Annotated in this window: 46 protein-coding genes (2 of these 46 cut by a window edge); 16 read left to right on the top strand and 30 right to left on the bottom strand. The window is 54.0% G+C overall.

Going from position 1 to position 57,671, the window contains the following annotated elements; genetic code table 11:
• From glpK to leuA, 7 genes are all read right to left on the bottom strand, one after another.
• Positions 1 to 1,318, bottom strand: the 5' portion of a protein-coding gene (gene glpK, locus K0H79_RS01735; protein ID WP_220077102.1) for a glycerol kinase GlpK. The gene continues 170 nt to the left of window position 1, outside the view; 1,318 of the gene's 1,488 nt are visible here — the first part of the coding sequence; its start codon is at positions 1,316 to 1,318; its stop codon lies beyond the left edge, outside the window.
• A gap of 12 nt (positions 1,319 to 1,330) precedes the next feature.
• Positions 1,331 to 1,795, bottom strand: coding sequence for a nuclear transport factor 2 family protein (locus K0H79_RS01730; RefSeq protein ID WP_220066460.1), 465 nt, complete (start codon positions 1,793 to 1,795; stop codon positions 1,331 to 1,333).
• A 127-nt stretch (positions 1,796 to 1,922) separates the two neighbouring features.
• The gene (locus K0H79_RS01725) at positions 1,923 to 3,275 is read right to left on the bottom strand and encodes an outer membrane protein transport protein (protein ID WP_220077101.1); all 1,353 of its coding nucleotides are present in this window, start codon (positions 3,273 to 3,275) and stop codon (positions 1,923 to 1,925) included.
• 518 nt (positions 3,276 to 3,793) lie between these two features.
• Positions 3,794 to 4,399: a 3-isopropylmalate dehydratase small subunit gene (gene leuD, locus K0H79_RS01720; protein ID WP_220077100.1), complete on the bottom strand. Its 606-nt coding sequence runs from the start codon at positions 4,397 to 4,399 to the stop codon at positions 3,794 to 3,796.
• Positions 4,400 to 4,401: 2 nt separating this feature from the next.
• Positions 4,402 to 5,814, bottom strand: coding sequence for a 3-isopropylmalate dehydratase large subunit (leuC, locus tag K0H79_RS01715; protein WP_220077099.1), 1,413 nt, complete (start codon positions 5,812 to 5,814; stop codon positions 4,402 to 4,404).
• Complete coding sequence (gene leuB / locus K0H79_RS01710) at positions 5,814 to 6,908, bottom strand: 3-isopropylmalate dehydrogenase (protein ID WP_220066456.1); 1,095 nt, start codon at positions 6,906 to 6,908, stop codon at positions 5,814 to 5,816. Before leuB ends, leuC begins: the two co-directional genes overlap by 1 nt.
• A gap of 74 nt (positions 6,909 to 6,982) precedes the next feature.
• Positions 6,983 to 8,551 carry a 2-isopropylmalate synthase gene (gene leuA, locus K0H79_RS01705; RefSeq protein WP_220077098.1) on the bottom strand — a complete coding sequence of 523 codons (1,569 nt, stop codon included), beginning with the start codon at positions 8,549 to 8,551 and terminating at the stop codon, positions 6,983 to 6,985.
• Positions 8,552 to 9,034: 483 nt separating this feature from the next.
• Here leuA and K0H79_RS01700 point away from each other — a divergent pair, with 483 nt between their 5' ends.
• A complete protein-coding gene (locus K0H79_RS01700) occupies positions 9,035 to 10,783 on the top strand; it encodes a hypothetical protein (protein WP_220077097.1) in 1,749 nt (582 codons plus the stop codon).
• Here the strand turns inward: K0H79_RS01700 and recQ are convergent.
• Positions 10,770 to 12,593: a DNA helicase RecQ gene (gene recQ / locus K0H79_RS01695; protein WP_220077096.1), complete on the bottom strand. Its 1,824-nt coding sequence runs from the start codon at positions 12,591 to 12,593 to the stop codon at positions 10,770 to 10,772. The two genes, K0H79_RS01700 and recQ, sit on opposite strands and share 14 nt — an antisense overlap.
• 241 nt (positions 12,594 to 12,834) lie before the next feature.
• Here recQ and rarD point away from each other — a divergent pair, with 241 nt between their 5' ends.
• Positions 12,835 to 13,716 carry an EamA family transporter RarD gene (rarD, locus tag K0H79_RS01690; RefSeq protein ID WP_220066451.1) on the top strand — a complete coding sequence of 294 codons (882 nt, stop codon included), beginning with the start codon at positions 12,835 to 12,837 and terminating at the stop codon, positions 13,714 to 13,716.
• Positions 13,717 to 13,907: 191 nt separating this feature from the next.
• Here the strand turns inward: rarD and K0H79_RS01685 are convergent, their stop codons facing one another.
• From K0H79_RS01685 to radC, 5 genes are all read right to left on the bottom strand, one after another.
• Complete coding sequence (locus tag K0H79_RS01685; RefSeq protein ID WP_220077095.1) at positions 13,908 to 14,441, bottom strand: type VII secretion protein EccB; 534 nt, start codon at positions 14,439 to 14,441, stop codon at positions 13,908 to 13,910.
• 141 nt (positions 14,442 to 14,582) lie between these two features.
• Positions 14,583 to 15,905 carry an amino-acid N-acetyltransferase gene (argA, locus tag K0H79_RS01680; protein WP_220066449.1) on the bottom strand — a complete coding sequence of 441 codons (1,323 nt, stop codon included), beginning with the start codon at positions 15,903 to 15,905 and terminating at the stop codon, positions 14,583 to 14,585.
• A gap of 280 nt (positions 15,906 to 16,185) precedes the next feature.
• Positions 16,186 to 16,359, bottom strand: coding sequence for a 50S ribosomal protein L33 (gene rpmG, locus K0H79_RS01675; protein ID WP_011758450.1), 174 nt, complete (start codon positions 16,357 to 16,359; stop codon positions 16,186 to 16,188).
• 6 nt (positions 16,360 to 16,365) lie between these two features.
• Positions 16,366 to 16,602 (bottom strand): 50S ribosomal protein L28, encoded by a 237-nt coding sequence (gene rpmB, locus K0H79_RS01670; RefSeq protein ID WP_011758449.1) that lies wholly within the window; start codon positions 16,600 to 16,602, stop codon positions 16,366 to 16,368.
• 119 nt (positions 16,603 to 16,721) lie between these two features.
• A complete protein-coding gene (gene radC / locus K0H79_RS01665; RefSeq protein ID WP_220066448.1) occupies positions 16,722 to 17,399 on the bottom strand; it encodes a DNA repair protein RadC in 678 nt (225 codons plus the stop codon).
• Positions 17,400 to 17,482: 83 nt separating this feature from the next.
• Here radC and coaBC point away from each other — a divergent pair, with 83 nt between their 5' ends.
• The 4 genes from coaBC to folE all read left to right on the top strand — a co-directional run bounded on the left by coaBC (position 17,483) and on the right by folE (position 20,639).
• Positions 17,483 to 18,736 carry a bifunctional phosphopantothenoylcysteine decarboxylase/phosphopantothenate--cysteine ligase CoaBC gene (gene coaBC, locus K0H79_RS01660; protein WP_408733363.1) on the top strand — a complete coding sequence of 418 codons (1,254 nt, stop codon included), beginning with the start codon at positions 17,483 to 17,485 and terminating at the stop codon, positions 18,734 to 18,736.
• The gene (gene dut, locus K0H79_RS01655) at positions 18,733 to 19,191 is read left to right on the top strand and encodes a dUTP diphosphatase (RefSeq protein WP_220066446.1); all 459 of its coding nucleotides are present in this window, start codon (positions 18,733 to 18,735) and stop codon (positions 19,189 to 19,191) included. The genes coaBC and dut overlap by 4 nt, the downstream gene beginning before the upstream one ends.
• 28 nt (positions 19,192 to 19,219) lie before the next feature.
• Positions 19,220 to 19,813, top strand: coding sequence for a nucleoid occlusion factor SlmA (gene slmA / locus K0H79_RS01650; RefSeq protein WP_220066445.1), 594 nt, complete (start codon positions 19,220 to 19,222; stop codon positions 19,811 to 19,813).
• Between the two features lie 175 nt (positions 19,814 to 19,988).
• Positions 19,989 to 20,639, top strand: a complete 651-nt coding sequence (folE, locus tag K0H79_RS01645) for a GTP cyclohydrolase I FolE (RefSeq protein ID WP_220066444.1) — start codon at positions 19,989 to 19,991, stop codon at positions 20,637 to 20,639.
• Positions 20,640 to 20,707: 68 nt separating this feature from the next.
• Here folE and pyrE read toward each other — a convergent pair whose 3' ends face one another.
• Together pyrE and rph are read right to left on the bottom strand one after the other, a co-directional pair.
• Positions 20,708 to 21,349 (bottom strand): orotate phosphoribosyltransferase, encoded by a 642-nt coding sequence (gene pyrE / locus K0H79_RS01640; protein ID WP_220077093.1) that lies wholly within the window; start codon positions 21,347 to 21,349, stop codon positions 20,708 to 20,710.
• 104 nt (positions 21,350 to 21,453) lie between these two features.
• Positions 21,454 to 22,167 (bottom strand): ribonuclease PH, encoded by a 714-nt coding sequence (gene rph, locus K0H79_RS01635; RefSeq protein ID WP_011758441.1) that lies wholly within the window; start codon positions 22,165 to 22,167, stop codon positions 21,454 to 21,456.
• A gap of 207 nt (positions 22,168 to 22,374) precedes the next feature.
• Between rph and K0H79_RS01630 the strand changes: the two genes are divergently transcribed.
• The 4 genes from K0H79_RS01630 to K0H79_RS01615 all read left to right on the top strand — a co-directional run bounded on the left by K0H79_RS01630 (position 22,375) and on the right by K0H79_RS01615 (position 26,515).
• Positions 22,375 to 23,238, top strand: a complete 864-nt coding sequence (locus K0H79_RS01630; protein ID WP_220077092.1) for a YicC/YloC family endoribonuclease — start codon at positions 22,375 to 22,377, stop codon at positions 23,236 to 23,238.
• Positions 23,239 to 23,423: 185 nt separating this feature from the next.
• Positions 23,424 to 24,707 (top strand): site-specific integrase, encoded by a 1,284-nt coding sequence (locus tag K0H79_RS01625; protein WP_046127238.1) that lies wholly within the window; start codon positions 23,424 to 23,426, stop codon positions 24,705 to 24,707.
• A 115-nt stretch (positions 24,708 to 24,822) separates the two neighbouring features.
• Positions 24,823 to 25,596, top strand: coding sequence for a type IV toxin-antitoxin system AbiEi family antitoxin (locus tag K0H79_RS01620; protein ID WP_258405454.1), 774 nt, complete (start codon positions 24,823 to 24,825; stop codon positions 25,594 to 25,596).
• 4 nt (positions 25,597 to 25,600) lie between these two features.
• Entirely contained in the window at positions 25,601 to 26,515 is a 915-nt protein-coding gene (locus K0H79_RS01615; RefSeq protein ID WP_220077090.1) for a nucleotidyl transferase AbiEii/AbiGii toxin family protein, read from the top strand.
• A 37-nt stretch (positions 26,516 to 26,552) separates the two neighbouring features.
• Here K0H79_RS01615 and K0H79_RS01610 read toward each other — a convergent pair whose 3' ends face one another.
• Genes K0H79_RS01610 through K0H79_RS01600 form a run of 3 tightly spaced genes read right to left on the bottom strand, consistent with a single transcriptional unit; the run spans position 26,553 to position 28,721 of the window.
• A complete protein-coding gene (locus K0H79_RS01610) occupies positions 26,553 to 26,798 on the bottom strand; it encodes an AlpA family transcriptional regulator (protein WP_029550504.1) in 246 nt (81 codons plus the stop codon).
• Between the two features lie 56 nt (positions 26,799 to 26,854).
• A complete protein-coding gene (locus K0H79_RS01605) occupies positions 26,855 to 28,516 on the bottom strand; it encodes a DUF927 domain-containing protein (RefSeq protein ID WP_220077089.1) in 1,662 nt (553 codons plus the stop codon).
• 16 nt (positions 28,517 to 28,532) lie between these two features.
• Positions 28,533 to 28,721 carry an AlpA family transcriptional regulator gene (locus K0H79_RS01600; protein ID WP_041416689.1) on the bottom strand — a complete coding sequence of 63 codons (189 nt, stop codon included), beginning with the start codon at positions 28,719 to 28,721 and terminating at the stop codon, positions 28,533 to 28,535.
• Positions 28,722 to 29,020: 299 nt separating this feature from the next.
• On the opposite strand from K0H79_RS01600, the gene K0H79_RS01595 reads away from it, so the two are divergent.
• Positions 29,021 to 29,170 (top strand): hypothetical protein, encoded by a 150-nt coding sequence (locus tag K0H79_RS01595; RefSeq protein ID WP_162892195.1) that lies wholly within the window; start codon positions 29,021 to 29,023, stop codon positions 29,168 to 29,170.
• Here K0H79_RS01595 and K0H79_RS01590 read toward each other — a convergent pair.
• Positions 29,167 to 29,514 (bottom strand): hypothetical protein, encoded by a 348-nt coding sequence (locus K0H79_RS01590; protein WP_258405453.1) that lies wholly within the window; start codon positions 29,512 to 29,514, stop codon positions 29,167 to 29,169. The two genes, K0H79_RS01595 and K0H79_RS01590, sit on opposite strands and share 4 nt — an antisense overlap.
• An 891-nt stretch (positions 29,515 to 30,405) precedes the next feature.
• Between K0H79_RS01590 and K0H79_RS01585 the strand changes: the two genes are divergently transcribed.
• Genes K0H79_RS01585 through K0H79_RS01565 form a run of 5 tightly spaced genes read left to right on the top strand, consistent with a single transcriptional unit; the run spans position 30,406 to position 38,110 of the window.
• A complete protein-coding gene (locus K0H79_RS01585; protein WP_209519727.1) occupies positions 30,406 to 30,594 on the top strand; it encodes a helix-turn-helix domain-containing protein in 189 nt (62 codons plus the stop codon).
• Positions 30,591 to 32,717: a class I SAM-dependent DNA methyltransferase gene (locus K0H79_RS01580; RefSeq protein ID WP_220077088.1), complete on the top strand. Its 2,127-nt coding sequence runs from the start codon at positions 30,591 to 30,593 to the stop codon at positions 32,715 to 32,717. The genes K0H79_RS01585 and K0H79_RS01580 overlap by 4 nt, the downstream gene beginning before the upstream one ends.
• On the top strand, positions 32,714 to 34,072 hold the full coding sequence (locus K0H79_RS01575; protein ID WP_220077087.1) for a restriction endonuclease subunit S: 1,359 nt from the start codon (positions 32,714 to 32,716) through the stop codon (positions 34,070 to 34,072). Before K0H79_RS01580 ends, K0H79_RS01575 begins: the two co-directional genes overlap by 4 nt.
• Complete coding sequence (locus K0H79_RS01570; RefSeq protein ID WP_220077086.1) at positions 34,069 to 34,995, top strand: FRG domain-containing protein; 927 nt, start codon at positions 34,069 to 34,071, stop codon at positions 34,993 to 34,995. The genes K0H79_RS01575 and K0H79_RS01570 overlap by 4 nt, the downstream gene beginning before the upstream one ends.
• 10 nt (positions 34,996 to 35,005) lie before the next feature.
• Entirely contained in the window at positions 35,006 to 38,110 is a 3,105-nt protein-coding gene (locus K0H79_RS01565; protein ID WP_220077085.1) for a type I restriction endonuclease subunit R, read from the top strand.
• 448 nt (positions 38,111 to 38,558) lie between these two features.
• On the opposite strand, the gene K0H79_RS01560 is transcribed toward K0H79_RS01565, so the two are convergent.
• The 11 genes from K0H79_RS01560 to K0H79_RS01510 all read right to left on the bottom strand — a co-directional run.
• Positions 38,559 to 40,898, bottom strand: coding sequence for a GH92 family glycosyl hydrolase (locus K0H79_RS01560; protein ID WP_220077084.1), 2,340 nt, complete (start codon positions 40,896 to 40,898; stop codon positions 38,559 to 38,561).
• The gene (locus tag K0H79_RS01555; protein ID WP_220077083.1) at positions 40,898 to 42,688 is read right to left on the bottom strand and encodes a sodium:solute symporter family protein; all 1,791 of its coding nucleotides are present in this window, start codon (positions 42,686 to 42,688) and stop codon (positions 40,898 to 40,900) included. The genes K0H79_RS01560 and K0H79_RS01555 overlap by 1 nt, the downstream gene beginning before the upstream one ends.
• The gene (locus K0H79_RS01550) at positions 42,685 to 45,213 is read right to left on the bottom strand and encodes a glycosyl hydrolase 2 galactose-binding domain-containing protein (RefSeq protein ID WP_258405452.1); all 2,529 of its coding nucleotides are present in this window, start codon (positions 45,211 to 45,213) and stop codon (positions 42,685 to 42,687) included. Before K0H79_RS01550 ends, K0H79_RS01555 begins: the two co-directional genes overlap by 4 nt.
• A 65-nt stretch (positions 45,214 to 45,278) precedes the next feature.
• A complete protein-coding gene (locus K0H79_RS01545) occupies positions 45,279 to 46,103 on the bottom strand; it encodes a copper homeostasis protein CutC (protein WP_220077081.1) in 825 nt (274 codons plus the stop codon).
• The gene (locus K0H79_RS01540; protein ID WP_220077080.1) at positions 46,100 to 47,920 is read right to left on the bottom strand and encodes an endo-beta-N-acetylglucosaminidase; all 1,821 of its coding nucleotides are present in this window, start codon (positions 47,918 to 47,920) and stop codon (positions 46,100 to 46,102) included. The genes K0H79_RS01545 and K0H79_RS01540 overlap by 4 nt, the downstream gene beginning before the upstream one ends.
• Positions 47,917 to 48,882 (bottom strand): N(4)-(beta-N-acetylglucosaminyl)-L-asparaginase, encoded by a 966-nt coding sequence (locus tag K0H79_RS01535; protein WP_220077079.1) that lies wholly within the window; start codon positions 48,880 to 48,882, stop codon positions 47,917 to 47,919. Before K0H79_RS01535 ends, K0H79_RS01540 begins: the two co-directional genes overlap by 4 nt.
• 3 nt (positions 48,883 to 48,885) lie before the next feature.
• Complete coding sequence (locus tag K0H79_RS01530) at positions 48,886 to 49,887, bottom strand: BadF/BadG/BcrA/BcrD ATPase family protein (protein WP_258405451.1); 1,002 nt, start codon at positions 49,885 to 49,887, stop codon at positions 48,886 to 48,888.
• Complete coding sequence (locus K0H79_RS01525) at positions 49,884 to 51,011, bottom strand: endo-1,3-alpha-glucanase family glycosylhydrolase (protein ID WP_258405450.1); 1,128 nt, start codon at positions 51,009 to 51,011, stop codon at positions 49,884 to 49,886. Before K0H79_RS01525 ends, K0H79_RS01530 begins: the two co-directional genes overlap by 4 nt.
• A 131-nt stretch (positions 51,012 to 51,142) precedes the next feature.
• A complete protein-coding gene (locus tag K0H79_RS01520) occupies positions 51,143 to 54,007 on the bottom strand; it encodes a discoidin domain-containing protein (RefSeq protein WP_220077078.1) in 2,865 nt (954 codons plus the stop codon).
• Between the two features lie 49 nt (positions 54,008 to 54,056).
• Entirely contained in the window at positions 54,057 to 56,951 is a 2,895-nt protein-coding gene (locus tag K0H79_RS01515; RefSeq protein WP_220077077.1) for a TonB-dependent receptor, read from the bottom strand.
• Positions 56,952 to 57,282: 331 nt separating this feature from the next.
• On the bottom strand, positions 57,283 to 57,671 hold the 3' end of the coding sequence (locus tag K0H79_RS01510; RefSeq protein WP_220077076.1) for a LacI family DNA-binding transcriptional regulator. 619 nt of this gene lie beyond the right edge of the window; the window shows 389 of its 1,008 coding nt (coding positions 620-1,008); the start codon falls outside the window, past its right edge; its stop codon occupies positions 57,283 to 57,285.

Here is a 57,671-nt window from a genome sequence, read left to right as displayed (position 1 = left end):
TAGCGGTGGTTTCGGTGAGCGCTGGGCGCAGAACCTCAACTCCCGAGATATCCGCCTGAAACTGCATCAGAAAATCGTTGGCTACCGCCCCGCCATCCACTTTAAGTTGCTTAAGCGCCACGCCGCTGTCTTTACTCATGGCATCCAGTAAATCACGGCTTTGGTAGGCAATGGACTCCAGCGCTGCCCGGATGATGTGATTGCGGTTGGCGCCCCGGGTCAGTCCCACCAGAGTGCCACGGGCATCCGGGTCCCAATAAGGGGCGCCCAGGCCCACAAAGGCAGGCACCAGATACACGCCATTGGTGTCGTCCACCTTGGAGGCGAAGTATTCGGTATCGCTGGCATCGCGGATAAGCCCCAGCTCGTCCCTAAGCCATTGAATTGTGGCGCCGCCCATAAACACGGCCCCTTCCAGCGCGTAGCTGATATCACCATCATCGCCCACGGCAATGGTGGTCAGCAGGCCATGCTCTGATTTCACCGCCTGCTTACCGGTATTCATCAGCAAAAAGCAGCCGGTGCCGTAGGTGTTCTTGGCCATACCGGGCTCGACACACAGCTGGCCAAAGAGCGCCGCCTGCTGATCGCCAGCCATGCCCGCCACCGGAATTTCGGTGCCCTCACCGGCGATACGGGTAGTGCCGTACACCGCCTGAGACGACTTCACTTCGGGCAATAAGCTGGCTGGAATATCCAGTGCTTTCAGCAACTCTGGGTCCCATTCGCCCCTGTGGATGTTGTACATCAGGGTACGCGAAGCATTGGTGGGGTCGGTTACATGGACCTTGCCTTCAGTGAGTTTCCACACCAGCCAGGTATCCACAGTACCAAACAGCAGCTCACCCGCGTCGGCACGCTCACGCACACCGGGCACATTGTCGAGGATCCATTTGATTTTGGTGCCGGAAAAATAAGGGTCGAGCAGGAGGCCGGTTTTATCGCGAAACAGCGGCTCCAAACCCTGCGCTTTAAGCGCTTCACAAATGGCGGCGCTGCGGCGGCACTGCCATACAATGGCATTGCACACAGGTTTACCCGTGTGCTTGTCCCAGATAATGGTGGTTTCACGCTGATTGGTGATACCGATAGCAGCCACTTCGTCGCTGTGAATACCGGCTCGGGCCAGGACTTCAATCAGAGTCGAGCTCTGGGAGGCCCAGATTTCCATGGGATCGTGCTCAACCCAGCCGCCCTTGGGGTAAATTTGGGTGAATTCACGCTGCGACACTGCCACCAGGTTGGCATCCCTGTCAAAAACAATGGCGCGGGAGCTGGTTGTGCCCTGATCCAGCGCAACCACATATTGCTTGTCCACTGGGCAGTCCTTTTATTCTTGTGTCAGTACTTCAGGTGCGTCTTCCATCACAGCATCTCTGGGCTCACAGCCATGGGCTGGGTAATACCAGATAGACGAAATCTTCTCGCCCACCAGCTCATACACACCAATAGAGCACTGACTGTTGATTTCACCATCGAGGTTCCAACTGACCTGTTCGAGAATACTGACGTAGCTACCGGACACGGTCAGCGACAGTATTTCAGCATGCGCACCGGGCAGAGACTCAAAATAGTCCTGCAGTGCCGCACCAAACTCGGTCTGGCTCTCGGCCTTGGTGTCCACCTTTTGGCCTTTGATATGGTTCCAATACACGGCTTGGTTTGTTTGGGCCAGCATCTGAGCCACATTCTGTTGATTGAACCCTGCCAGAAACTCACGCACCACGGCTTCGGGAGAAGCCTGGGCAGCGGCAGGAATAGAAAGCAGAGCAGCGAGCAGGAAAGCGGGTTTCATCGAACACCTCTTGTTTTGCGGAATTAGCCTGTATGCAGCGTAAACACACTGTCACAAAAGCAACACTATACAAGATATTGGCGCAAGCAAAAGCCCCGCACGGGCGGGGCTTTTTTCAAACACGCTATTACATCTTATAGCTTAACTGCACACCGGCCAGCCACACGCTGCCACCCGCTTCACCGTTAAAGCTCACCTGAGCCAGACCGGCCAGGTCCTGATGTTCATCAATAGGCGCGAAACCGTGGGCACGAATATAGGTGATGGCCATATCCACAGTCAGGTTTTCGCTGGCGCGGTAACCGGCACCCAGGCTGAACCACAAACGGTCGGAGTCAGGGATGGTGGTGGTACGGAACTCATCATCCACGGCAGTGCGGTCAACTGCAAAGCCGCTGCGGACGGTCCAGTCTTTGTTCACGTTCCAGGTAGAACCTACGGCAACGCGCCAGTTGTCCTTGAAGTTCTCTTCTTTCACCAGATCTGACTCGATGCCACCCACAGGCTTGGTTTCGCCGGGGAAGTAAGCCACCAGACGGTCGAACACGCTCCACTGGGTCCAGTTAACGCTGGCGTGCAGCGCCACATCGTCACTCAGCTGATGGAAAGAAGACAGCTCGGCAAAGGCTGGCAGCTCCAATGGCAGATAACCGTCGATATCCAGGTTCTGGCCACCTGTGTAGATAAGACCGCCAGCTGTGCCGGACAGCTCCAGCTCTACACCGCTGTGATAGGCCAGGCCGAATCTGTGGTTTTCAGAAGGCTGCCAGCTACCACCCACTTGCCAGCCATAGCTCACATCGTCGCCTTCCATGGTCTTGAGCACGGTACCAGGCTCAGGCAGACGCGCGGCAATTTGTGGTGGCAGGTTAGGATTGGCCTTGATGGCACCCACCCAGTAAGGTGTGGCGGCACCAATGCTACCGTCACCATATACAATGCGAACACCGGCACCCAGGGTTACGGCATCGTTCAGGCGATAAGCGATGTTGGGGTTGAACTCAACCGTGGTGATTTCAGTGTGATGGCCGAACAAGGAGGCCGCGTGCGTGGCAGGCAGCTCGGTGGCCAGACCGTAGTTGGAGTTCACTGCCAGACCCCAGGTCCAGTTGTCGTTGATTTGGCTTGAGTAATAGAAGTTAGGGATAAGGGCGCTGTCGGCAACGTCATAGGCGTCGGCATTCAGCGTCACGCCCTGAGGACCCAGTACAGGAGAAGCAATATGCACATCGCCTGTCACGTCTACTTCGGTAGCCACGTAGATGCCACCGCCAGACACCTGACGACCGCTCAGGTACGCCAGCATGGCAGGGTTACGGGCCTGAGCTGCGGCGTTGTCCGCCATCGCCGCTTCACCGGCAAAGGCACGGCCAAGACCGGTGGCAGAATACTCGGCCAGCTGGAAACCGGCAGCGTTAACCTGAGTCGTAATCCCCATAAGAGCCGCTGATACGGCAAAAGTCAGTACACTCTTTTTCATTATCATTCTCTGCTGATGTTATTGATTTTGTGTTCGGCAAATAGAGCATTCACTCGAAACAAGTGCATGGCAGTGTATTCATACAGAAGATCTTTGCAACCAAAAGCCGCAAAACAGCGAATTCAACTACAACAAGCAAAGAAGTGGAGTGACGAAATGACCTGGATCACAGATTTAAACAGAAAAACAGCACGAAAAAGCGCGAGAACGTTCGCAACACCGGATAAAAACCAAAGCTAGATTAACACATAAAGCCATGTTTTAAATCAACTTAGTTACAGATACACATGGAAACAGGCGTAAGCTAAAAACAACGTCAATTTTCAGCATAAATCACTGGTAAATTTAGTCCGGCAAACTCAAACTGGATTAAGCAGAGGCTTAAATTCATAAAAATCAATAAACTACCAATGAATCGCAACAATAAAAAACGGCCATTTGTAACCCGCGAAGGTTGCAAATGGCCGTATATCGAAATGGCTGTTACAGCTGTACGCCGAAATCTGTCAGCTGTCGGTTCAGCGACGCCAGGCAGGAATACGTGACTCGTATTCGCTGATGGCCGCTTCATGGGCCAGGGTCAGACCTATGGCATCCAGGCCCTTGAGCAGATTCTGGCGGGCAGACTCAGCCAGGGTAAAGCCGAACTCAGCGCCCGAGGGCGACACCACCTTGAGGTTTTCCAGATCAACAGTCACCTCGGCGCCTTCATTGGCTTCCACTTCGTCTATCAGCTGACGCACAGCCGCTTGCGGCAAGCGTACCGGCAGCAGACCATTGTTAATGGCATTGCCGTAGAAGATGTCTGCAAAGGTGGGCGCGATAATGGCGCGCAGGCCAAAGTCTGCCAGTGCCCAGGGGGCGTGCTCGCGGCTGGAACCGCAGCCAAAGTTTTCCTGGGCCAGCAAAATAGTGGCGCCCTTGTACCTTGGCTTGTTGAGGTTGAACTCGGGGTTTGGGGTATCGCCCACGTCATCAAGATAACGCCAGTCGTGGAACAAATGAATACCAAAGCCGTCCTTGGTCACCTTGGACAGAAACTGCTTGGGAATGATCTGATCCGTGTCGATGTTGGCCGAATCTATGGCCACCGCCAGCCCCGTGTGGGTAGTAAAAGCCTGCATGATTAATCCTCCAGGGGTCTGTGAACGCGAATATCGACAAAGTGACCGGCAACCGCAGCAGCAGCGGCCATGGCAGGGCTCACCAAGTGGGTGCGGCTGCCGCGCCCCTGGCGTCCTTCAAAGTTGCGGTTACTGGTGGAAGCGCAGCGATCGCCCGCGTCCAACCTGTCGTCGTTCATGGCAAGACACATGGAGCAGCCCGGCAGACGCCACTCAAAGCCGGCTTCGAGGAAGATTTTATCCAGCCCCTCGGCCTCGGCCTGCAGTTTTACCTGGCCTGAGCCCGGCACCACGATGGCGGTCACGCCACTGGCGACCTTACGGCCCCTGGCCTGAGCAGCGGCAGCACGCAAGTCTTCAATACGGGAGTTGGTGCAGGAACCGATAAACACCTTGTTGATGGCGATGTCAGTCATCGGCGTGCCCGGCGTCAGGTCTACGTAGGCCAGCGCCTTTTCCATGCCGGTACGCACCACGGGATTGGTTTCATCGGCAGGGTTTGGCACCACGCCATCGATGGCGACGACCTGGCCAGGATTTGTACCCCAGGTCAGCTGCGGCGCAATGGAGGCGGCATCCAATACCACTTCGGCATCGAACACGGCATCGGCATCGGTGTGCAGCTCACGCCAGTCGGCCAGCGCCTGCTGCCAGGCATCGCCCCTGGGGGCAAACTCACGGCCTTCCAGATAAGAGAAAGTGGTTTCATCCGGGGCCACCATACCGGCCTTGGCGCCCATTTCGATGGCCATATTGCACACCGTCATGCGCCCTTCCATGGAGAGGTCGCGAATGGCCTCACCGCAAAATTCCACCACATAGCCGGTGCCGCCATCCATGCCGATTTTGCCGATAATGGCCAGCACTATGTCCTTGGCGGTGATGCCTTCAGCCACCTTGCCGCGCACCTCGATTTTCATGGTCTTGGCCTTGTTCTGACGCAGGCTCTGGGTGGCCAGCACGTGCTCCACTTCCGAGGTGCCAATACCGAAGGCCAGCGCACCGAAGGCGCCATGGGTGGCAGTGTGGGAGTCGCCGCACACAATCACAGTGCCCGGCAGGGTAATACCAAGCTCAGGCCCCATCACATGCACAATGCCCTGATTGGGGTGGTGAATATCGTACAGGCGCACATTGAAGTCGCGGCAATTGTCGGCCAGGGTCTCAACCTGAGTGCGGGCCATGGGGCTTAACGCCGTCAGGCTGGCGCTCTTGGTAGAGGTGTTGTGATCCATGGTGGCGAAGGTTTTTTCCACCGCCCGCAGTGGGCGGCCGGCCATCTTCAGGCCACTGAAGGCCTGAGGCGAGGTCACCTCGTGTACCAGATGGCGGTCTACATAGATGATGGGCGCTTCACCGGCAGGCTCGGCCACCAGGTGGGCGTCCCACACTTTTTCATACAGAGTCTTTCCCATCACACACCTTCCCGGATTGCCTTGGCGATAAAGTCGCCCATTTCTTTGGTTGATTTGGCGTTGTGACGCTGGTCCGCAGACAGCAGCTCGCCGGTTAAGAAGCCCGCTTCCAAAGCGGCACCCACGGCGCGTTCGATACAGGCGGCGGCTTCTTCCTGCTTGAGGCTGTGACGCAGCATCAGCGCGGCAGAGAGTATTTGCGCAATCGGGTTGGCGATGCCTTTGCCGGCGATATCCGGCGCACTGCCACCGGCGGGCTCATACAGGCCAAAGCCTGAGCCATTCATGGAGGCAGAAGACAGCAGGCCCATGGAGCCGGTGAGCATGGCGATTTCATCCGACAGGATGTCACCAAACAAATTCGAGCACAGCATCACGTCGAAATCGAACGGACGACGCAAGAGCTGCATGGTGGCGTTATCAATATAGATGTGCTCGAGGGTGACATCGGGGAAGTCCTTGGCTACTTCTTCCACCACTTCGCGCCACAGCACGGAGCAGGCCAGCACGTTTGCCTTATCCACCGAGGTCACCTTGCCGCGACGACCACGGGCGGCCTCGAAGGCAATTTTGGCGATGCGGCGGATTTCGCGGCGGCTGTAACGCATGGTGTCGAAGGCTTCTTCGTCTTCGCCCTCGCCCTGACGGCCTTTTGGCTTACCAAAGTAGATGCCGCCGGTGAGCTCACGCACACAGAGCACGTCAAAGCCTTGGGCTGAGATATCGGCGCGCAGGGGCGACATATGTTCAAGACCGGTGTGCAGCCTGGCCGGGCGCAGATTACAGAAAAGCTCGAAGTGACCACGCAGAGGCAACAGCGCGCCACGCTCTGGCTGCTCATTGGGTGGCAGATGTTCCCACTTGGGGCCGCCCACAGAGCCGAACAGGATGGCATCGGCCGCTTCACAGCCCTTTAGGGTGGCATCCGGCAGCGGACAGCCATGATTGTCGATGGCAATGCCGCCCACATCGTATTCGCTGTATTCGATATTAAGGTCGAAGCGTGCCTCAACTGCGGCCAGCACCTTACGCGCTTCTGCCATCACTTCGGGGCCAATGCCGTCACCGGCCAATACGGCTATCTGATAACTCATGCTTTGCTCTACTCCCTGACACACTTTTTAAATTAAATTCGCTGATAGTTGGATGAAGCCATAAAAACACGGCATTACACGCCGCCCAGCTCACGGGTTTGCTGCATCTGCTGTTTACAATAGGCCACCTTGTCGGCGCGCCAGGTCAGATTCATGACATGCACCAGCGCCTGTGCCGAGGCCTCAACCACATCGGTGGCCAAACCCACACCATGAAAGTTACGGTCATCATAGCGGGCGGTAATGTCTACCTGACCCAGGGCATTTTGCCCCTCGCCCTTGGCACCGAGCTTGTAGCTGCTGATATTAATGGTGCGATGGGTCGCGCGGGCGATGGCGTTATAGGCGGCATCCACCGGGCCATTACCGGTAGCGGCCTCGGTGATCACCTCATCCCCAACGGACATGCGCACTGTAGCGGTAGCCTTACCTTCGGTAGAGTCTGACTGCACCACCAATTGCTCCATCACATAGTGATCGTCATCCTCGGCCTGCGCCTCCATAAAGGCCAGTGCTTCCAAATCATAATCGAACACCTGCCCTTTTTTGTCGGCAAGCTTCAGGAAAGCGGCGTACAGGGTGTCCATGTCGTAATCGCCAGCGCCATAACCCATTTCTTCCATGCGGTGTTTAATCACGTGGCGACCGGAGCGTGAGGTCATATTCAGGTTGTTGCGGTTCAGACCTATGCTCTCTGGCGTCATGATTTCATAGGTGTTTTGCGCCTTTAACATGCCGTCCTGGTGGATACCCGAGGAGTGGGTAAAGGCATTGGAGCCAACAATCGCCTTGTTGGGCTGAATGGGCATGTTGCACAGCTGACTCACCAGCGATGAGGTGCGGTGAATTTCGCGGGCATTGATGTTGGTATGCAGACCCAGCATGTCTTTGCGGGTGGCCAGAATCATGGCGATTTCTTCCAGCGAGCAATTCCCGGCACGCTCGCCGATACCGTTCACGGTACATTCAATCTGACGTGCACCGACCTGCACTGCGGCGATGGAGTTGGCCACCGACAGGCCCAGGTCGTCGTGGCAGTGCACCGAGATCACGGCCTGGTCGATATTGGGCACTCGATTGAACAGGGTCTGGATAATGCCACCAAACTCGCTGGGGACTGTGTAGCCAACGGTGTCGGGAATATTGATGGTGCGGGCACCGGCGTTAATGGCGGCTTCAACCATGCGGCACAGATTATCAATCGGTGTGCGGCCGGCATCTTCACAGGAGAATTCTACGTCATCGGTAAAGCGGCGGGCGTATTTCACCGCGCCAACGGCCATCTCCAGGACTTGATCAAATGAGCGCTTGAGCTTGCTCTCTACATGGATATTAGAGGTGGAGATAAAGGTGTGAATTCGGAACTGCTCGGCCACAGACAAAGCCTGGGCAGCAGCATCTATGTCTTTTTCAAGCGCCCGCGACAGGGCGCACACCCGGCTGTTTTTAATGTGGCGGGCAATGGTTTGCACTGATTCAAAATCACCGGGAGACGAAACGGGAAAGCCCACTTCCATCACATCCACCCCCAAACGCTCAAGGGCCAGAGCCACCTGCAATTTTTCTTTTACCGAAAGACTCGCAGCCAACGCCTGCTCACCGTCTCTCAGGGTAGTATCAAAAATGATGACTCTGTCTGACATTCCCATTCTCCATGGAACCGATTCGGTTCTCGTTGTACAACTCATGTGTTTGAAAACAAAAAACCCCGCGTGGTTGGCGCGGGGTTTTGTGAAGGCTTTGCTTGGCTAGCGAGCGTGCGACACTAATTCCTCCGCGCAGGGATTGCGAGAGTAAGAAGAAGGAGGTTGATTAGTGCAACAATTCTATTCATAAAAATAAGATATTTATGCTGAGTAAAAACCAAGCGAGTGCCTAATATGTAACTTGCCCTCTTAATAGTGTCAACCCCCAAATTTTTCATCATCTGTCAATTCAGTCTGGCTTACTTTCGGTTTTATAGGCTTTTTGAACTCAGCTGTGCCTAAAAAATTATCCACAACATCAGCGATGTAGGATATAACAGTGAATACCTGCCGCAGGCAGGTCTCGTCAGCTTTATGCAAAATTGACTGCAACATTGCTATACTGTCCCCCCTTTAAAAGTCGCTGGCTATTGGAGAACTATGGGATTTCATCACCGGATTTGCGGCCTGCTGCTGTGGCTTTTGCCACTGCTGGTGCTCGCCCGGGAGCCAATGGATGAAATCGGGACGCTGGTTTTTCAGTATCCGGCCGAAGCCAAGTCCCAAATCGCGCTGCTGGAAGAGGAATTCAGACGCACTCCAGCCACAGAGCTGAACAGCCTGCGACTCAAACTGCTTAAGTGTGAACTGCTGCTGCAGCAGGGAGATAACGAGGCCGCCATCAATCTGGCTCAAATGGGCGAAGCTACCGCCAAGCGGCAAGGGGTTGAATATGCAAGACCTTACTTTATTGCTTGTCTGGCCGATGCCTATAGCCGTTACAACAATGTGCAGGTAGCACTGCCACAACTGGACACCGCCGTCACCCTTGCCAAGCGCTACCAACAACCCCAGGCGTTGATACAGGCGCTGAGGTTAAGGGGAAAGCTGGATACTGAAGCACAAAACTACACCTCCGCAATTGAAGACCTGCGCGTAGCGCTGGATGCGTATGAAGGCATACAAAACCAGCAACAAAACTGGATATGGCCGCCCAAGCCGTTGATCTATGGGGCCATGGGGCAGCTGATGCTGGCCACAGGCGACTTGGATCAAGCCAGCCATTACAACCAACTTGGGCTCGAGCACGTAGACAGTAAGGGAAAAGTTCGTTTGGAATTACTGCTCAATGCCGCCGAGATTGCCATTGCAGCGGGCAAGGAAGGGGATGGTGCAGATTACCTGGCTCAGGCCAGACAATTACTGCCGGAACTGAGCAGTCCCCTGGAGTTGGCGCTTGGCTACAGTCGCACAGCGGCCATTGAGCTGACCAGAGGTCGCCCTGACATCGCTGAAGACCTGCTGAATATCGCGTTAAATACCTTTACTCAGCAACAAAATCAGCGCTATGCCATGAGAGCACAGGGATTGCTGGCGCAGGTGGAGTTTGCCAAGAATAACCCCCCAGAAGCCTTAAGATTGATGTCACAGGCGATCGCTACTGCGCAGCAACTGCAGCTTTATCCTGAGCAGGCCAAATACCAGCTGCAGCTTGCGAGATTCCACGAGTCTGAGGGTCAATTCGATAAAGCGTTCCATTCACTGGACAAAAGCCTTCAGGCAACAATCCAAGCCCACCGTCTCATGAATCAAACCCGTATTCAGCAACTCAATACCCGCCTGGGGCAGCGCAGCATAACGGCCGAAGTGGAGCTCAATCCTTTGTCCTCCTTTCCGGGGCAGAGTAATTTAAGCTGGGTTTACAGCCTGATGCTGGTAATGATTTCCTTGCTGCTGGCGTTGGTGCTGTGGCAAATGATGAGACAGTTCAGCAGCCGAAGTCGCCCCGCTGAGAACAATGTGCCCCAATCTCCCATTCAATGGCTGGAGCAGGCAATGCAGCACGCCAAACGCGGCGGTCATTCATTGTCGGTTTTGTTGCTGGGGGTAAAAACGCTGGATATTCAGGAAATAAAAACCCTGACCGCGGCAATGAAGCTCAGACTCAGGGAAACAGACAGCCTCTACCTGCTGAATGACAACGAAATATTAATCCTGTTGCCCTACACCAGTAATCAGGGTGCCGATTTGGTTGTTCAGCAGCTCAGTCCGGCGCTGGCGCCATGGCAAGACAGTAAAATTCTTCTTGGCCAGGCCAGCATGCACCAATTTGATACCTCAGAAACCCTGCTGAAACGTGCCACCACCCGGGGCATGACCCGCAGTGCACTGACGACTAATCCCCACTGATGTAAGCGGCTATCTCGTCGAGAAACTCACCGCCAAACCGTGCCAGTTTGCGCTCACCCACGCCGTTAACGGCCAACATCTCAGCCTCGGATTTGGGCAGCATCCACGCCATTTCGGCGAGGGTAGCGTCGTTGAACACCAGATAGGGCGGCACATCCTGCTCTTCGGCTATGGTGCGCCTCAAATTCTTCAATCTGGCAAACAACTTACGATCGTAATTTTGCGGCGTTCGACTCGATGTGCGCTTCCGCGGCACATCACTGAGGGTAAGACGAGGCTCGGCAAGCATCAGCGCCACCTCACCTTTCAGCACGGGTCTGGCTGCGCTGTTCAGGCGCACCGACGAGCCACGGGTAATATCCTGGCTGGCGAGTCCGAGGTGAATAAGCTGACGGGTGACACTGAGCCAATACTCGGTGCTCTTCTCTTTACCAATACCCCAGGTCGAAAGCTTGTCGTGCCCCCTGTCTACCACGGAAGCGGCTTTGGAACCCCGCAAGACTTCAATGAGATGATTCACCCCAAAACGTTGATTTAGCCGATAAATACACGAAAGCACCTTTTGCGCATCTTCGGTGCCGTTGTAGCGTTTGGGTGGGTCGATGCAGATGTCGCAGTTACCGCAGGGTTCGTTGGCTGCTTCACCAAAGTAGTGCAGCAATACCTGACGGCGGCAGGTTTGCGCCTCGGCAAAGGCCGCCATGGAATACAGTTTATGAAACTCCACCTGTTGCTGAGGCCCTGGTTCCTGCTGTTCAATCAGATGCCGCACCCGGCCTATATCGGCGGGGTCAAACAACAGCAAAGCCTCGGCATCCAGGCCATCCCGACCGGCTCTGCCGGTTTCCTGATAGTATGACTCAATGCTCTTGGGAATATCGTAATGCACCACAAAGCGCACGTTGGACTTGTTGATGCCCATACCAAAGGCAACTGTGGCCACCACCACATCGATTTGGTCTTTCAGAAACCTGTCCTGTACGCTCGCCCGTTCATCCTGAGTCATGCCCGCATGATAACCCTCAGCATAAAATCCCTGTTGTCTGAGCCGCTCGGCGACCTCGTCCACCCGGCGACGACTGCTGCAATACACAATACCGTTGGCACCCTTTTGCGACTGAATAAATTGCCGCAATTGGTTGGCTGCATTGAGCTTTTCGGCCACTGTGTAACGAATATTGGGCCTGTCGAAACTGGCAAGATGCTGGAATGGCTGTATGCCAAGACGTTCGCAGATACTGCCGCGGGTTGCTTCATCTGCGGTAGCGGTGAGCGCCATCACAGGCACATGGGGGAAACGCTGTTTCAGCTGGCCCAGAGCCGCATATTCTGGCCTGAAATCGTGGCCCCATTCGCTGATGCAGTGGGCTTCATCCACCGCAAACATGCTGATATGCAGCTCATCAAGCCGGCTTAAAAAATCCCCCTGCAACAAACGCTCGGGCGACACATACAGCAGCTTAAGTTCACCGAACCTGAGTTGGCGCAGCACCTCTATAGCCTGCTCTCGCGGCTGGGAGGAATTGAGATACGCAGCAGCAACACCGGACTGAATAAGGCTGTCTACCTGATCTTTCATCAGGGAGATGAGCGGCGATACCACCAGTGTGACACCGGGCAACACCAATGCCGGGACCTGATAACAAAGGCTTTTGCCGCCACCGGTGGGCATGATCACCAAGCAATCTTCACCCTGACACACCCGCGTCATCACCTCCCGCTGGCCGGGCCTGAAATCCCGATAACCAAATACCTGTTGCAGGCAATGGCTCAGGGGATCCTGGGAGTGTTCTGATGCTGGTTGTTCCATGAAACTGCCGGAAGGTAAACAAGGCGGTCATTCTAACCAAGGTAGCGGCCTGTGTCTTGTCGCAATCGTCCTAAAGGGCAGCAGAGTAGCCCACCCAACACAATGCCACGAAAGCTTGCCAAACTGTGGTTACAGCTTGCCAGACGATACCGTATGGGATTATTTGTATCGCTTGAGACAACAATGCCAGCCACGTACAATTCGCAGCCCGGCAGTTGCCAACCAGCCAGAGAACGCCTGAATGAACACCGACCACGAATACCGCAAGGGCATATTACTCGCCATTGGCGCGTACACCATGTGGGGCTTCGCACCTTTATATTTCAAACTATTGGAGCAGATTTCTGCCACCGACATCCTGCTTCACCGGGTTATCTGGTCGTTTGTGTTTACCGCGTTGCTGATGGTATTCATCGGCGGCTTTGGCAAGCTGCGCCAACTGCTGAAGGCCCCCAAACAGCTGTTGGTGTTGCTGGTTACATCGATTTTGATTGCAGGTAATTGGCTGCTCTTCATCTGGGCGGTCAATAACGACCATATGCTGGATGCCAGCCTGGGTTATTACATTAATCCGCTGCTCAATGTCCTCTTGGGGATGGTGTTTCTGGGAGAGAGACTCAGGCCATTACAGTGGTTTGCCGTGTTTCTCGCCACCGTTGGCGTGGCGGTGCAGGTGATATCGTTCGGTTCTATTCCTGTGGTATCGCTGGCGCTGGCAGGCTCTTTTGGCATTTATGGGCTGCTGCGAAAAAAGGTCAAGGTGGACGCGAAAACCGGACTTTTGGTAGAAACCGCCATCTTGATGCCCGTTGCCCTGGGTTATTTGTTGTTGACGCTTGGCAGTGCAGAGCACAGCATGCTAAGCAATAACTGGCAGCTCAATCTGCTGCTCGTCGCCGCCGGAATTGTAACTACAGCGCCGCTGCTCTGCTTTGCAGGGGCTGCGGTGCGTATTCCCTTATCCATGCTGGGCTTTTTTCAATATATCGGCCCCAGCATTATGTTCATACTCGCGGTCAGCCTCTATGGCGAGCCCTTTGGCGTGGAAAAGAGCGTCACCTTCGGTTTTATCTGGACAGCACTGGCGGTATTTACGCTGGATATGCTCAGGCGCCGCGGTTGATACCAGCGCCCCTGACAGCTGCGTCGTAAGGCAGAGCAGCCTGTATAAGAAAGAAGCCCGGGCACACACCCGGGCTTTTTAGTCTCAAGACTCTCTCTTTCTCTTGGAAGGATTGATACCGTCTTGATGAGTCCTGACTGCTGACCCGTTTGGCCAGCGCATCTTCTCAGCATTCCTCAGTATATTTATTCTCAGCGTTCTTTTTCGCTATGCAGGGCGGCCAACAAGGCTTCTCCGTCTGGTGTGCTGAGCACAAGGGTATACCCCTCATCCACCGGGATAACCAGTAAGGGATCGTCACCTGTCACAGACACCAGCGCCTTGGCGTCATCCCCCTTAAGGCGAAACCAACCGAGATTGTATCCCGGCATTCCCACACCATTGGTGCGAAACCCAAGTTTGGGCGCATCGGCGGCTGATGTTGCCACCAAGCGAGCGTCATCAAGCTGTAATGACGATACAGGAATGGTGCGGCTGTAAGCGGGCAAGTCCAGCACCAACCTATCCTGCTCTAGGCGGGCTTCGGGTGATAAGGCACCAATGAAAATCCATCCCAACAGGCCCACCACAGCAAGAATAATGCCCGTGGCAACGGCGCTGGCTGTTTTGGTCATGGGTTTACGCCGAGCAAAAATGCCTATCAGTATCACACCCATCAGCAAGCCCATCGCCCCCCAGAGTGCGCTGCCGGCAAGCGGCGTGAGTAAAAAACTTTGTGTTGTCATCAATCTGCCCCAACTCTCATCAGTTCGCCCAAGGTTGCGCGAAAGACATAATATGTCAAGAACATTAAACATAAAATGACAAAATAGCAGCAGCCATAAACAAACAACCAGCCATGTGGCTGGTTGTTTCGGCAGGATGGATTATTGCAGATCCAATGCGAGAATTTTTGAGCGGCGCTGGTAGTTGTAGAGCTGCTTTTTCTTGGTCGGTAAGGCTTCGACCTCAACCAACTCAAAGCCGTGCTCCAGAAACCAGTGAATACTGCGGGTAGTCAGTGCAAACAGGCGTGCGTAGCCCCTCACTCTTGCCTGGCCTATGATGTTTTTCAAAAGCAAACTACCCCGGTCGGCATCGCGGTAATCCGGATGTACCACCAGGCAGGCAAACTCACCGGCATTGTCTTCTTCAAAGGGATACAGCGCGGCGCAGCCTATCACCAGACCATCCCGTTCAATGACCATAAACTGCTCGATTTCCATCTCAAGCTGTTCGCGGGAACGGCGCACCAGAATGCCCTGCTCTTCCATGGGGCGGATCAGGTTAAGAATGCCACCAATGTCGGCAATTGAGGCGCGGCGCAGGCGCTCGGCGCTTTCGGTTACGATTTGAGTACCAATACCGTCGCGGGAGAACAGCTCTTGCAACAAGGCGCCATCTTCGAGATAGCTCACCAGGTGGCAACGTGGCACCCCATTACGGCAGGCATCGATGCTCGCCTTCAAAAATGCCAGGGTTCCCACACAGGCCTGACCGCCTTCCTGCATCTTGGAGAAAATTTTCTGGGCATCGTTTGGCATCAGCTCGGCAATTACATCGCCGTCACGACCCAGAATACCGTTTTGCGAGCTGAACCCTATCATCTTGTCCGCTTTGAGCTTCACCGCAACCTGAGTGGCCACTTCCTCGGCCGTCAGGTTGAAACTCTCACCGGTAACCGAGGCGGCAATCGGCCCCATCAGTACAATTCCCCGGCTGTCGAGTTGATGCTTAAGCCCACTCACATCGATACGACGCACCCGGCCAGACAGGCAAAAATCCACCCCATCTTCCACGCCCAGCGGCTGGGCAATCACAAAGTTGCCGCTGACAACGTTCAGCTGCGTGCCCTGCATGGGGGTATTGGACAGACTCATGGAAAGCCGTGCAGTAATGTCGAATTGGAGCGCACCGGCGACCTGCTTAATCACCTTCAGGGTATCTTCATCGGTGATACGTACCCCGTTGTGGTAGGCAGGTGCAATACCATGCAGCTCAAGCGCCGCATCAATCTGCGGTCTGGCACCGTAAACCAGCACGATACGGATCCCCAAACTGTGCAGCAAGGCCACATCGTTGATGATGGCGCGAAATTGGGGTTGTACCATGGCTTCGCCGCCCAGCATGACTACAAACGTCTTGCCGCGGTGAGCGTTTACATAAGGGGCGGAATGACGAAAACCGTCAACCAATTCGGTAGTTCGCACGGGCTGTTTTGTCCTCACAGTCACCGACGCAGCACACACTGCGCCAAGTTGAATTCTTGCGCAATTTTATTGAATTTAAATTCACATTTAAAGCATTTATTTTTACCAAACCCATGTTTCATATTAATGAAACGGTACGGCAACCGCATAACAATGCCAAAGTGTTCATCTAAATGCACATCAGTACATTAAAGCACACAAATCGCGGATTCACCTGAAATCCGGGCAATAAAAAACCCCGGCACAAAGGCCGGGGTTTTCAAAAGCTTGACCAAGTAAATTACTTGATTTTGGCTTCTTTGTAGATAACGTGCTGACGGATCACAGGATCAAACTTCTTGATCTCCATCTTTTCTGGCATGTTACGCTTGTTCTTGTCAGTGGTGTAGAAGTGACCAGTTTTAGCGCTTGAAACCAGCTTGATCTTTTCGCGATTGCCTTTAGCTTTAGCCATTTTCTATTACACCTTCTCGCCACGGGCACGAAGTTCAGCAACAACTACTTCGATACCTTTCTTATCGATGATACGCATACCTTTAGTGGAAACACGCAGCTGTACGAAGCGCTTTTCAGTTTCCAACCAGAAACGGTGGTTCTGCAGGTTAGGTAAAAAGCGACGACGGGTCGCGTTCTTTGCGTGCGAACGGTTGTTACCAACCATTGGTCGCTTGCCAGTAACTTGGCATACTCTTGACATGTCAATCTTCTCCAAACAGTTTTTAACGCTCGAGCATTAATGTACCTCGTATGGCCGTCGCCCGAGGCACAAAGAGGGCGCATTTTATACACGAAAGGCCATGGGAGATCAAGTAAAGATCATCCAATCCACCCTCGCTCGGCAAAGGAGACTATCTCCCGGTCCCCTACAACCATGTGATCCAGTAAGGATACATCTATGGTTGCCAAGGCATTTTTCAATCTTTCAGTGATCCGTCTGTCGGCTTGGCTGGGTTCAGCTACCCCAGACGGATGGTTATGGCAGACAATGACCGCTGCCGCCCGCTTTTCCAACACCAGCGACACCAGCTCTCGGGGATATACCGACGCTGCATCTATGGTGCCTCGAAACAATTCGACAAACTGGATGACCCTGTGTTGGCTGTCGAGCAGCAAGACGGCAAATACCTCATAGGCCCTGTCCGCCAACTGAAATCTCAGGTAATCCCGGGTCAAATCCGGACTTGTCAGCACGGCACCCCGCTGCAAAGATTCACCCGCCAGTCGCCTGGCAAGCTCAGCAGAAGCCTGAAGCTGGGCGTATTTTACCGGACCCAGGCCCTGGAGTCGACACACCTGCTGCTTAGTTGCACTGAATAAAGGTCGTAATCCACCAAATTCACCGATAAGTTGCCTTGCCAGGTCCACTGCATTTTGGCCACAAACCCCGTTTCGCAGCAGCACAGCCAGTAATTCTGCATCCGATAATTGAGCTGCGCCCCGCTGCAATAATTTTTCACGGGGCCCCTCTCCCTCAGGCCAGTCCCGAATTGCCATCCCTTGCCTCCCGCGTCCCGTCTTTGGGAACCACTTGCATGCTAAGTTTTTGACTTTGGCCGCTCACTCTTGAGGCGGCGTCTATGGTATGGTTAGCGCCAGTTAATTTTAGTCGGGATCTGCGTGTGAGCCTGAATAATCGAAAAATCCTGCTGGGGATTGGTGGCGGCATTGCTGCCTACAAGAGTGCCGACTTGGTGCGCCGTTTGAAAGAACAAGGCGCCGATGTGCGCGTGGTGATGAGCCAGAGCGCCTGCGAATTTATCACGCCGCTGACACTGCAAGCCCTCAGCGGCTATCCGGTCAGCATGGATTTGCTCGACCCCGCCGCCGAAGCCGCCATGGGTCACATTGAACTGGCCCGCTGGGCAGAGCTGATTATTCTGGCCCCAGCCACCGCCAACCTGATTGCCCGCATGAGCATAGGCATGGCGGATGAGCTGATCACTACTACCTGCCTTGCCACCTCGGCGCCCATCGCCATTTGCCCGGCAATGAACCAGCAGATGTACGCCAACCCGGCGACCCAGGCCAATTTAAACACGCTACAGCAACGTGGCATGCAGATTTGGGGCCCCGGCAGCGGCAGTCAGGCCTGCGGTGAAGTCGGTGCAGGCCGTATGCTGGAGCCGCTGGAAATCCGCACTCTGGCAGAACAGTTTTTTGCTCAAAAGGCCCAGGCAAGCAGCGCCCTTCACGGCGTCAGGCTGATGCTGACCGCCGGCCCCACCCGCGAAGCCATAGATCCTGTGCGTTATATCTCCAACCACAGCTCCGGCAAAATGGGCTTTGCTCTGGCCGAGGCCGCTGTAGCCATGGGCGCAGAAGTGACTCTGGTGTCAGGTCCTGTGACACTTGCCACACCCAAAGGCGTAAGCCGCATCGATGTGGACTCGGCCGAACAAATGTTGGCTGCTGTAATGCAACATATTGACCAGCAAGATATCTTTATTGGTTGCGCCGCTGTCGCCGACTATCGGGTTGCCGATGTTGCTGCCGGTAAAATTAAAAAGAGCAGCGAAACCATGCAGCTTGCGCTGGTGCGCAATCCTGATATCTTAGCCACGGTTGCCGCCCTGGAGGCGCGACCCTTTACGGTGGGATTTGCCGCCGAAACCCACGACGTAGAAACCTACGCCCGAGATAAGCTCAAACGCAAAAATCTCGATATGATCGCGGCCAACGATGTGTCTGTGCCGGGTCAGGGGTTTAATTCGGATACCAATGCTCTGCGCGTCTTCTGGCCCCAGGGCAACCAGGATTTGCCGGCAACCGATAAGCTGTCGCTGGCATACCAACTGCTTTCGCTGATATCGACAAAAATAACCAAAAAATGAAAACACCGATCGAACTGAAAATTCTCGACTCCCGCATAGGCTCGGAATTCCCACTGCCGGCCTATGCCACCCCAGGCAGTGCCGGTATGGACCTCAGAGCCATGTTGGATACCGAGCTGACCATAGCCCCCGGCGAAACCGTGCTAATACCCACCGGTATCGCCGTGCATGTGGGCGACCCCAGCCTGGCGGCCGTGATCCTGCCCCGCTCCGGTATGGGCCACAAGCATGGCATAGTGCTGGGCAACCTGGTTGGGCTGATTGACTCTGACTATCAGGGTCCGCTGATGGTGTCCTGCTGGAACCGTGGCAAAGAGCCCTACACCCTGCAAATCGGCGACCGCCTGGCACAGCTGGTGTTTGTTCCTGTGGTGCAGGCTGAATTTAAACTGGTGGACGAGTTCGACACCTCAATGCGCGGCGAAGGTGGTTTTGGCCATTCAGGCACCCGCTAACGTTTGCATTTTGTGTGAAGGAATCTCAATGGCCGCCAAAGAAAAAATCAGCCGCCGCGAACATATTCTCCAGTGCCTGGCGCAGATGCTGGAAACCAATCCGGGACAACGTATTACCACCGCCAAACTGGCCGCCGAAGTCGGAGTGTCAGAGGCGGCGCTGTATCGCCATTTCCCCAGTAAGGCCCGCATGTTCGAGGGCCTGATCGAATTTATCGAAGACTCATTGCTGTCGCGCATCAATCTCATCATGGATGACGAGAAAGACACCATGCGACGCTGCCAACTGGTCCTGCAGCTGTTGCTGCTGTTTGCCGAACGTAACCCCGGCATTTCCCGGGTACTGAACGGTGATGCCCTGCTTGGCGAAAACGAGCGTTTGCGCAGCCGTGTCGGCGCCCTGTTTGCCAAGATTGAAACCCACCTCAAACAGATATTGCGGGAGAAAACCCTCCGCGAGGGCAAGGGCTTTGAGCTCGACGAAGCCATGCTGGCCAACCTGCTGCTCGCCGTGGCAGAGGGCAGAATCGCCCAGTACATTCGCAGCGAATTCAAACAAAAGCCCACCGAGCACTTCGATGAGCAGTGGGGCTTTATTCAAAAGCAACTGTTACAAAGCTAACCCACCCTGGCCCGCCACACAGGTTCCGTCCGGTGGTGGGTGCAGCGAACACCTACAATTTCAGTATGAATTTGCATCAAATAACGGTATTCTCCCGCACTCGCGCAAAGCCCCAGGTAATTGCTCTGGTATTTTGCCGCAGCGGCCAAGGCCGAAGATGTGGTTGGAGGTAAAAATGGCACTCAGTGAAGCAGCACAAAAGGTTCAGGCCGCACTTTTAGAGCGGGGACTGGAAACACCCATGGTTCCTTGCGGACTCACCAGAGAGGAGCGCAAAGAGCGAATCGAAGAGCACATGCGGGCAATTCTTGGCCTGATGTCACTGGATTTAACCGACGACAGCCTCGCCGATACCCCACGTCGCATCGCCAAAATGTATGTGGATGAAATCTTTTCGGGTCTCGACTACGAAAACTTCCCCAAAATCACTGTCATCGACAACAAGATGGGCGTGGATGAAATGGTGCGGGTACAGGACATCAGCCTGACCAGTACCTGTGAGCATCATTTGGTCACCATAGATGGCACCGCCACCGTGGCCTATCTGCCACGCAAGAAAATCATCGGCCTGTCCAAAATCAATCGTATTGTGCGCTTCTTTGCCCAGCGCCCACAGGTACAGGAACGCCTGACCCAGCAAATTCTGGTGGCCTTGCAGGCATTGCTGGAAACCAAAGACGTGGCCGTGAAAATCGATGCCGTACATTACTGCGTAAAATCCCGCGGTGTGATGGACGCCACCAGCTCCACCACCACCACAGCGCTGGGCGGTATCTTTAAGTCCAACCCGGCCACCCGGGCGGAATTTTTACATCAGCCCCGCTAAAACCTTATCGTGTTTCCAATAAAAAACGCCGCAATCAGCGGCGTTTTTTATTACCTGAAGATAACGGCTCAGATGCCGTATTGCTCGCGGTAAGCACGCACCGAGCTCAGCACCTCTTCCATGCCTGGCTTCTCGGCGAGGAAGGCAATCAGGTCTTCCAGCTTGATGATAGCCACTATGCCGCAGCCAAAGTCACGCTCCACTTCCTGAATGGCAGAGAGTTCGCCCTTGCCCTTTTCCTGACGGTCCAGTGCAATCAACACCCCGGCCAGTTCGGCACCATTGGCCTGAATGATTTCCATCGATTCACGAATGGCAGTACCTGCGGTGATCACGTCATCCACCAGCATCACCTTCCCCTTGAGGTCACTGCCCACCAGGTTGCCGCCTTCGCCGTGGTCTTTTTTCTCTTTACGGTTAAAGCAATAAGGCATGTCGATATCGTGGTGTTCGGCCAGTGCTACCGCCGTAGTCGTGGCAATGGGAATGCCCTTATAAGCCGGGCCAAACAGCAAATCGTAATCGATACCCGCATCCACCAGCGCGGCGGCATAAAAACGGCCCAGACGGGCCAGATCGCGACCGGTATTGAACAAACCGGCGTTGAAGAAGTAAGGGCTCTTACGGCCGGACTTGAGAGTAAACTCACCGAATCTCAGTACATTACGCTCGAGAGCAAACTCAATAAACTCGCGCTGATAGGCTTTCACTGTCTTTCCTCTATCATGTGTCTGGCAGCCCAAGCCGCCAATTTTACAAGGTGTAGGGTGGTAAAAAGGCCCCTCTCGGAGCCTTTAAAAAATCAATTCTGTAATCAGTTCAGAGCCGCTTTCTGGGTATCGATGATTTCACGGATACCGTGCTTGGCCAGCTCCAGCATGGTCAGCAACTCTTCGTGGGTGAAGGGCTCACCCTCCGCGGTGCCCTGAACTTCGATAATCTTGCCGGTTTCAGTCATCACCACGTTCATGTCGGTCTCGGCGGCGCTGTCTTCCACATACTCGAGGTCACAGATGGCTTCGCCGTTGTGAATACCCACGCTCACGGCGGCAATCAAAAACTTCAGCGGATTGGCTTTCACCAGCCCCTTGCCGCGGGCCCAGTTCAGCGCATCCACCAGCGCCACACAGGCACCAGTGATAGCCGCGGTGCGGGTGCCACCATCGGCCTGAATAACGTCACAGTCCACCACTATGGTGTTTTCGCCCAGCTGCTTCAGATCCACGGCGGCGCGCAGTGCACGGCCAATCAGACGCTGGATTTCCTGGGTACGGCCAGACTGTTTGCCACGGGCGGCTTCGCGGTCCATACGGCTGTGGGTAGAACGTGGCAGCATGCCGTATTCGGCAGTCAACCAACCCTGACCACTGCCCTTAAGGAAGCGTGGTACACCCTCGGTGAAACTGGCGGTACACAGCACCTTGGTTTCGCCAAACTCCACCAACACAGAGCCTTCGGCGTGGGCAGTAAAGTTACGGGTGATGCTGATGGGGCGGGTCTGAGCCGGGGTACGATTACCTGGACGCATGGCGATTCCTGTGACGTATGAACTTCGCAATAATTTGGCTGCCTATTATAGGGCTATGCAGAGCGAGTTGCCACGGTGGATTTTGAATACACTCCGTGGGTTGTAAACAGTCATTAGCAGATTTTGCTCACGTTCAGGGCCATGACGCTGGCCTGGCTTGTGGTTATAATGACGTCCAGACTTAGCCGAAAATCAGCCGGAATCCCTATGATCCACAGCATGACCGCCTATGCCCGTATCGAGCATAAAGCCGCCTGGGGCAATGCCTCTTTTGAAATCCGCTCAGTGAATCAGCGCTATCTGGAAACCTACCTGCGTCTGCCAGAGCAGCTGCGCAGCCTCGAGCCAGCCCTGCGTGAACGATTGAGAAAGCGCCTTAGCAGAGGGAAGGTCGAAGTCAATCTGCGCTATGACGTTGCCAGCGACACAAGCGCCGAACTGAACATTAATCAGGACCTCGCCCGTCAGCTCTTGGGCGCGGCCAATTGGCTCAAGGCCGAAGCAGGACAAGGCGATATCGCCCTGACCGACATTTTGCGCTGGCCGGGAGTCATTGCCACCGCCGAGCAGGACATGGACGCCATCAGCGCCGAGCTGCTGGGCGCCTTCGATAAGGCACTGGATCAGTTTGTGGAAGCCCGAGGCCGCGAAGGCAACGCCATCAAGGAGATGCTGGAAAGCCGTCTCAGCGCCGTGGAAGGCCAAATCGCCATTGTGCGCGAGCACATGCCAAAGGTGATTGAATGGCAACGTGAAAAGCTCACGTCCCGCCTTGCTGAGATTCAGGGGGAGCTCGACAGCACCCGTATCGAGCAGGAAATGGTGCTGCTGGCACAAAAACTCGACGTGGCCGAAGAGATGGACCGCCTCGAGGCGCACATTACCGAGGCTCGCCGCATTCTCAAGAAGGGTGGCAGCGAAGGCCGCCGCCTCGACTTTATGATGCAGGAGTTCAACCGCGAGTCGAACACCCTCGCCTCCAAGTCCATCAGCACAGAAATCACCGCAGCCGCGGTGGAGCTGAAAGTACTTATAGAGCAAATGCGCGAACAGATCCAAAACATAGAGTAACTTTCACCAGTGGTCAAATTCGGACATAAAACCATTGTAAATCATAAAATTATGCAAAAATGACACTCATAACATCCATTGTAAACCTACTAAGTTTGGGTAGTTATGGGTAGTAGATTGGGGAGTATTTTCTCGCTATAGTTTGTTTAGCGAGATTGTACTCCCCAATTTTTTGAGGTCGAGAAATGGGAAATTTGCATGACAAAACCGTTAAAAAACTGATCAAGGAAAAATCATCCGTCCGACACTCCGATGGCGATGGACTGTATTTGATGACTCCCAAACGCGGGGATGCCTACTGGATGCTGCGCTACACCACACCAGCAACTAAGCTTCGGCGCGAGTACACTATCGGTAAAGTTGATGACTGGTCACTGGCCGATGCTCGTGATGAGGCCGCCAAGCTGAGGTTAGCGATCAAACGTGAAGGAGTTGATCCCGTCCAAGAACGCAAGAAAGTTAATCAGAATCCCTTTAAAACACTGAATGATTTGTATGCTGACTATCATCAGCTCCGCCAGCGACAAATTGCTACCCACGAAAAAGAAAAGAGCCTTTACGAACGAGAGGTGGCTTGGCGTATCGGTAAAGTCGAGCTAGATAAAATAAGACCACTCGACATCAGTGAAATCCTACGGGATATCGCTAATGGTTATGGTGATAAACCACCAAGACCAACCATATCTAACGACGTAATGCGTATGCTCAAGCGCATTTTTGATCATGGCATCAAGCTCGATGTTACTCAGTTCAACCCTGCAAGCCCTTTTCGACCCAAAGATGCAGGTGGGGAGGAACAAGCTGCAAACGACCCTATGACCGAAACCGAAGTCGTTGAGTTCTTTACCAAGCTCAGAGCGATCCCTGCGCAATTCAGTCGAGAGAACTATTTGGCTTGTGCTTTGTTGATTGCGACTTGTACTCGGAAAATGGAGTTATTGGCCGCACCATGGCATGAGTTTGATTTGCCAAATCGAGTGTGGCATCTGCCGAAAAAACGCACCAAGAAACGTCGCGCAATCGACATTCCTCTCAGTGATGCAGCCCTATTGTGGTTGGAAGAGCTGAAGATCCGCAGTTGTGGTAGCGAATGGGTATTCCCAGCCAGACGAATAAGCAAAAAGGCACGTACCCCACATGTCTGCGAGAATACCTTAAACCATGCACTGAAGAAGTTGTTTGAACAGAACTTTTTCTCGTTTGAAAAGCGCCGGGTGCATGACCTAAGAGGCACTGCCAGAACCCGAATGGGTAAGATGAATATTCCTGACAATATAGCTCAACGATGCCTTAACCAAATTCCAGGTAACCGAACTGATGGTATCTATAACAAAGATGCTTATTTTGAGGAGCGCAAAGTGGCTCACAACATGCTTGGTGAGTGGCTGGCTCCAATTGTTAATGGCGATGGGGAAAATAAGATTGTCAATTTTGACACGGTTTCTAAATCACAATTTTCACGGCAATAATTGACGTGAAATTACAAACTTACAAACCCAAAATTCAAATTAGTTTGAAAAGTCTGAAAATTACGTCGATAATCAACGTGTATTTTATTTTTTATAAACCAAAATGGGATCAGTTATGCTGAACACTGAAGCCAGACAGCAACTACAGAAACTGCTGCCGTTGGATATGATCGCCACCAAATCATGGCTGGAGACGCAAGGACTCAACCTGCATTTTCTGGACAATGCAGTCCGGAGCCAAACGCTGATCCCTGTCGCAGCCGGTGTTTACACTAGGCAAGAAGCGAAGCTATCCTGGAAAGGAATCGTTGCTTCGTTGCAACGCATGGCCGATGTCCCTGTCCATGTTGGAGGTCTGACAGCATTAGAGCTGGAAGGACTTGGCCATTATCTGTCCAAAGGAAACAAACCCAAGGTTCACCTCTATTCTGCTGAGATGCTACCTAGATGGCTGGCAAGAATTGACGCACCAGCACAATTTGAGTGGCATGGCACTCGTCGCCTATGGCCAGAGACGCTAATGCAAGACAACCAGTACCTGAGGCAAGATAGCTGGCAAGCATCTCTTCCTTCATTACATTATTCCTGTCCAGAGAAAGCCATTTTGGAGCTTTTAGTTATAGTGCCCAATACCATCAGCTTTGAACACGCTGACCAACTTATGCAAGGATTACACAACCTATCGCCTCGTAAGCTGAATTCCTTGCTGAAAGCCTGTAGCAGTATCAAAGCAAAGCGACTCTTTCTCTGGCTGGCAGGAAGACATCAACACGCTTGGCTTAAATACCTCACACCAGAACAGTATGCACTGGGCACTGGTAAACGACTGATCGCTAAAGGCGGCAAACTAGAGCCAACCTGGCAAATAACAGTGCCTAAGGATATGTGAAAACATGAATAGACAAAGCCACTACTACCGACAAGTGCAGCTACTACTCAGGATTATTCCTTTTGTTGCGCAGCACGACTGTTTCGCTCTCAAAGGTGGAACCGCTATCAATTTGTTCGTTCGTGACTTTCCTCGACTTTCGGTTGATATCGACTTAGTTTTTCTGCCCATGATGGAACGGAATGAAGCCCTGCAGACCATCAAGAGCAACCTAGATACCCTGGCCTCCACGATAACGGCTAACATCGACAATTCTCGTGTTGTCCGCTCCTTCCAGGATAAATCAGATGCTCTGCGTTTATTGGTGGAGCGAGATAACGTTCAAATCAAAATTGAACTCTCCCCTGTACTACGCGGTACGGTTTACGACCCCCAAGTCATGCCAGTAAGTGGGGCTGTTGAAGATGAGTTTGGTTTTGCAGAGATGCCAGTGGTGAATTTTGCCGATTTATACGCGGGGAAAATCTGTGCAGCACTGGATCGTCAACACCCGAGGGATCTTTTCGACGTCAAGCAACTACTTGATAACGAAGGACTCACCGATGAGCTTCGCAAAGCCTTATTGGTTTATATTATTAGCCACCCACGTCCTATTGCCGAACTACTTAGACCAAACTTCAAGGACATTTCGGGTGTTTATGAAGGAGAGTTTCGGAATATGGCCGATCAAGACATTCCCCAAGCGGAACTCGAAGCAACTCGCGAGCAGCTGGTGAGGCTCATAAACTCGTCTTTGACGCCTCAAGAAAGATCATTTTTACTATCTTTCAAAAATCGTTCCCCCGACTGGTCTCTTTTGGAGCTTTCAGGAATCGACCATTTACCTGCTGTTCGTTGGAAAATGCAAAACCTGGCCAAAATGAACCCAGAGAAACATTCAGAAGCTTACCATCGGCTTCAACAAATATTGACGATATAAAAGCCCCACCCTACACAGGACAGGGCTCTAACTTTACTCAAGCGGCTTTTCTCTGCTCAATCCACCACAGCAGATCTGAAAGCCGCCAAGCCACACAATGGGCGCTCAGCCTGACCCGTTGGGGGGCTAAGCCTTGCCGTTCCATCATCCACCACTGAGTGCGACTGACGCCAGTGATCATCTTACGGTCAGGCTCTCTGACCAGTCGCTCACACTGACCTGATTGACTGAGCACTTGAGTACGAACTTCTTCACTAGGCAAAACGAAGGTTTGTTCACTCATTACATTTTCCTCCGAAGACTAACTGGGAAAAGTGGGAAACTGGGATATAAACTGTGCTAGTCATCAATTTCCAGCTCCTGTATCCCCGCAAAAACTCGGTCTGGCAAGAGTGCAAAAAAACGTCTCGATCTGCCATTTACCGTAAGCTTTAACGTTGCACGTTCGGGCTCGTTGGTAGTTAGCCATCCTCGTTGAAGTAAAGGCATTACCTCGCGCATATACTGCCCTGGCATTTCCAACTGGCGCAAAAACTGGCTTTTATCGATGAGCCATTGCCGCTCGCCATTTACATCTCTGGAATATCCGATCAATGAAGCAGTATTCTGATGACCGATAGGAGATAGAGCCTTTTCCCATTTTGGCAGCAAGACTTTTAAGCGGGCCAAGACCTGATGTTCCTCTGTGTTCATGACGTGGCCACGAGCTGCTAACCACTGACCCAAGACTTGCTTCACAGAATCAATAGACTCTTCCTCATCCCAAGGCACCAAATAATTGCGCGAAGCTAAAGCAAGCGCAGTAGCGACCAGAGCAAAGCGTTGCAATACCCGAATCACTTGGGAAGACATACTACTGGTACGCCATTGATCAACCAGCCGATGAATCTCTGATTTGGTATAATGAGCAAGCTCATAGGTTGATGTCAGCAGATTCATCCATTCGGGAAACAAGCTTCCGTGGTACTGCCCGGTCTGAAACTTCACATGATCGACAAACAATTGTGGACGTTGAAAGCGATGCAATACATCAAAAGCTCCGAACTGACCAAATACCGGGATTTCAACCAAACGAATCTGTTGCCCGGCCTTAGGCCGTTTGCCAAGCGATTCAAATACCTCTGACAACCATACTTCACCAGTACTCAACGCCAACGTTCGCCAGTGGGATGGTTTTGCTAATCCCCCACTCTCTGTAGCCCGCAATTTACTGGTACCGGCGACAATATGATAAGTTGCAATATCAACATCCTCAGGACGCGCTAAGCCAATTTCATCAAGCCCCAGCATCATATCGTGTTGTTCAGCGGCAACAGCAGCCAAGCCATTGGCCGTCGAAATCCAACTGCGGACGAAAGATCTATCACTATAGACAGATGCTGCCAGTTCAAGCAGCGATGTCTTGCCAGTCGACGAAGGCCCTACCAAATGTAAAATACCATTCTCTACTGCGGCGGGATGCAGTAGCGGTGCAGACAGTGCCACGCCCACCACAAAAATCATCAGCGGATTTCTAACACACAAAGCCCCAACCTGAGACTGCCACTGTGATAAAGTACCGGCGCGTTTAAGCATCGACTCATTGAGCTGACCCGCGTAATAGTATGGTTCTGAGTTTGTACCAACGCACCAATCCTGAGTGACATAAACACTGTCATGCCATCCTGTTGAATCGACACAAATTCCCGCAGGGGCTTTTAGAATCTCTTGCAGCAAATAGCGCAGCAAACGCGACCAGCTTTGTGGATAGGGCTCTAACCAATAGCCAGAATCAATCAGGGCGTCCCTAATCAAGCGAGACTGGTCACCATGTAATACCCGGTTGAATACTATGTCCTGTAGCAAAACGCCATCCATGTTGCGCCACTGGATTAACGCACCAAACCCATGCTTCTTGGATTGCTTTCGAGTTCTGGCGATTACTTTTATCCACCCACCTACAACTTGGCGTTCTTCTTTTTCCAGACATTCAAGGTGAGTCTCTGTAAGATGAAATCCCATTCTTACCTCCCGCCAATTAGAGCTCAGCCATCCAGCGACGAACATCACTCGCTCTAAATCTGACGGCCTTACCTTCTGGATTGGGCTTAATAGGCTGAGGAAACTTGCCTGCTTTGACATAACGGCGCAAAGTGGGCTGGGACAGTTTGGTTAGTGAACACACTTCTTCATACGTGAGTAGATTGTTCAGTAATGCGATATTCATATGCTGGTATCTCCCATAACATCTTGATTTGTCATGAGCGATCATACCGTTCACCGAGTACAATCCTCGTCGCTGGAATTGTCCATTTTGGGCACATTGAGCGATATTTATCGGTGCTGCAAATACAGGAATGAGAACAAAGAATTAAAACATCGACTCACAAACCAGAATGTAACAAATTGAATTTTAATGACTAAACCTAAACCGTTACATGTCACATTGTTCATTCGTGACATGTAACGCCAGAATTTTTATTCTAAACACTCACAGAACTGTTCAGAATATTCATGGAGAGCGCTATGGCTAAAACACTGAAACAAATGCTGGAAGAACAGCCTGAGCATATTGTTGCGGCGGCAAGAGAAAATGCATCATTGATACTGGCGGAGCTGGATAAGGGAAAACAGCCCGAAGAAGCAGGGAAAATGGCTGGAAGTGATGAAAGTTAATCGTCACTAAAGGTCTGGAAGTCATAATCATAGCTTCCCAAAAGGCATTGTCTCTGTTGCCGACGCTTCACTGGCGTTTCCCGAGCAATGCTATGCCGCTGCTTGAACATCAACACGATAATCACAGAAGCGCTCAATCCTAACGCTGCTGGCCATTGAAAACACAGCAGAACGAACCATGCGAACACCATAAGTCTTGGAAAGCGCACGCACCAACCAAGCACATGCCAGAACCACACGACTAAGGGCAAACAAAGCAGAAACCAAGCAAAACTGGTATTGCCATACGCTGCTAATCCGATGACAAAAACCAGCATAAAGAAAATATTACTCAGGTGTTTCATCATCAGCCCCTTTCTAAAACTTTCACATGTGAAAGTCAGTACGTTTAAATGAGTGTTACTAAAAACAGACTAACCCCACATTGAAAAATGCAAGTTCCAGCCACTAATCGCCCCCCTTGCCACCCTTAGAGTTCATCTTGTTGGCTCTGTAACTGTATAAACTCCAGACGAACACCAGCGTGAAAAACACCCAGAGCCCAATCATCCCCCATTCAAAAGCAGTCATCCTTTTTCCTCTCGCGGTTAGTTCTCAATAAATCATGGTCCCGACACAGAGAAAATACAATAACCAACTGAAAAATAATAACTTTGTTCCGTCAGAACATTTTATAAAAACACAAAGGACAACATTCCACACTGGAAAATATCTGATTATTCCCACCCAATACCTAGCCAATAACTTTCCACATAACTATCTATCTGGAATGTTGCTCATCAAATTCCACATAAGTGGAATCTCACGGCATAATTATTGGTCGGAATAAATCGGCTGGGACTCCTATATATCTGGAATCTTAGTGCCAACATTCCCCTTTGGATTACTGTCACTGATATTCCAAAGTAAACAGAGTTTATTCTTGCTATGGAATGAGCTTGAAAATCTTCCTATCTATCTGGAATATATATAGAAAATGTTATCTTTTTTTGCAATCTAAACTCGAAATTTAGATGCCTCGCACTGATCAGTATAAAGACATCAAGAAGCCATCCAAAAGCCACCGATAGATAGGTTTGCGTTATGTTGCCATCATCAAGACACCTAAAGAGCATTCAAAACCAACCAATTGATATGCTGAGGAATCTATTCGATGTAAACAGTTCCGAATTCCGCAATTTTCCGCTATTCTTCCGCTTCAGTTGTCCATCCACATTAAGAACGGGACTACGGCGATGAATGATGACATTTTTACCATACGAGAAGTCACGCAATACCTGAAACTTAACGAGAAAACGACCTATAGACTTACGGCAGAAGGTAAGCTGCCTGGATTCAAGGTTGGTGGCTCATGGCGCTTCAGACGTGCGGAAGTCGACAAGTGGATTGACGATAAAATCAACAACAAGGACATCAAAGAATGAATGGTGAAACCCACCGCCAGCTGGCCAACTTCATCTGGTCCATATGCAACCTGCTGCGCGGCCCTTACAAACGCAATGAATATCGCAAGGTTATCCTGCCGCTGACAGTTCTGCGGCGTTTCGAGTGCCTGCTGGAACCGACCCGTCAGGCCACCCTTGAAGAGTTCCAATCGCTGAAGACCAAGCCCGAACGTGTCCAGCAGGCTCGGTTGCAGCAGATCACTGGTTACCGTTTCTATAACCTATCGCGCATGCAGCTCACCTTGTCGGGCGAAAAGATTCACTCGCTGCTGGATGACCCCAACAACCTTGCACCGAACCTGAACAGCTACATCAACGGCTTTTCTCCCAACGTCCGCGCCATCATGGAGAGGTTCAAATTCAGCGAACAAATCGCTCACATGGCGGAAAAGAACATTCTGTTCGAGGTGGTCAAAGCCTTTGCCAAGATCGACCTCTCGCCCCAGCGAGTGGACCAGATGCAAATGGGCTACGTGTTCGAAGAGTTGATCAGGATTGGCGCAGAGCAATCCAATGAAGAGGCCGGGGAGCACTTCACCCCGCGCGAAGTGATCAAGTTGATGGTCAATCTGCTGCTGGCTCCGGAACAGGATCTGGCCAAGAGCGACGTGGTCAAGACCATCTACGACCCCGCCTGCGGCACAGGCGGTATGCTGTCGGTGGCCGAAGAGTACATCCGCCACCTCAACAGCGATGCACGCCCACATCTTTACGGCCAGGACTGGAATGATGAGGCCTGGGCGGTGTGCAAGTCCGATATGCTGATCAAGGGAGAGGACGCCGACAACATCATCCTAGGCGACACCTTCACCCGCGATGGCTTCGACCGAGACTCCGACGGCAACAAGTGGATCTTCGACTACATGCTGGCCAATCCACCCTTCGGCGTGGAGTGGAAGCAGCAGCAGAAATACATCCAGAAAGAGGCCGATGAGCTCGGTTATGCCGGACGCTTCGGTGCAGGAACCCCGCGCATCAACGACGGAGCGCTGCTCTTTTTGCAGCACATGATTTCCAAGATGCGGCCCGTCAACAAAGACGGCAGCCGCATCGGCATCGTTTTCAACGGCTCGCCGCTCTTCACCGGCGATGCGGGCAGCGGTGAGAGCGAGATCCGCCGCTGGATCATTGAGAATGACTGGCTGGAAGCCATCGTAGCCCTACCGGAACAGCTCTTCTACAATACCGGAATTGCCACCTATATTTGGGTCATCACCAACCGCAAGGCTAAGGAGCGCAAAGGCAAGGTGCAGCTCATCGACGCCCGCAACTTTTGGGTACCGATGGAAAAATCCCTTGGCAACAAGCGCCGCCGTATCGGCGACCCGCAAGACAAGCCCAAAGACCCGAACCATATCGCTGAAATCACCCGCATCTACGAGAACTTCCAAGACGGCGAAACTCGTACCTTCCTCCTCGATGGCAAGGAAAAGGAGCTGGTGGTCAGCAAGCTGTTCGACAACGACGACTTTGGCTACAACAAGATCACCGTCGAGCGTCCCCTCCGTCTCAACTTTCAGGCTACAGCCGAGCGTATCGCCCGCCTGGAGGAGCAAACCGCCTTCAAGAATCTTGCTTCCAGCAGCAAGAAGAACGAAACCGTCCGCCAGCAGGAGATCGAGGCAGGTAGGGTGCGACAGCAAGAGATCCGCGACCTGCTCGCCGACTTTGCCAACAAGCATGGCGATACCCTGTACAAAGATCGTAAGCTTTTCCTGCTTGCCCTGCGCGAGGTGGACCGCGCCAGAAACATCAAACTATCCACCGCCGAGCTGAAAGCGGTGATCGCCGCCCTAGGTGAACGGGACGAGACCGCCGAAATATGCAAGGACAAGAAAGGCGAGCCGGAAGCGGATGCCGACCTGCGCGACACAGAGACAGTTCCTCTCAAAGAAAGCATCGAGGAATACTTCCAACGCGAGGTGTTGCTTCACGTGCCCGACGCCTGGATAGACTACGCCAAGACCAAGATTGGCTATGAGATCCCCCTCAATCGTCACTTCTACCGCTATGAAGCGCCACGTGAACTGACCGAAATAGAAGCCGAAATAAAAGGGTTGGAAAGCGAGATTCTCGAATTGCTTAAAGAGGTGACTGCATGATGAAACAGCAAACCTACTCCGAGTACAAGGAGAGTGGTGTCAAGTGGCTGGGGCAGGTGCCGGGGCATTGGAATGCTGTATCATTGAAATGGATATCACAGCGTTACTCTGGCGGGACGCCCGATAAATCCAACGATGCCTATTGGGAAAACGGTGACATTCCTTGGCTTAACTCAGGATCAGTCAATGACGGTTATATAACTGAGCCATCTACCTATATTACACGGGAGGGATTTGCAAGCAGTAGCGCTAAGTGGATCCCCACAAATGCATTGGTTATGGCACTCGCCGGGCAAGGAAAAACAAAAGGGATGGTTGCTCAACTTGGCATCCGTGCCACATGTAACCAATCCATGGCCGCGATTATTCCCAAAGAGAAGTTTACGCCACGTTTTCTCTATTGGTGGTTGGTGTCCAATTACCAGAATATTCGCAACATGGCTGGCGGTGAGCAAAGGGATGGCCTCAATCTTGATATGCTGGGATCAATTCCCTGTCCGCAGTTACCTCTCCCCGAACAAACCGCCATCGCCGATTTTCTCGACCGTGAGACGGGACGGATCGATATTCTGATGGCAAAGAAGCGACAGCTGATCGCGCTGCTCAAGGACAAGCGCAGCGCCCTTATCTCCCGCATCGTCACCCGTGGTCTGCCTGAAGCCATCGCCGGCGAATTCGGCCTCGAACCCCACACCCGTTTCAAGGACTCCGGCATTGAATGGCTGGGACAGGTGCCGGAGGAGTGGGATGTACTTCCTTTCACAAAATATGTTGGTGAAAAGTCTGACTATCGAGGCAAAACGCCTGAAAAAACAGATGACGGGATCTTTCTTGTGACGGCAAAAAACGTTCGGATGGGCTTTATCGATTATGAGACGTCCAAGGAGTACGTTGCCAAAGAGGATTACGATGAAATCATGCGCCGAGGCTTGCCGAAGCTAGGGGACATTCTCTTCACAACCGAAGCACCGCTGGGGAATGTTGCACTTGTAGACGATGAAAACGTAGCAATGGCCCAACGAATTATTCGCTTCCGTATGAGACCGAAAAGATTTGAATCGAAGTTCACACTCTATGGCATGATGTCTGATCATTTCCAAAATCAGCTTAAAAGCCTTTCCACTGGCTCGACTGCTGAGGGCTTGAAGGCCAGCAAGCTCACAATACTGAGATTAATTTGCCCCCCGCTGCCTGAACAAACCGCCATCGCCGCCTATCTCGACCGCGAAACCGCTAAACTCGACAGACTGGTGGAAAAGGTCGATGCAGCCATCGTCTGCCTGCAGGAGTACCGCACCGCCCTTATCACCGCTGCCGTAACGGGGAAGATTGATGTTCGGGAGGTGGTGGTATGAACGAGTTCACCATCAACAGCTTCGAAGAGTACCTGACCACAGTTCGCAACAACTTGGGCATTGTTGAAAGAAACGGCAAACGGGTACGCCGCTATTTTCGCGGCCAGACCAAACGGGCCTTCGAGGGCTACGACCTCAAGCCCTCCATCGGGCGCTATGTCCACCTGAACAGCTTGCCACCCGCCGAGCGGGACCAACAGGAAAACGAGGTACTGGAGACCTTCAGCAATCATCTGCTCACCTATGTGAACCACCTGCCGCGTAATGACTGGGAGGCGCTGGCTATCGCCCAGCACCATGGTCTACCGACCCGCTTCATGGACTGGACCACCAACCCGCTAGTGGCCCTCTACTTTGCCTGCCGTGACTCCAAGAAGGACAAGGACGGCAACCCGCTCGATAGCGCCGTCTATGTGCTGATCAGCGAACCGCCGCGCTTCAGTGAATTGCGTCGTCAGCAGAAGAACGGCGCGGCCAGTGTGGAGGAGCAGGAATCCACTGCATCTTTTGCAAGCGAGGACGATGGTTACGACGACTTCGGGCTGGACGAAAACGTTGAAGTGCCAGTGCTCGCGGATGACGATCTGGACACGGCCACGGTTACCCGGCCGCAAACCCTTGCGAAACCGGCCCAAGATGGTGAGTTGTCACCTTTTGGCATTACTGGCAACGTCATCTACGACCCGCCGCACGTCTCGCCGCGCATCCGGGCTCAGGACGGAGTACTACTGGCTTGCCATCAGCCGATGCAGCCACTGGAGGAGAAGGACGTGTTGGAGATTGTGATCAGCCACACCGCTCATGACGACATTCGCCGCCGACTTGACCAGTATGGGGTCTTCGACAAACAGTTGTTCCCAGATCTCGACGGTATAGCCAAGTGGCTCAAGTATCGGGTTTTCGAGATCAACGGAATGACCTGAGGAAAAGCGCATGAAACAGACCACCGAAAAAGCCTTCGAATCCTATGTGGAGCAGATACTGCTGGCCAAGGGCTGGCAGTCGGACAACACCAGGGGCTGGAACCGTGAGTGGGCACTGTTCCCTCAAGCGATCACCGACTTTATCGCCACAACCCAGCCGCAGCTGTGGGTGTCGATGCGCAGCCAGCACGGGGAGCAATTGGAAGCTATGCTACTGGCCACCCTTATCAAGGAGCTGGCCATCAAAGGCTCGTTGCATGTGCTGCGCCACGGTTTCAAGTTCTATGGCAAGACCTTTCGGCTGGCCTACTTCAAGCCCGCCCACGGCCTTAACGAAGAGGTACTGGCGCAATACCGAGCCAACCAACTCACCGTCATCCGGCAGGTGCCCTGCCATCCAGGCGACCATTCCACGGTCGATCTGGTTTTTGCCATCAACGGCCTCCCGGTGGCAACCTGCGAGCTGAAAAATCCTTGGACCGGCCAGAGCTGGCGCAATGCGGTGCGGCAGTATAAAGAAGACCGTAACCCGCGCGCGCCGCTATTCGAGTTCAAGCAGCGAGCACTGGTGCACTTCGCCGCTGACCCAGACGAAGTGCATATGACCACCCGGCTTGCTGGGGGCAAGACTTTCTTTCTGCCCTTCAATCGCGGCAGCCATCCCGGCGAGGTGCAATGCGGTGCGGGTAACCCGCAACATCCCTCTGGCTACCGCACGGGCTATTTCTGGGAAGAGGTACTGGAGCGAGAGAGCTTCCTCGACATCCTCGGCCACTTTGTCTTCATCGAGAAGAAGGAAGAAAAGGTAGGCGATGGAAAAGGCGGCAGCCGGATGGTAAGCAAAGAGGCGATGATCTTCCCTCGCTATCATCAGTTGGACGCCACCCGTAAATTGATCGCCGCCGCCCGCGCTGAGGGGCCTGGGCAGACTTATCTGATCCAGCACTCGGCGGGCAGTGGCAAGACCAACTCCATATCTTGGCTGTCGCACCGACTGGCAAGCCTGCACGACGGCGACGATCACAAGGTGTTCGACTGCGTGATTGTCATCACCGATCGCCAGGTGCTGGACCGCCAGTTACAGGATGCCATCTACCAGATTGAGCACGCTCAGGGGGTAGTCAAAGCCATCGACCAGGATTCGAAACAACTGGCTGCGGCGTTGATTGACGGTACCAAGATTGTCGTCACCACACTTCAGAAGTTTCCTTTTGTGCTGCGCGGCCTGCTCCATGCAGCAGGGGCCGAGAGCGCGGACGATCCTGATGAAGCGACCAAAGCGAAGGCCAAGGTCTGGGAGGCAGAGATCGGCAAGCGCCGTTATGCGGTGATCGTGGATGAGGCTCATTCTTCACAGACCGGCGAGACGGCGAGGGAGCTGAAGGCGATTCTCGGCGCTAAAACAGGTGGAGACGACGAAGAAACTGACTGGGAGGATGGCCTCAATCAGGTAATAGCATCGCGCGGTCGGCAGCCGAACATCAGCTTTTTCGCCTACACCGCTACCCCCAAGGGCAAGACGCTGGAGTTATTTGGCCGCGTAGGCCGCAGCGGCAAGCCGGAGCCCTTCCATCTCTACAGCATGCGTCAGGCAATCGAGGAGCGCTTTATCCTCGACGTACTGCAAAACTACACCACCTACAAGACCTATTTCAAGTTGGTTAAGGCGGTGGAAGACGACCCTAATTTGTCAAAGAAGAAAACGGCGCGAGCGCTGGCGAAGTTTTTGGTGATGCACCCGACCAATATTGCACAGAAGATTGAGGTGATCGTCGAACACTTCCGCGGCCATGTACGCACTCATCTGGGAGGGCGAGCCAAAGCCATGGTGGTGACCAGTTCGCGTCTGCAGGCAGTGAAGTACATGGAAGCCTTTCAACGTTACATCGATGAGCACGGTTACGACGACATCAGGTCGCTAGTGGCCTTCAGCGGGACGGTGCGCGATCCAGAAACTGGTCTGGAATACACCGAACCAGGGATGAATACCGACGTGGTAAGCGGCAAGCCGATCAGCGAAAAGCAATTGCCGGAGCGCTTCGCCTCGCCCGATTACCAAGTGCTGTTGGTGGCCAACAAGTATCAGACGGGCTTCGATCAGCCACTACTGATGGCCATGTACGTGGATAAAAGGCTGGACGGTGTACAGGCAGTACAGACCCTTTCACGCCTCAACCGCATGGTACCTGGCAAGGAAACTCCCTTCGTACTGGACTTCGTCAATGAAGCCGAAGATATCTATCGCGCTTTTAAACCCTACTACGATACAACCAGTCTGCAAGAAAGCTCCGATCCTGTTCTGCTAGAACAACTCAAGCATGGACTGGATGCCTTTCAGATCTACCACTGGAGCGAGGTAGAGGCGTTCGCCCGAATTTTCTACCGTGAGCCTAGCAAACATAACCCCGCCGACCATGCCCACCTGCAGCGCCATCTGCAACCAGCGGTGGATCGTTTTAAGGCGATAGCGGATGAGGAACAACGTGGAGAATTCCGCGACAAGCTGAGCGGTTACGTCAAAGTGTACAGCTTCCTAAGCCAGATCATCCCCTATGGCGACCCCGATCTGGAGATGCTCTATAGCTTTGGCCGGTTCCTGATACCACATCTACCGTTGGAGCGTGACGCCAGCGCCATCAAGCTGGGTGATGAAGTGGGCCTTCAGTACTACCGTCTGCAACGGGTCTTTTCAGGTGCAATCGAACTGCGTGAGGGTGAAGGCGATTACGGAGTGAAGAGCCCCACAGAGGTCGGTACCAGTAAGACCAAGGAGGAGAAGGCGCCACTTTCCGAAATCATCCGAGTACTGAATGACCGCTTCGGCACTAACTTCACCGAGGAAGACAGGCTTTTCTTCGAACAAATCAGGGAAAAGGCCGCCAATTCCCCAGAAGTAATCCGCCTGCGACAGGCCAACCCATTTGACAAATTCCAGTTGGGTCTTCGTCAGATGCTGGAAGATCTGATGATTCAGCGAATGAGTGAAAACGACAAAATTGTCTCGCGCTACATGGACGACAAGGCCTTTGAAGATGCAGCCTTTGCTGTATTATCCAAAGTTATTTACGATACTATCCCAGGATCGAGTGGTGACTTTCCAGAGAGTCGGCGATAAGAAACACGAAAGACCCTCTGTTTGGGGAAGCGGCTATTACTACTCCTGGTGGGCTAGCGGTTCCCACTTTCCCAATTTTCCCACCTCAACAAGCCAGAGGTAGGCTTGTTGGAAAAAAGATCACTCAGTACAAATACAGTAAGATTTTTATCTGTGGGTAGTAAAGTGGGTGGCAAATACAAAACAAGCACGAACAATTAATTTAAGTTATTGTTTTTATTTAATTATTTTATTTTAATTTACGAGCAGATCCAAAACGTAGAGTAAGTTAGTCCCTGCTACGCCTTATTAAAATCCTGTTATAGCCCTTGTTATAACAGGATTTTTATTTTAAACGCCCATCGCTGTTCTGGGTTGTTTGCTGCTTTTGGCAAAAGAGGAAGGCGCACAAAAGGTTTATCAACCCAAGTGCGCCTTCCATCAATTCGCAGCATCTGTCACTGCAGGCTTATTCAGCCAGTTCAAAAACCAGCTCACCGCCATTCAGCAGCTGCTGATGGGTTAATATGGCACTGTCGTGCTTTTTACCATTCAGCCACACGGCCTTCACCCATCCATCGCCTTTTTTGATGATATTGAATGACTTGCCATTGGGCAGCATCACGGTCGCTTTGGCAAACTGGGGGGTGCCCAGCACATAGTCGCCGCCTACGGGATTGAGGGGATAAAAGCCCATGGCGCTGAACACATACCAGGCCGACATCTGGCCCAGGTCGTCGTTTCCGGCCAGACCATCGGGCTTGGCCAGATACATGGTGTCGCGGATTTCTTTAATCCGTGCTTCGCCATGCTGCTTTTTACCGGTAAAGGCATACAGGTAGGCCACATGATGCACAGGCTCGTTGCCGTGGGCGTATTGGCCGATAAGCCCGGAGATATCCGGGGACACATCCCCCTGCATTTCAGAACTGGTGGAGAAAAGCTCATCCAGCTTGGCCACAAAGCTCTGCTCATCGCCGTACAAAGCCATCATGCCCGGCACGTCGTGGGGCACAAAGAAACTGTACTGCCAAGCGTTGGCCTCGGTGTAGTCGGTGTTGCGGTGCTCCACATAGGTCGGGTTGAAAGGCGTGACCCAGTTTCCTCTGTGATCCTTGCCGCGCATAAAGCCGGTTTCAGCGTCAAACAGGGTTTTATAGCTCTGCGCCCTTTGGCTGAACAGCTGATAATCCGCGGTTTTACCAAGCACCTTGGCCATTTGTGCTATGGCCCAGTCATCGAAGGCATATTCCAGGGTTTTGGATACGGCCTCCACTTCCAAATCGGAAGGCACAAAGCCGTATTCCCTGAACCTGTCGATGCCGAATCTATCCTGCATCGCCGAGGCCTTGATGGCGGCGTAGATGTGTTCCGGGTCGGCGCTGGTTAAGCCCTTTAAATAAGCATCCACAATCACGGGCACCGCATGGTAGCCAATCATCACGTCGGTTTCGTTGGACATCAGGTCCCAAGTGGGCAACAGTCCGGTCTCGTCATAGAAACCCAGCATGGACTTGACCATGTCATCGACCCGCTCGGGGTTGCTGAAGGTCAGCAGCGGATGCAGGGCCCTGAAGGTGTCCCACAGAGAGAACAGCGAATAGCGCCCATATCCCGGGTTGGCATGGGCGGCGCCATCGGCACCGAAAAAAGCGCCATCCACATCATGGAATACCTGAGGCGCAACAAAGGCATGATAGAGCGCCGTGTAAAACTTGGTTTTGTTAACCTCGTTGCCGTCTTCCACCTGAAACTTGCCGAGCTGCTGCGCCCAGGCCTCGTGGGCATTGGCTTTGATTTGAGCAAAGCTCAGGTCTGCCACCTCGGCCTTCAGGTTAGCTTTGGCACCGGCAATGCTGGTGTATGACAGGGCCACCCTGGCTTCCACCACTTTTGCCGCTTTCTCCGCAGAAGCACCAACTGACGAAGAACCCGCCGACGAAGAACCAAAGTTCAGCACTATGCGGCCTTTTTCGGCCTGTAACTGCTCACCCTTGATGGCCTGGTTTTCGCTGTAGAGCTGATGGCTGAAGGGCTGATCAAACTTAGCCACAAAGTACAGCGGCTGATTTTTGGCCCAGCCGGTGGACAGGCGGTAACCCGTCAGGGTGTGCTCATCCTCTACCCGCAGAAAGGTGACCACGGATTTGTCATAGTTTTGGGCATAGCCCAAATCAATCAGCAGCTGTGCATCCGCGTCGCCATCGAAGCGATAACGGTGAACCCCGGTGCGGGTGGAGGCAGTGAGCTCCACCTGCACCTGCTCTTCCGGCAGATACAGGCTGTAATAGCCAGGGGTCGCACTCTCTTTGGCATGGCCGTAATGGGTGAAAATTCTGTCTTTGTCGTCTCTTGGCCGGGTCAGGTAGTCGCCGCGAAAGGGCATTACCAACAAATCCAGCATGTCGCCCACCCCCGTGCCCGACAGGTGAGTGTGGCTGAAGCCCAGCAGGGTATCGTCAGAATAGTGATAACCCGAGGTCCAATCCCAGCCCTTGGATGGGTTATCCGGGCTTAGCTGAACCATACCAAAGGGCACCAGGGCACCGGGAAAGGTGTGACCATGGCCACCGGTGCCGATAAAAGGATCGACATGCCTGAGCGCCAGTGCCTGTGCTTCAATTTGCGCCGGAGACTCGGATTGCAGCTGCTGCGAACCGGAAACACTGTCGGCCGAGGGTCCCATGGCCGCTCTAGGGGCACAGCCCACCGCCGTCAGTAAAGAGAAAGCCAACAGCGTTGGAGTTAACAACATGGGTTTCAGACGTGGTAAGGACTCGACGCCCTCTTTCAGAGTTATTGTTTTCATTAATCTTTCAACTTATCCAACCAGTTTTTCTTCAGGAACCAGGATGTCAGTATCGCCAGTGCCAGTGCCAGCCATACCTGGGTCCATTGCTGGATAACCAGGTAGATGGGCAAGGCCACCAGGCAAATCTGCCAGGCCATACCGACCAGAATATTCACCATATCCCGCAGCGGATGTGTATCCACTTCAAAATCAGGATCGGCGGCTTTGACTTTGTCATGCACCGGACCCCAGCAGCCCCAGGGGCGTACCTGACGGTAAAAGGCGCACAGCACTTCGTCCGGCTCGGGACGGGTCGCCAGCGTCCCCAGAATGGAGCCCGCCAGACTCAGCGCCAGCAGCAGCGGGAAGGCAAACAGCGGATGGGTACCCGGCATAACGAGCGGCAGACACAAGGACGCCAGCAAACCCGCCATCATGCCCCAGAAGTAGCCGTAGGCATTAAAGCGCCACCAATGCCACTTAAGCAGGTTGGCCGCGGCATAGCCGCCAAATAGAGCGCCAAAGATCCACTGCATGATCTCGTTGATGCTGGAAAGCATCAGTCCCAGCCCGACACCAATCAGTACCAGCACCAGTGACACCAGATAGCTGACCTTAACGTAGGTCCTGTCATCGGCATCGGGGCGGAAATAGCGCTTGTAGATGTCATTCACAAAGTACACGGGGGCGGCATTGAGAGAGGCGGCCAGGGTCGACATAAAGGCCGCCAGCAGACCGGCTATCAGCAGCCCCGTCAGCCCCACGGGCACAAAGTTGTGGATGGCATAGGGCAGGATTTGCTCGAAGTCGAAGCTGCCGCCCTGGGCCTGAATTTCCGGCCCCATGTACACAAGTGCCAGCACGGTAAGGCCCGCCACCATCATGTAACGGGGGAAAAACATCACCAAAGACACCAGGCCGCTCATCTTGGCCGCTTCCTTGGGTGAGCGGGTCGCCAGAATGCGCTGCATATCGTAGTTGGGCACAGGGCCCGCCATGGAAAAGAGCACGCCCTTGAACAGCATCATCATGATCATCAGGCCAATCAGCTCCAGGCTGTCGGCGCGAATCTTGTCGTTCACGCTGTCAATCAGCCCCTGCCAGTTGAGATCCAGCTGCCAGCCAAACCAGATGTTATCCCAGCCTTCCGGTGTGGCGGCCTTGATTTGCTCCGGGGTCACCAGGTTGATGGCAATCAGGCCCACGGCCACGGCGGCAATGGTCATGATCACAAACTGCATCACCTCGGTAAACACCACCGAATACATGCCGCCCTTAATCACATACAGGCAGGTTACCGCAAAAATGATCAGCGCATAGGTGTCCGGCGACAGCTGCCATGGGAAGAAAATGGCCGCGAATTTACCAATGCCTTTAAAGGCATAGGCGATAAAGCCGATGGCGCTGACAATGGCAAATATCACCACCACCAGCTGGCACAGCTCAGCGCCTCTGCCACTGCCAAAGCGGGTCTGCAGCCACTGGGCCCCTGTCATCACGTTGGAGCGGCGCAGCCACACCGACAGGTACACCATCAGGAATACCTGGTTGAAGATGGGCCACACCCAGGGCAGCCAGGCACTCTTCAAGCCGTAAACAAAACACATGGACACCAACCACATGGTGCCTGCGATGTCGAACATGCCCGAGGCATTGGAGACGCCAAGCGCCCACCAGGGGATTTCCTTACCCGCCAGAAAGTAGGCATTCATGTCTCTGCTGGCAAGGCGGGAGATATAAACCCCAAGCCCTAAAGTGCCCAGCAGATAGGCGCCTATGACCAGTAAGTCCAGCCAGGCCAGGGTCATTGGGTTTCCTCCTGCACTATGGATTGACAGCGAATGCCCTTCACCAGGGCCGCCTTGGCATCATCATCCATGCCCGGTAAAGCTATGTGGATGCGCTTTGGCTCGCCGGGGAGCAAATCGAAGAAGTTGTCCGAAAAATTACCGGCTACGTCTGGTAACTCCAAATGGCACTGGCGAATAAGCGTATTGGTGCCAAGGGTCAGGCTAAGCCCTTCTGCATCAAAGCCTGGTTCAATGGTCAGCTCCGGCGTTTTCAGTGCCTGTTCTTTGCTCGGCACAAAATAATACAGGCAATCCGTCAGCAGTTGCCCCTGCTCATCCAGCAAGCGTCCCCGCAGCACCAGCTGAGTGGCATCATACTCGCCAAGCAGGCTTGCCCTATCCAACTGGCACACCAGGGTGCTGGTATTCAGGGGGGTATCAATCGACTGCCGCTCCTGCCACAGGCAGTTGCCGTCAAAGTCCAGCAGCTCAAGTTCAAGCCTTGCCTTAAGCGGTTCAAGGCGGTCGCTCACCAGGCGAACACGCACTGCCTCATCGACCTCATCCACCACCAGCAGATCGGTGCGGAAACTGCGTTTGGCCTGATAGTGCAGCGCCTTCCAGCGACCGTAGTAATCGATGCCGGACCAGGACGCCGCAGGCCAGGTGTCGTTAAGCTGCCAGTAGAGGCTGCCCATGCAGAAGGGGCGCGCCGCACGATGGGCTTCAAACGCCAGCTTCAAGCCTTCGGCCTGTTGTACCTGACTTAAAAACAGCAGCCGCGTGAAGTTTTCCGGATCCCGGTACTCCTGCTCCATGTAGCTGCGAATCAGCTTGTTACCCCGGGGGTGCTTCTGATGCACCCTGAGTACGCTTGAGTCCAGATGCCAGTCGGCCTCCTCGGTAAAACGCGCCATGGACGAGGCCAGCGGGAATGACTGAAAGCCGAACTCACTCATAAAGCGGGGAATACGTTTCTGATATTCGCTGAAGGGCTCCTCGCCGTGCCACACGCCCCAATAATGGTGATTGCCTATGTGGTCCATGTCTTCTTCCCAGAAGCCAATGGGGGACGAGCGCAGATAAAAACGTCCGGCGTCCAACTCGGCCACGGCGCCGGGCAGACACTTATCAAACAAGCGGATGTAGTCGTCCTTCAGTCGGGCGTAGAGCTCTTCGCTGTAGCCAAACTTCTCGGGCCACTGCCAATGCTTGATGCCCATATCCACTTCGTTGTTACCGCACCAGAGCGCCAGGCAGGGATGATTACGCAGGCGTTTGATGTTGTAGGCCGCTTCCTCGCGGACATTATCCAGAAATGCCTCATCGGCCGGATACAGGGAGCAGGCAAACATAAAGTCCTGCCAAATCAGGATGCCGTTCTCATCGGCCAGGCGATAGAAAATATCATCCTGATAAACGCCGCCGCCCCACACCCGCAGCATATTCATGTTGGCGTCCACCACGGCCTCAAAGTCTGCCCGGTGACGCTCGGGCGTCATGCGGTGGATAAAGCTGTCGCCGGGAATATAGTTGGCGCCCTTCATAAACACCGGCTGACCATTCACCCTGAGGTAGAACGATTGCCCCATGCCATCGGCTTCGTTGATGACTTCCAGGGTACGCAGGCCAACGGCCTGACTGTGCTGGGACAGAATCTCATCGCCACTGAGCAGGGTGAATTGAAACCCGTACAGATGGGCCTCACCAAGGCCATTGGGCCACCAGAGGCGGGGATTGGCGAGCTCGAAGTCAAGTCGCAGCGCCGACTGTTCAGTCAGCGGCACTTTCCGGTTTAGTTGCACTTCCCGATTAAGTGGCACTTCGCGGTCAAGCTCGGGCGCAGCAGGGCATGCGACCCGCAGAGTCAAAGGGCGCTCTTGCTGAAGCTGAGCAGAAATCTTCAGGCTGACATCGAAGCTGAATTCGGCCTTATCGCTGCTGAGACTGTGCTGAATAAAGTGCACGTCCTCGATACGACCTTTTTTTATCCCTTGCAGGCCGATGGCTCGCCAGATACCACTGGTCACAAATCTTGGGCCCCAATCCCAGCCAAAATGGCAGGGCGCCTTACGGCTGTAGACGCTGAGCTTTTCGACCGACTTGTCGTTTTCCGCCGGATAGGTGAAGCCCGCCGCCTGATGCAGCGGCAGGGTTTCTTTAATGGGCGAACGAAAGTGAATTTCCAGCAGGTTTTCCCCAACCTTCAGCAGCGACTTACAGGCAATACGCTGACCAATAAACATATTGCGACTGTCGCCAAGCTTATGGCCATTGAGGTACAGGTCGCAATAGGTATCCAGACCTTCGGCCACCAGCTGCACCTCATCGTTTTGCCACCAGTCCTCGCCCAGGGTAAAGGTCTTGCGATAGTGCCAGTCCTCTTGCTCAATCCATTGCAGCGCCTCTTCGTTATCCCGATAGAAGGGATCGTCAATCAGGCCATTGGCGAGCAGATCGGTAAAGTTACAGCCGGGCACCTGGGCCGGCAGCCATTCGGCTTTACCCTGCTGACGAAATTGCCACTGTCCGCCCAGCTCCATTGTTTGACCAAAAGAGTCCAGTGATCGGCTAAAAGGCTCGAATGAATGTGTTGTCATAATGCTCTTCAACATGTGAAAGGCCGCCCTTGCGGCACTTGTAATAAGGAATGGGCCCGGATATTGGCCACCAGCTCCGCCACCCTGGCCTGGCTCACGGGGCCGGATTTGGCATTGGCTGAATTCTGCAAATTTGACTCTGTGAAGTTGGCGTCGCGTAAGCTTGAGTCGAGAACGGCTGAGTAGGTATGCAGCGACCAATGGCTGAAGCCATCCAGTTCACTCAGGATATGCGCCACATTGTCCGGGCCGACACCGCCCCCGGCGACCAGTTCAATGCGTCCCGCCGCGCGGGTGAGCAAGGCCGAAAGACGGGGTAAGCCCCCGATGACCCCAAGCCCGGACTCCCAGGGCGTACCCGCGCTGAGGACCCGGGATACCCCGAGGTCGATGAGTTGCTCCAGCGCTTCAAATTGGTTTTCGATGGCATCAAAGGCACGGTGAAAGGTCACCTGCAACGAGAGGTGCTGCGCCAACGCCAGCAGCGGCGACAAGGCCTTGATATCCATGCGGTTGTGGCTATCCAGCACCCCCAGCACTATGCCATCGGCGCCCTGTCCTGCTGCCCGATATATGCTGTCCTGCATCTGGGTAAGCTCGCTGGCCGAATAGCAAAAATCACCGGCTCTGGGTCTTACCATCACCAAGAGGCCAGGTACATCAGCGAAGGTCTCCCTGGCAATACCCATGGCGGCATCTGTGGGCGTCAGCCCCTGATGCTGCATTTGCCCACAGAGCTCGATACGACTGGCACCGCCCGCTTTGGCGGCTGCCACGTCGGCAGGCAGCGCCAGCAGGTCATCGGCATCGATGCAGACTTCCAGCGGTATCATGGCAACAGCTCCAGATAGCCAAGGTGGGCATTGATGCTCTCATTGCCATCGGCTTTAAGGCCGATAACGGCCAGTTTTTTACCTGCAAGCTGTTTACCAGCCAGCTGTTCGCTGGCAAGGTCCCCGAGCTTCAGTGATTGAGTAGTCCAGTTGCTGTGATTACCCAGGGCAAGAGTCAGCCGCTCACCGTCGGTGGTTTCAAGGTAAAGACTCAATCCTTTGGCCTGCCCCCGGCTTATCAGGGTTAACTGGCTGGATTCACTCAGCACAGCATCAAGTGCATAGAGCGGGGCTGTGGCTTGAAGTGGTGCGTCAACCTGACCAGGCGATTGACCATTCACCGCCAGACTGCTGCCGCCCTGATAAACGGTATCAAAATCAAAACTGAGCTTAAGCGCCCCTTCGCTGGCAAATTGCCAGGTAGGCAGGAGATCCTGACGGCCCATGTTGGTCCAGGGGCCGCCCTTAACCTCACCCTTCTCCACCCACTGTTTACCCTGTCCGGTATTAAAGCCGGTGCGAAGCGGCAGGCTTGCCAGGGTGGACTTGGCGGGCAAATAAGCCCCAACCCCCTTCCAACCGGTTTCATCCGGGGTGGCAAGGTTCATATCGTCACCGGCGAACAATCGCACTTCGGTGGCGTAAAAACGCGCCGCATCGCTTGGGTCTTCACGGAAGCGGCTGAAGGCCGGGGTATGGGGTTCACCCTCAAAGTTAAAGTTCACATTGGGGGCAAACAGGGCGATGGAGGTCAGGGCCTCACCGTCATCGAATAACCAGTCGAGCCACTGATGGCGGCTGAAGGCACGCTGAGCATTGCGGCTCGGCCAGAGATCGGCCCCCACATACACATCATAGGGAGAACGGCCCAGGGCCTCGGCCTCCTGCACCGACGCGCGCACCATGTCTTTGTTCCACCAGTAGTTCAGGAAGATGGCATCGGATGAGCGAACTGTGTTTTGCAAACTGCCCTGCACACTGTCTTGCAAATAAGCCCGGTTATGCTGATTGAGCTGGTTTTGCCAACGTACCTCGCCGCTGGCAATCATGGCGTCGTACCAGTGGATTTCCATGCCCTGGGGTGCGTTGGCGGTAAGGTATTGCACAAAGGCGAGCATACGCCCGGCCAATTCGCGGCCACGCACCGGGTCGCTTTTATCCGCCACCAAATTGTTGTCGGCATCCTTCACGGCGGTCAGGTCGGTTTCCTGATTAATCAGCCATCCATCAAAACCGTAATAGCGGGCCATCTGGATAAGCTTGTCGGCAACAATAAAGTGCCCCTGGGCGTCCTGCTCGAGCAGGGCCTCAACCTTGTCGGCGCTGCCACCCCACTGGGCCACCCCGAGAAAGACCGAGCCTATCACCTTCACCCCGTTTTTATGGGCGGTGTCGACCCAGGGCCGCGCGGGAATTTGCACCCCAAGGTCGGCAGTACCGGCAAACCAATTGAGCACATCGATTTGCGACCAGTGGGTAAAGTTGTACAGGTTGAACTGACCCTGGGTGTCCAAATAGTTGGCAAAGTTATTCATGCCATCGGGGGCATAGAGCACCTTGGCGTCAGACACTTTCTGCCCGGCCAGCGGCGCGCTGAAGCGTGGTGCCAGGGGCACCTTAGACACATTGCGACTATCTGCCGTGGTGCCCACGGGAGACCAGGCCTTGGCCTCGGCTATGGTCAGGGCGAAGGGAGGCTTGCTGTCGAGAATACCCCCGACCACCTTATCTGTTTCCGGCTGGGATTCGGCCCAGACAGGAGGTTGCAGCCAAAGGCCTGCGAGCAGCAATGCCAGTGAGAGTGCGGATTTCTTCATGGGTTACTCCCCAGCAGACTCTTGCCGTCAATCAGGGTGGCCCCGGATTGCTGACGCACCGCGTAGTTAAAACCACTCTGGATGCAATAAGCGCCGTATTCACCGGCCTTGTTCAGTGCCAAAAATCCCACCTGGAACTGGGCGTAGTCCCCCAGTTTACGGGCAATGCGCGCCACCGCTTGCTGGCAGGCTTCTTCCGGGCTCGCACCCTGGCGCATCAACTCCACCACCAGATGGCAGCCCACTGTCTTTATCATCAGCTCGCCCATACCGGTGGCGGTGGCGGCGCCGACTTCGTTGTCCACATAGAGACCTGCGCCAATCAGGGGGGAATCACCCACGCGGCCATGCAGCTTATAGGCCGCGCCGCTGGTAGTGCAGGCGCCGCTGAGATTGCCGTCGGCGTCCAGCGCCAGCATGCCTATGGTGTCGTGATTCTCGATATTGATGGTTTGCACTGTTTGCTCTTTCAGCCAGCGTTGCCAGTCGGCTTTAGCCTCGGCCGTGAGCAGCTCTTCCTCAACAAAGCCCTGTGACAGGGCAAATTGTTTGGCGCCTTCTCCCACCAGCATCACATGGGGCGTCTTTTCCATCACCAGACGCGCCACCGAAATCGGGTGCTTTATGCCCTGCAAAAACGCCACCGAGCCGCAGTTCATGTGCTCATCCATGATGCAGGCATCCAGGGTCACCTTGCCGTCTCTGTCAGGATAACCACCGTAACCCACGGTGCGTACCTTGGGGTCGGCCTCGGGTACCCGCACACCGGCTTCCACGGCATCCAGCGCCCTGCCGCCTTCCTTGAGCACTTGCCAGGCCGCTTCGTTGGCCGGCATGCCGTGCTCCCAGGTGGAGACCACTATGGGTTTATTCACCTTGCGGCCGAGAGCCATGGCGGGCGCAGCAAGTCCAAGCATGGATGCCAGCGACGACAGTTTAAGGAAATCCCTTCTTGAACCCATGGCTTAACGCTCCTGTGTGCGTGAATTGCCCACATGGCACTGGCGGGCAAAGAGGATGGCACCTTCTTCAGGGGATGCCCTGGATGGACCTATCCTGGCGGATAAGTCAGGGTCGAGCCAGGGCGCGATTCGGGGCGCTATGCCCCCCACCAGCGATAAACGCTCGACTCCCGTCGCCAGCAACCGGCGAATCACGCCATTGATAAACGCGGCGCCTTGTTCAATCAGCGTGAGCGACACGGCATCGCCAAGGGCGGCCTCGTCAAACACCTGTGGGGCAAACCGGGCAAAGTCGGTGGCGTTGGCGTGCATCAACTGCTCAGCCAGGCCCATGGCCGTTGTGCCATGTAAGAGCTTCTCGGTCAGACTGGTGCGGGGCCCTATACCGTCGGCGTCCAGCAATACCGCCTTAACCGCTTCGAGCCCAAACCAGGAGCCGCTGCAGGTGGCATTGATGGGAAAACCATGGCCGCCAATCAGGATTTGCTGCCCATTCACATTGGCAAGGGAGCTGAATCCCGTACCCAAAATAATCACGCCGCCATCGGCTCCCTGATGGGCACCCAGGGCGGCCACATGCAGATCCGTGGTGGTGTGCCAGGCGGCAAAGGGGTGCTGCCACTGACTCATCACCTGCTGCAGCTTGGGTAAGTGCAGCCCCGCCAGCCCGGCGCCCACAATCAGCCTGTGATACTGGGTATCGAGTTTAGCGGCGCAGAGCGCCTCATCGATGGCTGCCATGATGGCGGCCTGGCTTTGGCTTACGCCATTGACCGGATTGGCGGGACCGGCAACACCGTGGCCCAGCACCTGGCCGTTATCGTCTGTCAGCAGAGCGCGGCAATGGCTGCCGCCGGCATCTATGCCCACCCAATAGTACGCGCCATCCACGGCCCCTTTGGGGTCCCTGTCCTGATGCGCTGGGACATACGCTCCCATGGCCGAATTGGTACTCGCCCCGTGGGAAGAAGCCTGATGGGCTGCCATTGTTGTCATTTCGGTCATCGACTGCCTTCCTGCGGCTGTGGGTTAAGCGGGATGGACGAGAGCTTTCGGCTCCAATCCAGCGTACGCTTCAGATAATAATCCCCGGGTAAGTCGCCATAATCCAGATAGCGGTAGTCGGGCAGCTGCTTCACGGCGGCGGGTTCAATCTGGGTGCCTTCGTGCCATTCATTAAAGGAGGTGATGGTTACTATGTCAGGCCGGGTCTTGAGTGCCTGACTGAACATCTGGTCGTAATAACGGCCCTGTTCGCGGGACTTGAAATTGGCGCCGTTCCAGGGACGAATTCTGTCATCGGCATAGCCGGGGCCCACGCTGGGGATAAAGAGCTTGCCATGGGCACTGGCCCAGTCGGCAAGATAGGGCCAGTTGGCGCTGGTGCTGCCCCAGACAAAACCTTCACTTGCAAAGTAGGTGTAAAAGCCATCGAAGCCGGTAGTGAGGAAAAAGGCTTCTTCGCCCTGGTTTACCCATAAGCCGATAAATTGCCCATCCAGTTCGGGGGTGCGCAGGCTCAGCTCTCCCCCCGGCAGCAACAGCTTTTGCCATTCACTTACCGGCAGCTTGTAAGAGTCGTAAACGTAGTAAAGGGGTTTGCCCTGGTAACGGTACAAGGCGGGATGCGTGCCAAATTTCTGCATCAATTCAGTAATAATGGCGTGGAATTCTTCGGCGCTGCGGTAGTTGGGTTCGATATGAAAATTGATCTGCAGGCCTTTTTCTGCGGCCTTGTCCATAAAGAGATCAATAGATCTGGCAGCAAAATCGTCGGCCCCCAGCCAGCTTACCGACACCACGCCGATACCGGCCTGGCGCATCATCTCCAGATGCTGCTCGATAATCTCGGGGTCGTGGGAGCTGTAACTGCCAAGTTCCGGATAAAAGTTGGCCCCTATGTCGTCGGCACCGGGAAAGTCCAGGCGCCCCTCGAGGGGGATATCACCATATGGCAAGACCCTGTGGTTCCAATGTTGCCACTGGCCATCCTGCTGCGGATTACCGTACCAGCCATAGTAAAAAACATGAAGGCGTGAGTTGCCCGAAGGCTCGGATGGTCCCTTGCTGCACCCCGGCAGCGAGCAGGTGAATAACACCAGCAGTAGAATGCGGTAAATCTGTATCAAGGTCGTGTTCCAGCTTTGCTTAGTGACTGATACCGCCCCTGTTACGGGGCAAGTATCAAGGACAAGCACTGCGAGTGAGGGCAGTCGTACTACTCGGTACTGCCGACCGCCCTCTCGCCACGCTCAGGGGGTTACAGCTCAGGGCCAATCAGCTCGATTTCAGCGATTTGCATCAGGGTATCGTCGCCTTTGTTTTTGGTGACATTGAGACGATAGCTGCTGAAAGCAAAACCGTTACCCATTTCGAACAGCTTACGCTCAAGCCGGTTGTCCCAGGACTCGCCAATCCAGCTGCCCAGACGAACCCAGGTCTGGCCGCCGTCATTGGAGCCTTCGACGTTGAAGTTCTCAGGGTCGCGGCCATCGGCATCATTGGCACTGGTGATGGCAATGCTGCTGACTATCCTGGCCTGGGGCAGATCCAGCTGGACCCAGGATGGGTCTTCCTCGGTCGGTGCGCCTTTCCATTCGTTATGATCCAGCCACTTGGTGCTGAGATCGTTATCGAATGCCATGGCTGCTGCCTCGGCTTCGCTGATGGCATTGCGGGCACTGGCCACGGCACCGGCTGAGGATGAGTGATCCACCGACATGTACTGGGGTCCAATCAACTCTATCTCGGCCACCTGCATCAGGGTGTCATCACCCTTGTTTTTGGTGATATTCACGCGATAGAAGCTGAAGCCCAGATCGTTACTGAAGGGGAATACCTTGCGCTCGAAACGATCATCAAAGCCTTCGCCAATCCAGCTGCCCAGACGTACCCAGTTGGTGCCGTCGTTGGACGCTTCGATATTGAAGTTTTGCGGATCGCGGCCATCGGCATCGTTGGCACTGATCATACCCAGCTTGTTAACGGCAACCTGAGTTGGGAACTGCACCATCACCCAGGCTGGGTCTTCTTCGCTCGGTGCACCTTTCCAGTCGTTATGATCCAGCCACTTGGTGCTCACATCACCATCAAACGCCTTGGAACCGGCTTCCGAATCGCTGATGGCGAAACGGGCGCTGATTTGGGTACCTGCCATCATGCCGTGGTTGAGGTCCGGCAGTTTAGGCCCTACCAAACCGATTTCCGCCACCTGCATCAGGGTGTCATCGCCCTTGTTCTTGGTGATATTCAAGCGGTATGAGCTGTAGGCCAGGCTGTTGGTCACGCTGAACTGTTTGCGCTGGAAACGCTCATCGAAGCTCTCGCCTATCCATTCAGACAGGGTCAGCCAGGTTTCACCGTCGTTGGAGGCCTGCAACTGGAAGTTCTCCGGGTCACGACCTTCGGCATCGTTGGCGCTCACCAATACCAGGGTATCCACCGCCTTGGGCTCGACCAGATCCACCCTCACCCAGGATGGGTCTTCCTCACTCGGTGCGCCTTTCCAGTCGTTGTGATCCAGCCACTTGGTATTGACGTCTTTATCAAATGCCATGGTTTCTGCTTCACCATCACCGATGCGATTACGGGCGGTAATGCTGGCAATACCTGTGGCATTGGCATGGTCTTCGCTGGTGTAAATCGGGCCGACAAAGGCAATCTCAGCCACCTGCATCAGCGAATCGTCGCCCTTGTTTTTGGTGATGTTCAAACGGTAGTAACTGAACTCCAGACCATTCACAAACCGGAATTCTTTGCGCTCGAAACGCTCATCAAAGCTTTCGCCGATGAACTCGCCCAGGGTTATCCAGTTTTCGCCGTCGTTGGAGGCCAGCACCTGGAAGTTTTCCGGGTCGCGGGCAGGGGCATCGTTGGCACTGGTGATAAACAGGCTATTCACCGCCTGAGGCTGGGCAAACTTCACCTGCAACCAGGATGGGTCTTCCACACTGGGGGCCCCTTTCCACTCGTTGTGATCGAGCCACTTGGTGTTCACGTCACCATCGAATGCCATGGCCTCGGCTTCAGAATCGCTGATGCGGTTGCGGCCTGTGATAACGGCAGTGGCAAGATTCTCAGCGGTGGTCACTTCCTTGACCGGCCCGGAACTGGTGGCGGTTTCAAGGAAAGGCAGCTTGAGGTCTATCACGCTGTCGGCGGTTAAACCGAGTTCTGCCAGGTAAGGCACGGCGGCGATGGAAGCCAGCATGCGTTCACGCAGTGGCGTCAGGGCGGTGATATCCCCTTCGTTGGCCAGCGCAATGGCGGCAGTGACCTCGCCCATTAACCCGGCAAAGGTTTCCCCTTCGCCCAGATTGGCGAAGGCCGCATTCACCAGCGACAGCTTGATGATGTCCTGGCTGGCATAGGTGTCCTGACACTCTTCATGGGTCACGGTATTGCCATCGGCGTCGGTTTCAGAGACTTCCTGACACTCTTCACCGGTCACAAAGTTTGCCATGGCCTCGGCACTGATAAGCGCTGAGCTGAACACATTGGCCTTGCTGTTAACGCCAAGGGCTTTCAGCAGCAGCTGTGAATTGTCCGCCAGCGCCATTTCATACAGCTGACGCACAGACACATTGCGGCCGCCTGCCACCTCGGTGGCCACCAGGTCACTGGCAATACTGGTCAGGGCATTGGCCTGGAAACTGGCGTCTGCCGTGCCATCACTGCCGTTGGCGTAAGGCACCTGCACATAGGCCAGGGTGGTAAAGTGTGCGCCGGACAGGGGCGCACCGCTCAGCACTTCGCCCATGGCAACACCGGCACAGGTCACCGCATCGCAGATCATGGTTGTCTGGTCGTCGGCGGCCACGTCCACTTTGAACATGCTGTTGATGCCAAAGCCGGGCTGGCCGGTCACGGTAAAGTTGATGCTGCCGTCATCACCGGTACGGTTGTCACCGCTCATCTGTACCTGGCTGCCATTGAGCTGAGACACAGTTACCAGCGCATTGGCCAGGGTGCCTTTCACGGCACTGCCGGAGATATCAGCCACGGTCACATCAATGGTGGCCGGGATATTGGCTGGATCCGGGTCATCCGCACCGCCACAACCGTAAAGACCTGCGAGAGAGAGCGCAATTAAAGTAGACAACCTGCTGTTTTTGAAAACTTTCATTTTTATTCCTCGTCATTCTTGACTGAAAGCCGCCACAGCGGCCTATTCGTTAAAACCTGTAGGTGGCGCCCAAGTAGAAGCGACGACCGGCGTAGGCGTTCTGGATGAAACGGTTGTCCGTATCATTCCCCAGATGCACGTAGGTTTCCGATTGGGTCAGGTTAATCACAGAGGCCGACAACACCAGGCTGTCGGTAAGGTTGTAACTGGCATTGACGTCTATCTGGTCATAGGCTTCGGTATAGAAGTTGGTCTCCCAGGAGGCGACATAGCCGCCCACGCTTGGACCACGCTTGTTATAGGAAGCACGGACACTCAGGTCGTCGTTTTCGTAGAAGGCAGAAAAGTTCCACTGGTATTTGGAGCTGCCAATCAGCGGCGACTCACCTACCTTCTGCCCATCCAATTCGACGTTGGCCTGATTGGTGTTGTTGCGGGTGTAGTTGGCATAAATACCAAAACCATTGTCAAAGAAGTGCTGCATAAACACTTCCATACCGCTGGAGCTGGCATCGGTACCGTTGGCGACAGTGTAGAAGTCGCGTACCAGCAGGTCATCGCCACCGGCGGTGACTACCTTGTCGCCGGCGTTGGGCAGGGTGAAACTCTGCTCAGGAACGCTGCGGGTGGTGTCTATGATGAGCGGCACCACGAAGTTGTCGACGCTCTTCTTGAAGAAGGCAATACCCACACCCGAGCCTTCGCCGTAATAGTATTCCAGCGAGGTATCGAACTGAGTGGACTCCATGGGCAACAGCGATGAGTTACCGCCTGAGCCGGTCCAGCCTTCGCTGTCGCGGATGCTGTCGAAATCATCGGCGGCGCTGCGGTCGGCGGAGTATTCGTTGGAGGTGTATACCAGTGTCTGGTATTGGCCCAGATCATCGTAACCGGGGCGAGCCATCACCTTGGCGGCGGCGAAACGCCACACCCAGTTGTCGGCCAGATCCCACACCAGGTTCAGGCTGGGCAGCCATCTGTCGTAGGTGTTTTCTTTTTCAAGGTAAACAAAGTCTTCAACTCTCTGCTCGTCTTCCGGCAACAGATTGCCCTGGGCATCTTTCCAGTCGAGGCGATAGAGGATCTTGTCGGACGAGCCGGAGGTAGTGGTGGTGCTCACATAGCGCAAACCCAGGTTACCGCGGAAGTCTTCATAGCTGAAATCGGCCTGCAGGTAAGCGGCGGTGATTTCTTCCTGTACGTTGTACACGTAGTTGGGTTCGATACGGGTGTACTGAACAAAGTTCTCGCTGACGATTTGCTGATAACGCTGCCAGTCCACCGCCGGGAACAGGTTGGTATTGATCACATCCGACAGATTGCCAAGTGAGCCTGGCATGATCACGTCTCGGATATCAGGGATGCCGCCGTTGCGGGAATAGTCATCGTCCAGATTGATGGTACCGGCGGCTTCGCCTGCGGCAATATCAAAATCCGGAGAGAGGTAGAAGGTGTTGCGGGTATCGCGATGTATCTTGCCATCACGGTACTTCAAGCCAAAGTGCAGGGTGTGCACCATGCCCCAATCCACAAAATAATCCACATCCAGCGAGGCGTATTTCTCTTCCTGGGTACCGGTCACAAAGCTTGAGTCGGTGGCGCCCACGTCGGCCTGGCCACCGATACCGGCAGTCAGGTTTTCAATCATCTTGGGGTCCATATAAGTGGTCATCTTATGGCCCGAAAGATCATAGCCATAATAGAGTGACGACTCATTGGCATAGTAAGCGGCGCGGAATTTCTCGGATGGGCCGCCCTCGGCCTCGGTTTTACCGAAGGTCAGCTTTGCATTGAAATTGTCGCCTTCGTACTTGGCGTAAAAATCGAAGGTGTCTGACACAGACTCTTCACGTTTGTACTCACCATTAATACGGGGAATGGCTGACAGACGCTGGGAGCCTGAAGTACCGGCGGAGTAATCAATCCCGGTCACGTATTCAGCTTCAGCATCGACCCGCACATCGGTCCAGAAGTTATCGTTGTTGTTCCACTCGGGGTATTCAAGCTGATTGAGAATGGAATCCTGACCGAGGGTAAAGCGGAAGTAGTTCATACCGAACTCGAGTGAGTCGGTTGGACGCCACTGAGTGGTTACCTGAAAACCTTCGCGCTCGCGCTGCTCTTCCAGCACTTCCTGCACCATACTCTGGGGCGCATAGCCCTTGGCGCCGCCTTCAACCAACTGGTTGTCCTTGCGCTCCTGATAGAGGAAGTTTTTGTTGATGATATTGACGCGGGCACTCTGGGAGCGGTTGGTTCTGTCCTGACGGGTGTAGCCGAGCAGGAAGCCCAGATCTTCATCATCATTTTTCCAGGAATAGATACCACTGAACTGAGGCTCGTACTTGTCGGTGATATCGGCGTTGCTGTACTCAAGGTTAATAATCCCTGAGTTTTTATCCATATTCAGTGGCTTACGGCTGTACATCAGCACGGTACCACCGATGCCGCCCTCGTCGAGACGAGCCTCGGACGATTTGAATACCTCTACCCTTTCAATCATGGTCGATGGCATGAGGGCATAGGAGAAGGAGCGGGAAGGTTCGCCTGGGGAGGAGGCGATAAAGTTGCCGTTGAGCTGGGTGAAGGTCAAATCCGATGACAGACCACGGATACTGACAGTGGCACCTTCACCACCGCTGCGCTGAATAACCACCCCGGGCACGCGCTGCAGCGAGTCTGCAACGTTTTTGTCCGGAAACTTACCTATGTCTTCTGCGGTAATGGCATCAACCACGGCATCAGAGGTGCGCTTTATCGACAGGTTTTCTGCAGATGAAGCACGAATCCCTCGGATTTCAATGACTTCGATATTCTCTTCGTCGGCTTTTTCAGCCTCGGGGGTTTGCGCGTATCCCATGGCACTCAGTACCGAGAGACACAGCAGGGACTTTGCAAATATTCGCTGATTACGAATAACTTTATTGTAATTACTTGTTGTCATAGGGTTTTCCCTCTCCTCTCATTAATGTAATCGTAAACAAGGATTTAAGAAATCTCGGACAACAAACCAATAAAATCATTGCATTACGGAAACATTAGTTTTTTATAAATATAAGGACGTAAGGCACATTAATGTAATCGATTACATTGGCTTCGAATACTAAACCGCCATAAACAGGGAGTCAACAGCAAAAAACCTGTAGTCAACAATTTATTTACAGAGTGAGATATAGGAAATAGTGCGCTGCGCAGCATGAAATACCGCAGCGCACAGCGCTCAGCCTTCTGATGGGACAGGGAGAATTTTTTGGCTTAGAATCAGAGCATTAGCTCTAGTTTTTGAGTGGCCCCGTACTGCCGCGCTCCAGTAAATGGAATGGCAGTATGACCCGGGAGCGCTTCAGTGGTTGACGGTTGATTTGTTGCACCAGCACTTCAACGGCATTGCGTCCCATATCATAGGCAGGCTGGTCTATGGTGGTCAGCGGCGGGTCCATATAAGCCGACACCTTGACGTTATCAAAGCCGGTGACAGAGATATCATCGGGGATCCTGAGACCCTGGGCTTTGATTTCAAACATGGCGCCGATGGCGATATCATCGTTGAAACAGAAAATCGCACTCGGACGGGGATTGCGGCTTAGCAGCTCTCTCGCGCCTTCGACACCCGTCTCTATGCTGTAGCTACCACCAACGAGCATATCTTCTTTAAAATCAATAC

The sequence above is a fragment of the Shewanella sp. FJAT-52076 genome (genome assembly GCF_019457455.1).
GTDB lineage: Bacteria > Pseudomonadota > Gammaproteobacteria > Enterobacterales > Shewanellaceae > Shewanella > Shewanella zhangzhouensis.
The sequence above is the reverse complement of the archived record's forward strand: the minus strand, read 5'-3'. Positions and strand labels throughout refer to the sequence as shown.

Coding starts and splice junctions, on each gene's coding strand:
- leuC (WP_220077099.1), bottom strand. CDS start 5,814: ATGGGAAAGACTCTGTATGAAAAAGTGTGGGACGCCCACCTGGTGGCC.
- K0H79_RS01540 (WP_220077080.1), bottom strand. CDS start 47,920: ATGAAGAAATCCGCACTCTCACTGGCATTGCTGCTCGCAGGCCTTTGG.
- leuD (WP_220077100.1), bottom strand. CDS start 4,399: ATGCAGGCTTTTACTACCCACACGGGGCTGGCGGTGGCCATAGATTCG.
- K0H79_RS01590 (WP_258405453.1), bottom strand. CDS start 29,514: ATGAAACACCTGAGTAATATTTTCTTTATGCTGGTTTTTGTCATCGGA.
- recQ (WP_220077096.1), bottom strand. CDS start 12,593: ATGGAACAACCAGCATCAGAACACTCCCAGGATCCCCTGAGCCATTGC.
- rpmG (WP_011758450.1), bottom strand. CDS start 16,359: ATGGCTAAAGCTAAAGGCAATCGCGAAAAGATCAAGCTGGTTTCAAGC.
- K0H79_RS01515 (WP_220077077.1), bottom strand. CDS start 56,951: ATGACAACAAGTAATTACAATAAAGTTATTCGTAATCAGCGAATATTT.
- K0H79_RS01560 (WP_220077084.1), bottom strand. CDS start 40,898: ATGAAAACAATAACTCTGAAAGAGGGCGTCGAGTCCTTACCACGTCTG.
- K0H79_RS01725 (WP_220077101.1), bottom strand. CDS start 3,275: ATGAAAAAGAGTGTACTGACTTTTGCCGTATCAGCGGCTCTTATGGGG.
- K0H79_RS01535 (WP_220077079.1), bottom strand. CDS start 48,882: ATGGGTTCAAGAAGGGATTTCCTTAAACTGTCGTCGCTGGCATCCATG.
- coaBC (WP_408733363.1), top strand. CDS start 17,483: ATGGTATGGTTAGCGCCAGTTAATTTTAGTCGGGATCTGCGTGTGAGC.
- rpmB (WP_011758449.1), bottom strand. CDS start 16,602: ATGTCAAGAGTATGCCAAGTTACTGGCAAGCGACCAATGGTTGGTAAC.
- K0H79_RS01555 (WP_220077083.1), bottom strand. CDS start 42,688: ATGACCCTGGCCTGGCTGGACTTACTGGTCATAGGCGCCTATCTGCTG.
- radC (WP_220066448.1), bottom strand. CDS start 17,399: ATGGCAATTCGGGACTGGCCTGAGGGAGAGGGGCCCCGTGAAAAATTA.
- K0H79_RS01565 (WP_220077085.1), top strand. CDS start 35,006: ATGAAACAGACCACCGAAAAAGCCTTCGAATCCTATGTGGAGCAGATA.
- K0H79_RS01530 (WP_258405451.1), bottom strand. CDS start 49,887: ATGACCGAAATGACAACAATGGCAGCCCATCAGGCTTCTTCCCACGGG.
- K0H79_RS01600 (WP_041416689.1), bottom strand. CDS start 28,721: ATGAATATCGCATTACTGAACAATCTACTCACGTATGAAGAAGTGTGT.
- K0H79_RS01570 (WP_220077086.1), top strand. CDS start 34,069: ATGAACGAGTTCACCATCAACAGCTTCGAAGAGTACCTGACCACAGTT.
- K0H79_RS01685 (WP_220077095.1), bottom strand. CDS start 14,441: ATGACAACACAAAGTTTTTTACTCACGCCGCTTGCCGGCAGCGCACTC.
- K0H79_RS01620 (WP_258405454.1), top strand. CDS start 24,823: ATGCTGAACACTGAAGCCAGACAGCAACTACAGAAACTGCTGCCGTTG.
- dut (WP_220066446.1), top strand. CDS start 18,733: ATGAAAACACCGATCGAACTGAAAATTCTCGACTCCCGCATAGGCTCG.
- rph (WP_011758441.1), bottom strand. CDS start 22,167: ATGCGTCCAGGTAATCGTACCCCGGCTCAGACCCGCCCCATCAGCATC.
- K0H79_RS01615 (WP_220077090.1), top strand. CDS start 25,601: ATGAATAGACAAAGCCACTACTACCGACAAGTGCAGCTACTACTCAGG.
- folE (WP_220066444.1), top strand. CDS start 19,989: ATGGCACTCAGTGAAGCAGCACAAAAGGTTCAGGCCGCACTTTTAGAG.
- K0H79_RS01700 (WP_220077097.1), top strand. CDS start 9,035: ATGGGATTTCATCACCGGATTTGCGGCCTGCTGCTGTGGCTTTTGCCA.
- K0H79_RS01575 (WP_220077087.1), top strand. CDS start 32,714: ATGATGAAACAGCAAACCTACTCCGAGTACAAGGAGAGTGGTGTCAAG.
- K0H79_RS01520 (WP_220077078.1), bottom strand. CDS start 54,007: ATGAAAGTTTTCAAAAACAGCAGGTTGTCTACTTTAATTGCGCTCTCT.
- leuA (WP_220077098.1), bottom strand. CDS start 8,551: ATGTCAGACAGAGTCATCATTTTTGATACTACCCTGAGAGACGGTGAG.
- K0H79_RS01730 (WP_220066460.1), bottom strand. CDS start 1,795: ATGAAACCCGCTTTCCTGCTCGCTGCTCTGCTTTCTATTCCTGCCGCT.
- K0H79_RS01625 (WP_046127238.1), top strand. CDS start 23,424: ATGGGAAATTTGCATGACAAAACCGTTAAAAAACTGATCAAGGAAAAA.
- rarD (WP_220066451.1), top strand. CDS start 12,835: ATGAACACCGACCACGAATACCGCAAGGGCATATTACTCGCCATTGGC.
- K0H79_RS01595 (WP_162892195.1), top strand. CDS start 29,021: ATGGCTAAAACACTGAAACAAATGCTGGAAGAACAGCCTGAGCATATT.
- leuB (WP_220066456.1), bottom strand. CDS start 6,908: ATGAGTTATCAGATAGCCGTATTGGCCGGTGACGGCATTGGCCCCGAA.
- K0H79_RS01610 (WP_029550504.1), bottom strand. CDS start 26,798: ATGAGTGAACAAACCTTCGTTTTGCCTAGTGAAGAAGTTCGTACTCAA.
- K0H79_RS01585 (WP_209519727.1), top strand. CDS start 30,406: ATGAATGATGACATTTTTACCATACGAGAAGTCACGCAATACCTGAAA.
- K0H79_RS01580 (WP_220077088.1), top strand. CDS start 30,591: ATGAATGGTGAAACCCACCGCCAGCTGGCCAACTTCATCTGGTCCATA.
- slmA (WP_220066445.1), top strand. CDS start 19,220: ATGGCCGCCAAAGAAAAAATCAGCCGCCGCGAACATATTCTCCAGTGC.
- K0H79_RS01605 (WP_220077089.1), bottom strand. CDS start 28,516: ATGGGATTTCATCTTACAGAGACTCACCTTGAATGTCTGGAAAAAGAA.
- K0H79_RS01550 (WP_258405452.1), bottom strand. CDS start 45,213: ATGGAGCTGGGCGGACAGTGGCAATTTCGTCAGCAGGGTAAAGCCGAA.
- K0H79_RS01545 (WP_220077081.1), bottom strand. CDS start 46,103: ATGATACCGCTGGAAGTCTGCATCGATGCCGATGACCTGCTGGCGCTG.
- K0H79_RS01630 (WP_220077092.1), top strand. CDS start 22,375: ATGATCCACAGCATGACCGCCTATGCCCGTATCGAGCATAAAGCCGCC.